At 43.6% G+C, this 54,842-nt stretch carries 64 protein-coding genes, 1 tRNA gene, 3 pseudogenes and 2 riboswitches (2 of these 70 cut by a window edge); of the genes and pseudogenes, 29 read left to right on the top strand and 39 right to left on the bottom strand.

All coding sequences use genetic code 11. The features are described from left to right. From BSI_RS09505 to fdhF, 4 genes and pseudogenes are all read right to left on the bottom strand, one after another. Nucleotides 1-591: pseudogene (locus BSI_RS09505) on the bottom strand (NUDIX hydrolase); it reaches 26 nt to the left of the window's first position. 93 nt (nt 592-684) lie between these two features. Next, nucleotides 685-1,272, bottom strand: coding sequence for a DUF4352 domain-containing protein (locus BSI_RS09500; protein ID WP_003239183.1), 588 nt, complete (start codon nt 1,270-1,272; stop codon nt 685-687). Between the two features lie 291 nt (nt 1,273-1,563). Then, nucleotides 1,564-2,124, bottom strand: coding sequence for a helical membrane plugin domain-containing protein (locus BSI_RS09495; protein ID WP_003239184.1), 561 nt, complete (start codon nt 2,122-2,124; stop codon nt 1,564-1,566). Continuing rightward, a complete protein-coding gene (gene fdhF / locus BSI_RS09490) occupies nt 2,117-5,074 on the bottom strand; it encodes a formate dehydrogenase subunit alpha (RefSeq protein WP_003239185.1) in 2,958 nt (985 codons plus the stop codon). The genes BSI_RS09495 and fdhF overlap by 8 nt, the downstream gene beginning before the upstream one ends. A 146-nt stretch (nt 5,075-5,220) precedes the next feature. On the opposite strand from fdhF, the gene BSI_RS09485 reads away from it, so the two are divergent. Both BSI_RS09485 and BSI_RS09480 read left to right on the top strand, forming a co-directional pair. Then, nucleotides 5,221-5,796 (top strand): YjgB family protein, encoded by a 576-nt coding sequence (locus tag BSI_RS09485; protein ID WP_003239186.1) that lies wholly within the window; start codon nt 5,221-5,223, stop codon nt 5,794-5,796. 101 nt (nt 5,797-5,897) lie between these two features. Continuing rightward, complete coding sequence (locus BSI_RS09480) at nt 5,898-6,296, top strand: ribosomal maturation YjgA family protein (protein WP_032732175.1); 399 nt, start codon at nt 5,898-5,900, stop codon at nt 6,294-6,296. Between the two features lie 8 nt (nt 6,297-6,304). On the opposite strand, the gene BSI_RS09475 is transcribed toward BSI_RS09480, so the two are convergent. Next, entirely contained in the window at nt 6,305-7,204 is a 900-nt protein-coding gene (locus tag BSI_RS09475) for a DUF2268 domain-containing putative Zn-dependent protease (protein WP_003239188.1), read from the bottom strand. A gap of 126 nt (nt 7,205-7,330) precedes the next feature. Between BSI_RS09475 and BSI_RS09465 the strand changes: the two genes are divergently transcribed. After that, the gene (locus BSI_RS09465; protein WP_003239190.1) at nt 7,331-7,498 is read left to right on the top strand and encodes a YjfB family protein; all 168 of its coding nucleotides are present in this window, start codon (nt 7,331-7,333) and stop codon (nt 7,496-7,498) included. 128 nt (nt 7,499-7,626) lie between these two features. Next, a complete protein-coding gene (locus BSI_RS09460) occupies nt 7,627-8,100 on the top strand; it encodes a YjfA family protein (protein ID WP_003239192.1) in 474 nt (157 codons plus the stop codon). 49 nt (nt 8,101-8,149) lie between these two features. Here BSI_RS09460 and pdaC read toward each other — a convergent pair whose 3' ends face one another. Beyond that, nucleotides 8,150-9,550: a peptidoglycan-N-acetylmuramic acid deacetylase PdaC gene (gene pdaC / locus BSI_RS09455; protein ID WP_003239194.1), complete on the bottom strand. Its 1,401-nt coding sequence runs from the start codon at nt 9,548-9,550 to the stop codon at nt 8,150-8,152. A 254-nt stretch (nt 9,551-9,804) separates the two neighbouring features. Between pdaC and cotT the strand changes: the two genes are divergently transcribed. Further along, a complete protein-coding gene (gene cotT, locus BSI_RS09450) occupies nt 9,805-10,041 on the top strand; it encodes a spore coat protein CotT (protein ID WP_003239195.1) in 237 nt (78 codons plus the stop codon). A gap of 122 nt (nt 10,042-10,163) precedes the next feature. Further along, on the top strand, nt 10,164-11,153 hold the full coding sequence (cyoE, locus tag BSI_RS09445; protein WP_080030852.1) for a heme o synthase: 990 nt from the start codon (nt 10,164-10,166) through the stop codon (nt 11,151-11,153). Nucleotides 11,154-11,176: 23 nt separating this feature from the next. On the opposite strand, the gene BSI_RS23100 is transcribed toward cyoE, so the two are convergent. Further along, on the bottom strand, nt 11,177-11,299 hold the full coding sequence (locus tag BSI_RS23100) for a hypothetical protein (protein ID WP_003239197.1): 123 nt from the start codon (nt 11,297-11,299) through the stop codon (nt 11,177-11,179). 438 nt (nt 11,300-11,737) lie between these two features. Between BSI_RS23100 and BSI_RS09440 the strand changes: the two genes are divergently transcribed. Next, nucleotides 11,738-12,067, top strand: a complete 330-nt coding sequence (locus tag BSI_RS09440) for a YjdJ family protein (protein WP_003239198.1) — start codon at nt 11,738-11,740, stop codon at nt 12,065-12,067. A gap of 307 nt (nt 12,068-12,374) precedes the next feature. Beyond that, entirely contained in the window at nt 12,375-12,569 is a 195-nt protein-coding gene (locus BSI_RS09435; protein ID WP_003239199.1) for a DUF4177 domain-containing protein, read from the top strand. Between the two features lie 30 nt (nt 12,570-12,599). On the opposite strand, the gene ybaK is transcribed toward BSI_RS09435, so the two are convergent. Continuing rightward, nucleotides 12,600-13,082, bottom strand: coding sequence for a Cys-tRNA(Pro) deacylase (gene ybaK / locus BSI_RS09430; RefSeq protein WP_003239200.1), 483 nt, complete (start codon nt 13,080-13,082; stop codon nt 12,600-12,602). A 266-nt stretch (nt 13,083-13,348) separates the two neighbouring features. Here ybaK and BSI_RS09425 point away from each other — a divergent pair, with 266 nt between their 5' ends. Next, nucleotides 13,349-13,744 (top strand): hypothetical protein, encoded by a 396-nt coding sequence (locus BSI_RS09425; protein WP_003239201.1) that lies wholly within the window; start codon nt 13,349-13,351, stop codon nt 13,742-13,744. A gap of 294 nt (nt 13,745-14,038) precedes the next feature. Then, nucleotides 14,039-14,545 (top strand): GNAT family N-acetyltransferase, encoded by a 507-nt coding sequence (locus tag BSI_RS09420; protein ID WP_003239202.1) that lies wholly within the window; start codon nt 14,039-14,041, stop codon nt 14,543-14,545. A 115-nt stretch (nt 14,546-14,660) separates the two neighbouring features. Here the strand turns inward: BSI_RS09420 and BSI_RS0121245 are convergent, their stop codons facing one another. Then, nucleotides 14,661-15,044, bottom strand: a complete 384-nt coding sequence (locus BSI_RS0121245) for a hypothetical protein (protein WP_003239205.1) — start codon at nt 15,042-15,044, stop codon at nt 14,661-14,663. Between the two features lie 78 nt (nt 15,045-15,122). Here BSI_RS0121245 and BSI_RS0121250 point away from each other — a divergent pair, with 78 nt between their 5' ends. Continuing rightward, nucleotides 15,123-15,341: a hypothetical protein gene (locus tag BSI_RS0121250; protein ID WP_050556890.1), complete on the top strand. Its 219-nt coding sequence runs from the start codon at nt 15,123-15,125 to the stop codon at nt 15,339-15,341. A gap of 235 nt (nt 15,342-15,576) precedes the next feature. Here BSI_RS0121250 and manA read toward each other — a convergent pair whose 3' ends face one another. From manA to BSI_RS09395, 5 genes are all read right to left on the bottom strand, one after another. After that, a complete protein-coding gene (manA, locus tag BSI_RS09415; protein WP_003239206.1) occupies nt 15,577-16,524 on the bottom strand; it encodes a mannose-6-phosphate isomerase, class I in 948 nt (315 codons plus the stop codon). A gap of 15 nt (nt 16,525-16,539) precedes the next feature. After that, entirely contained in the window at nt 16,540-18,480 is a 1,941-nt protein-coding gene (locus BSI_RS09410) for a fructose-specific PTS transporter subunit EIIC (protein WP_003239207.1), read from the bottom strand. A 148-nt stretch (nt 18,481-18,628) separates the two neighbouring features. After that, complete coding sequence (gene manR, locus BSI_RS09405; RefSeq protein WP_003239208.1) at nt 18,629-20,581, bottom strand: mannose transport/utilization transcriptional regulator ManR; 1,953 nt, start codon at nt 20,579-20,581, stop codon at nt 18,629-18,631. 292 nt (nt 20,582-20,873) lie between these two features. After that, nucleotides 20,874-21,194: a YjcN family protein gene (locus tag BSI_RS09400; protein WP_003239209.1), complete on the bottom strand. Its 321-nt coding sequence runs from the start codon at nt 21,192-21,194 to the stop codon at nt 20,874-20,876. 190 nt (nt 21,195-21,384) lie between these two features. Then, a complete protein-coding gene (locus tag BSI_RS09395; protein ID WP_003239210.1) occupies nt 21,385-21,666 on the bottom strand; it encodes a putative quinol monooxygenase in 282 nt (93 codons plus the stop codon). A 178-nt stretch (nt 21,667-21,844) separates the two neighbouring features. Between BSI_RS09395 and BSI_RS09390 the strand changes: the two genes are divergently transcribed. Beyond that, nucleotides 21,845-22,186 (top strand): hypothetical protein, encoded by a 342-nt coding sequence (locus BSI_RS09390; protein ID WP_003239211.1) that lies wholly within the window; start codon nt 21,845-21,847, stop codon nt 22,184-22,186. A 40-nt stretch (nt 22,187-22,226) separates the two neighbouring features. Here the strand turns inward: BSI_RS09390 and BSI_RS22530 are convergent. The 3 genes and pseudogenes from BSI_RS22530 to BSI_RS09380 all read right to left on the bottom strand — a co-directional run. Further along, a pseudogene (locus BSI_RS22530) lies at nt 22,227-22,304 on the bottom strand (N-acetylmuramoyl-L-alanine amidase); the annotation flags it as partial. A 616-nt stretch (nt 22,305-22,920) separates the two neighbouring features. Beyond that, a pseudogene (locus tag BSI_RS09385) lies at nt 22,921-23,079 on the bottom strand (peptidoglycan-binding domain-containing protein); the annotation flags it as partial. 174 nt (nt 23,080-23,253) lie between these two features. Beyond that, a tRNA-Val gene (locus BSI_RS09380) sits at nt 23,254-23,326 on the bottom strand. 173 nt (nt 23,327-23,499) lie between these two features. Between BSI_RS09380 and BSI_RS09375 the strand changes: the two genes are divergently transcribed. After that, nucleotides 23,500-24,690 (top strand): DUF819 family protein, encoded by a 1,191-nt coding sequence (locus tag BSI_RS09375; RefSeq protein ID WP_003239215.1) that lies wholly within the window; start codon nt 23,500-23,502, stop codon nt 24,688-24,690. Between the two features lie 69 nt (nt 24,691-24,759). Continuing rightward, nucleotides 24,760-25,302, top strand: a complete 543-nt coding sequence (locus tag BSI_RS09370) for a GNAT family N-acetyltransferase (protein WP_003239217.1) — start codon at nt 24,760-24,762, stop codon at nt 25,300-25,302. Between the two features lie 32 nt (nt 25,303-25,334). Here BSI_RS09370 and metC read toward each other — a convergent pair whose 3' ends face one another. Further along, nucleotides 25,335-26,507: a cystathionine beta-lyase gene (gene metC, locus BSI_RS09365; RefSeq protein ID WP_032732129.1), complete on the bottom strand. Its 1,173-nt coding sequence runs from the start codon at nt 26,505-26,507 to the stop codon at nt 25,335-25,337. Continuing rightward, a complete protein-coding gene (gene metI / locus BSI_RS09360; RefSeq protein WP_032732178.1) occupies nt 26,500-27,621 on the bottom strand; it encodes a cystathionine gamma-synthase/O-acetylhomoserine thiolyase in 1,122 nt (373 codons plus the stop codon). The genes metC and metI overlap by 8 nt, the downstream gene beginning before the upstream one ends. 68 nt (nt 27,622-27,689) lie before the next feature. Further along, nucleotides 27,690-27,810: riboswitch (SAM riboswitch) on the bottom strand. 167 nt (nt 27,811-27,977) lie between these two features. On the opposite strand from metI, the gene BSI_RS09355 reads away from it, so the two are divergent. From BSI_RS09355 to BSI_RS09345, 3 genes are read left to right on the top strand one after another with little or no spacing between them, the layout of a single operon-like run. Continuing rightward, nucleotides 27,978-28,700, top strand: coding sequence for an esterase family protein (locus BSI_RS09355; protein ID WP_003239224.1), 723 nt, complete (start codon nt 27,978-27,980; stop codon nt 28,698-28,700). A 36-nt stretch (nt 28,701-28,736) separates the two neighbouring features. Then, nucleotides 28,737-29,252: a YjcG family protein gene (locus tag BSI_RS09350; protein ID WP_003239227.1), complete on the top strand. Its 516-nt coding sequence runs from the start codon at nt 28,737-28,739 to the stop codon at nt 29,250-29,252. 5 nt (nt 29,253-29,257) lie between these two features. Then, nucleotides 29,258-29,680 (top strand): GNAT family N-acetyltransferase, encoded by a 423-nt coding sequence (locus BSI_RS09345; protein WP_003239229.1) that lies wholly within the window; start codon nt 29,258-29,260, stop codon nt 29,678-29,680. 73 nt (nt 29,681-29,753) lie between these two features. On the opposite strand, the gene BSI_RS09340 is transcribed toward BSI_RS09345, so the two are convergent. Further along, entirely contained in the window at nt 29,754-30,008 is a 255-nt protein-coding gene (locus BSI_RS09340; protein WP_003239230.1) for a hypothetical protein, read from the bottom strand. Nucleotides 30,009-30,126: 118 nt separating this feature from the next. Between BSI_RS09340 and BSI_RS09335 the strand changes: the two genes are divergently transcribed. After that, on the top strand, nt 30,127-32,403 hold the full coding sequence (locus BSI_RS09335; RefSeq protein WP_003239232.1) for an ATP-dependent helicase: 2,277 nt from the start codon (nt 30,127-30,129) through the stop codon (nt 32,401-32,403). Nucleotides 32,404-32,481: 78 nt separating this feature from the next. On the opposite strand, the gene spoVIF is transcribed toward BSI_RS09335, so the two are convergent. The 4 genes from spoVIF to yjcA all read right to left on the bottom strand — a co-directional run bounded on the left by spoVIF (nt 32,482) and on the right by yjcA (nt 33,952). After that, the gene (spoVIF, locus tag BSI_RS09330) at nt 32,482-32,736 is read right to left on the bottom strand and encodes a sporulation-specific transcription regulator SpoVIF (protein ID WP_003239233.1); all 255 of its coding nucleotides are present in this window, start codon (nt 32,734-32,736) and stop codon (nt 32,482-32,484) included. Between the two features lie 132 nt (nt 32,737-32,868). Then, nucleotides 32,869-33,024, bottom strand: coding sequence for a sporulation protein YjcZ (gene yjcZ / locus BSI_RS09325; RefSeq protein ID WP_003239234.1), 156 nt, complete (start codon nt 33,022-33,024; stop codon nt 32,869-32,871). 81 nt (nt 33,025-33,105) lie between these two features. Beyond that, nucleotides 33,106-33,312: a protein YjzK gene (gene yjzK, locus BSI_RS09320; RefSeq protein ID WP_003239236.1), complete on the bottom strand. Its 207-nt coding sequence runs from the start codon at nt 33,310-33,312 to the stop codon at nt 33,106-33,108. Between the two features lie 283 nt (nt 33,313-33,595). Continuing rightward, entirely contained in the window at nt 33,596-33,952 is a 357-nt protein-coding gene (yjcA, locus tag BSI_RS09310) for a sporulation protein YjcA (protein WP_003239239.1), read from the bottom strand. Between the two features lie 159 nt (nt 33,953-34,111). Between yjcA and cotV the strand changes: the two genes are divergently transcribed. The 5 genes from cotV to cotZ all read left to right on the top strand — a co-directional run bounded on the left by cotV (nt 34,112) and on the right by cotZ (nt 36,687). Further along, nucleotides 34,112-34,498 (top strand): spore coat protein CotV, encoded by a 387-nt coding sequence (gene cotV, locus BSI_RS09305; RefSeq protein ID WP_003239240.1) that lies wholly within the window; start codon nt 34,112-34,114, stop codon nt 34,496-34,498. A 40-nt stretch (nt 34,499-34,538) separates the two neighbouring features. Continuing rightward, nucleotides 34,539-34,862 carry a spore coat protein CotW gene (gene cotW, locus BSI_RS09300; protein WP_003239241.1) on the top strand — a complete coding sequence of 108 codons (324 nt, stop codon included), beginning with the start codon at nt 34,539-34,541 and terminating at the stop codon, nt 34,860-34,862. 93 nt (nt 34,863-34,955) lie between these two features. Further along, nucleotides 34,956-35,471: a spore coat protein CotX gene (cotX, locus tag BSI_RS09295; RefSeq protein ID WP_003239242.1), complete on the top strand. Its 516-nt coding sequence runs from the start codon at nt 34,956-34,958 to the stop codon at nt 35,469-35,471. 150 nt (nt 35,472-35,621) lie between these two features. Beyond that, nucleotides 35,622-36,110, top strand: coding sequence for a spore coat protein CotY (gene cotY / locus BSI_RS09290; protein WP_003239243.1), 489 nt, complete (start codon nt 35,622-35,624; stop codon nt 36,108-36,110). Between the two features lie 127 nt (nt 36,111-36,237). Then, nucleotides 36,238-36,687 carry a spore coat protein CotZ gene (gene cotZ, locus BSI_RS09285; protein WP_003239244.1) on the top strand — a complete coding sequence of 150 codons (450 nt, stop codon included), beginning with the start codon at nt 36,238-36,240 and terminating at the stop codon, nt 36,685-36,687. Nucleotides 36,688-36,778: 91 nt separating this feature from the next. On the opposite strand, the gene cotO is transcribed toward cotZ, so the two are convergent. The 10 genes from cotO to BSI_RS09235 all read right to left on the bottom strand — a co-directional run bounded on the left by cotO (nt 36,779) and on the right by BSI_RS09235 (nt 45,775). Beyond that, nucleotides 36,779-37,462: a spore coat protein CotO gene (gene cotO, locus BSI_RS09280; protein WP_080030837.1), complete on the bottom strand. Its 684-nt coding sequence runs from the start codon at nt 37,460-37,462 to the stop codon at nt 36,779-36,781. 101 nt (nt 37,463-37,563) lie between these two features. Beyond that, nucleotides 37,564-38,340 carry an enoyl-ACP reductase FabI gene (gene fabI / locus BSI_RS09275; protein WP_003224643.1) on the bottom strand — a complete coding sequence of 259 codons (777 nt, stop codon included), beginning with the start codon at nt 38,338-38,340 and terminating at the stop codon, nt 37,564-37,566. A gap of 135 nt (nt 38,341-38,475) precedes the next feature. Continuing rightward, on the bottom strand, nt 38,476-39,291 hold the full coding sequence (thiD, locus tag BSI_RS09270) for a bifunctional hydroxymethylpyrimidine kinase/phosphomethylpyrimidine kinase (RefSeq protein WP_003239246.1): 816 nt from the start codon (nt 39,289-39,291) through the stop codon (nt 38,476-38,478). Between the two features lie 18 nt (nt 39,292-39,309). Beyond that, nucleotides 39,310-40,320, bottom strand: coding sequence for a thiazole biosynthesis adenylyltransferase ThiF (gene thiF / locus BSI_RS09265; protein WP_003239248.1), 1,011 nt, complete (start codon nt 40,318-40,320; stop codon nt 39,310-39,312). After that, nucleotides 40,317-41,087, bottom strand: coding sequence for a thiazole synthase (thiG, locus tag BSI_RS09260; protein WP_080030838.1), 771 nt, complete (start codon nt 41,085-41,087; stop codon nt 40,317-40,319). Before thiG ends, thiF begins: the two co-directional genes overlap by 4 nt. Next, complete coding sequence (gene thiS / locus BSI_RS09255; protein WP_072182824.1) at nt 41,084-41,284, bottom strand: sulfur carrier protein ThiS; 201 nt, start codon at nt 41,282-41,284, stop codon at nt 41,084-41,086. The genes thiG and thiS overlap by 4 nt, the downstream gene beginning before the upstream one ends. Then, on the bottom strand, nt 41,284-42,393 hold the full coding sequence (gene thiO / locus BSI_RS09250; RefSeq protein ID WP_003239253.1) for a glycine oxidase ThiO: 1,110 nt from the start codon (nt 42,391-42,393) through the stop codon (nt 41,284-41,286). Before thiO ends, thiS begins: the two co-directional genes overlap by 1 nt. Further along, a complete protein-coding gene (gene tenI / locus BSI_RS09245) occupies nt 42,377-42,994 on the bottom strand; it encodes a thiazole tautomerase TenI (RefSeq protein ID WP_003239255.1) in 618 nt (205 codons plus the stop codon). The genes thiO and tenI overlap by 17 nt, the downstream gene beginning before the upstream one ends. Further along, nucleotides 42,972-43,679 (bottom strand): thiaminase II, encoded by a 708-nt coding sequence (tenA, locus tag BSI_RS09240; RefSeq protein ID WP_003239257.1) that lies wholly within the window; start codon nt 43,677-43,679, stop codon nt 42,972-42,974. The genes tenI and tenA overlap by 23 nt, the downstream gene beginning before the upstream one ends. An 81-nt stretch (nt 43,680-43,760) precedes the next feature. Then, nucleotides 43,761-43,869, bottom strand: a riboswitch (TPP riboswitch). Between the two features lie 61 nt (nt 43,870-43,930). Further along, nucleotides 43,931-45,775, bottom strand: a complete 1,845-nt coding sequence (locus tag BSI_RS09235) for a monovalent cation:proton antiporter family protein (protein WP_003239258.1) — start codon at nt 45,773-45,775, stop codon at nt 43,931-43,933. Nucleotides 45,776-46,006: 231 nt separating this feature from the next. On the opposite strand from BSI_RS09235, the gene prpE reads away from it, so the two are divergent. Next, entirely contained in the window at nt 46,007-46,741 is a 735-nt protein-coding gene (prpE, locus tag BSI_RS09230; protein WP_003239259.1) for a bis(5'-nucleosyl)-tetraphosphatase PrpE, read from the top strand. 237 nt (nt 46,742-46,978) lie between these two features. On the opposite strand, the gene BSI_RS09225 is transcribed toward prpE, so the two are convergent. The 4 genes from BSI_RS09225 to BSI_RS09210 are packed head-to-tail and all read right to left on the bottom strand — an operon-like array spanning nt 46,979 to nt 49,732. Further along, nucleotides 46,979-47,866: an RluA family pseudouridine synthase gene (locus BSI_RS09225; RefSeq protein WP_003239261.1), complete on the bottom strand. Its 888-nt coding sequence runs from the start codon at nt 47,864-47,866 to the stop codon at nt 46,979-46,981. Nucleotides 47,867-47,880: 14 nt separating this feature from the next. Continuing rightward, a complete protein-coding gene (locus BSI_RS09220) occupies nt 47,881-48,681 on the bottom strand; it encodes an NAD kinase (RefSeq protein WP_003224622.1) in 801 nt (266 codons plus the stop codon). 18 nt (nt 48,682-48,699) lie between these two features. Further along, nucleotides 48,700-49,335: a GTP diphosphokinase gene (yjbM, locus tag BSI_RS09215; protein ID WP_019258066.1), complete on the bottom strand. Its 636-nt coding sequence runs from the start codon at nt 49,333-49,335 to the stop codon at nt 48,700-48,702. A 28-nt stretch (nt 49,336-49,363) separates the two neighbouring features. Further along, the gene (locus BSI_RS09210; RefSeq protein ID WP_003239263.1) at nt 49,364-49,732 is read right to left on the bottom strand and encodes a UPF0738 family protein; all 369 of its coding nucleotides are present in this window, start codon (nt 49,730-49,732) and stop codon (nt 49,364-49,366) included. Nucleotides 49,733-49,855: 123 nt separating this feature from the next. On the opposite strand from BSI_RS09210, the gene BSI_RS09205 reads away from it, so the two are divergent. The 5 genes from BSI_RS09205 (at nt 49,856) to BSI_RS09185 (ending at nt 53,211) form a co-directional block, all read left to right on the top strand. Beyond that, a complete protein-coding gene (locus tag BSI_RS09205; RefSeq protein ID WP_003239265.1) occupies nt 49,856-50,428 on the top strand; it encodes a CYTH domain-containing protein in 573 nt (190 codons plus the stop codon). A gap of 14 nt (nt 50,429-50,442) precedes the next feature. Next, nucleotides 50,443-51,180, top strand: coding sequence for a bifunctional muramidase/murein lytic transglycosylase (gene cwlQ, locus BSI_RS09200; RefSeq protein ID WP_003239267.1), 738 nt, complete (start codon nt 50,443-50,445; stop codon nt 51,178-51,180). Nucleotides 51,181-51,435: 255 nt separating this feature from the next. Next, entirely contained in the window at nt 51,436-51,834 is a 399-nt protein-coding gene (locus tag BSI_RS09195) for a globin domain-containing protein (RefSeq protein WP_003239269.1), read from the top strand. After that, complete coding sequence (gene spxH, locus BSI_RS09190; protein WP_003239271.1) at nt 51,831-52,730, top strand: protease adaptor protein SpxH; 900 nt, start codon at nt 51,831-51,833, stop codon at nt 52,728-52,730. The genes BSI_RS09195 and spxH overlap by 4 nt, the downstream gene beginning before the upstream one ends. 313 nt (nt 52,731-53,043) lie before the next feature. Then, the gene (locus BSI_RS09185) at nt 53,044-53,211 is read left to right on the top strand and encodes a hypothetical protein (protein WP_032732134.1); all 168 of its coding nucleotides are present in this window, start codon (nt 53,044-53,046) and stop codon (nt 53,209-53,211) included. A gap of 39 nt (nt 53,212-53,250) precedes the next feature. Here BSI_RS09185 and pepF read toward each other — a convergent pair whose 3' ends face one another. Next, on the bottom strand, nt 53,251-54,842 hold the 3' portion of the coding sequence (gene pepF / locus BSI_RS09180) for an oligoendopeptidase F (RefSeq protein ID WP_166638382.1). The gene runs 238 nt beyond the window's last position; the window shows 1,592 of its 1,830 coding nt (coding positions 239-1,830); its start codon lies beyond the right edge, outside the window; its stop codon occupies nt 53,251-53,253.

The raw sequence follows: 54,842 nt of genomic DNA on the forward strand, positions 1-54,842 counted from the left end.
GATGGCGCAAAAGTCAAATAGCATGCTGAGCTGTGAAGGTGTGTTTCGTTTTGGAGAAAGCGGCGGGAGCCTGTCTTCCGGAAAAAAAGCGGCGTGATTCGTCTCAATTCCTATTTCCCCCTGATCGCCTGTTATGCTGCATTCAATGAATATCTTATAGTAATGATACGGCTGAGGCGGATGAGGATGCTTATGGCTGTCCAGCACGGCCAACAATCGAGACGGTTCTGTATCGTACCCCGACTCTTCTTTGATTTCCTTGATCACGTTTTCTGCCGGTGATAAACCAATCTCGCAAAACCCGCCCGGCAGCGACCACAGCTCATCGTGCTTCTCCCGGACAAGCAAAATCTGATTCTCTCGAAATACTGCTCCGCGAACATCCGCTTTCGGTGTCGGATAGCCTTTCTCGCCCTTCCATAAATCAGTGATGACTTCAATTTCCGTCTGCGAGTAATCCGCCATCATCTCTACGCTGAGCTTCATCAGCTCTTCGTATCTTTCCCTGTCATATACATCCTTGGAAAAAGCAAGCCCTGCCTTTGCGATCGCCTGAATCCGCTGTGCCCGTTTCAGCCATTTGGTTTGCATAATTGATCACCTCACCCCCATTTTATACTATCAATCTCTTTTAAAATAAAAAAAGCATGCTCCGATTTTCCGGTGACATGCTCAAAAGATACCTTAATTCAGTTTTACGAAATATGTAATATCCTCTGTTTCAAAATTTAAAAATGATGGATTATATGACAGATTAAGGTTTTTTTCTCCTTTTGGAATCACGAAACTAACTGTGCCTGTTACCTTTTTACCCGAGGCTAACTTCCCTGATTTAAGGCTTGTTTTCAGGTCAGCTGTAGATACTATGTTTGCTCTGATCGATTGATCTTTGCCGTCTTTCAATTCAAAACCGCCACTCGTATAATTGAAAGACTTGTCGCTTGTATTTTCGATCGTTACCTCAGCTATTAAAAATTCTTCATTATTATTTATTGTTTTTTCTTTCTCGCCAATTTTTGTCTTATACTCGCCTTGTTCTGCCGTCGTATATACTTTATTGACCGAGAAATTTGTGCTGGAAGCTTTAAAAGTTTCGCCTACTTTATGCACCTTTTCATCCGTTTTGGTTTCTTTTTCCTCTGTTTTCTTTTCCGTTGCTGTTGCTTCTTTCTTTTCTGTCTTTTGCTCAGCTGACGCATCACTGGACTGGCTGCACGCAGAAAGCGCAAATCCAATCGTTAGCACAAACAAAATGAATAATGCTTTTTTCATTGTTGTTCCTCCATCTAAAGTAATCGTTTTCTATTATAATCACGCTTTTCCTTATCTTAACAGGGAACAAAGTAACAAATTACTCTATCATATCCATTCATAGTATAGGTCAGCCAATGACATAGAGATTTATCCTTTACTGGAAAAAATACTGGACAGGCCGGTGATGGCATATCATTTTCCAAAACAAAAACTTCTTTGTCTTGTTTCTATTTTAGATATTTCCTCCTGGTTCCTAAGACTCATTTCACACAAAAACCCGAGCTGGCAGCAGCCGGCTCGGGCAGGTAATCAATCTCGCTTATTCATTTCCCTTTTCTCTCTGGGCTCCTGATGATGTTTTTGGTGCTCCGGAGGCTGCGTCGTGCGTTCCAGCTCCTTTGTATCTTGTCCCATTCCTTTCAAAAAGGAGAAGAGCAGCGTAACTGCTTTGTTGATTTCCGGGTCTTTGAGCGAACGGAGGATATCAAAATAACCTGTTTTCTCTTCGCTGTTCTTCTGTTTCACCGCGTTTGCCACACCCGCATTCACTTTCAAAATGAGAGGCTCCAGCTGTTTTACGTCCAGCATGCCGAGCGTTCCAAACAGAAGAAGCAGATTTTTCAGCGTATTGGCCGTTTCCTCTGTATCTGCCTTTTTCACTAGGATATCAAGGACTTTATCTCCTTGGCCAAAAAGGCCGCGGAGCAATGGAAGGACGCCGCGCTCGTTCATGTGGCCGAGCATTTGCATCGTTTCAAGAATGGCTTCCTTATTTTCGACTAATGCATCTTCAATTTCTTTCATATCACGCTTTCGCTGATCCTCTTCGGTTACCTCGATTTTTTGAATTCGTTTAATCGCTTTAGCCATTATGTCCGATCCCCCTTTTCACTGCGTCGCCAGGAAAAATATAATCCTTCCGCGCCCATTTCTTTTGTACCTGCACACCGATTTGCGGCTGCGGATTGCCGTTGCGGTGATTGATGTTAGGAAGCGGATTGGTTCCGTCGTGTTTCAAAATTTCCATTTTGGCTGATGTTTCTTTGTATGCAGGCGTATCGGTATCCTTATCGGCATGGCTGCCTGTTAACAGGTTGATCGCCGCTTCCCCTGAATCGTTCATTGGCAGGTATACTTCCTTCCCTTTGACACGATCCGTTATCAGGCACTTCACTTTGACATTTCCGAAAGGCGATGTGAGTCTGACAAGGGTTCCGTCCTGAATTCCCCGTTCCGCCGCAAGCTCAGGAGAAATTTCTAAGAACACTTCCGGTGTTTTCTTCGAAATGCCTTTTGATTTGTAGGTCAGGTTTCCTTCGTGAAAATGCTCCAAGAGCCGCCCATTGTTGACATGGATATCATATTCCTCACCGAATTCTTCAGGTTCTGTCCACTGAACAGGATAGAGAATGGCTTTGCCGTCCGGGAAAGGAAAGCGCTCTGTAAAGAGTAAAGGCGAATCTTTTCCATCAGCGTTTACAGGCCATTGAAGGGAATTGTAGCCTTCAAGGCGTTCATAGGTGACGCCGGCATAAATCGGCGACAGCATGGCTGCTTCCTCCATAATGTCTCCAGGGTGCCCATAGTGCCAGTCAGCGCCAAGCTTATTGGCAACCTCCATAATAATCTGCCAGTCAGGCTTTGATTCGCCCAGCGGTTCAAACACCTGATACAGCCGCTGAATACGGCGTTCTGTATTAGTAAAGGTGCCCTCTTTTTCAAGGCTCGGGCTCGCAGGAAGAACAACATCAGCAAACTCGGCTGTACGTGAAAGGAAAATGTCCTGCACCACAAAGAAATCAAGCTTTTCATATGCGGCGTGTACATGATTGATGTTGGAATCAACCAGGCTCATTTCTTCACCTTTTACATACATCGCTTTCAGCTGGCCGGAATGGATTTTTTCGATCATTTCGTGGTTGGTCATGCCCGGCTCCTTCGGCAGCGGCACACCCCACGCCCGCTCGTATTTTTGGCGGACTTGTTCGTCCGTTACTTTTTCATAGCCCGGCAGTCTGTCAGGCATGCTTCCGAAGTCACTTGCTCCCTGCACGTTGTTATGGCCGCGCAATGGGTAAGAACCTGCTCCCGGTTTCCCGTAGTTTCCTGTCACAAGCAGCAGATTAGAGATTGCGGTGCTCGTGTCACTTCCGCCAATATGCTGTGTCACACCCATTGCCCACAATGCGCACACACTGTCAGCCTGGCCAATCATCTCCGCCATTTGGATAAGCGTTTCTTGATCAATTCCGGTTTTCTCCTCGGCATATTCAAGGGTATATGGTGCCAGGCTTCTTACATATTCATCCCGTCCGTTCACTTTTTCCCGCAAAAAGCGTTCATCGTCCTTGCCGTTTTCAATTAAATATTTGGCGATGGCATTCAGCCAGACGATATCTGATCCGGCACGCGGCTGAATAAATAAATCAGAGCGCTCTGCCATTTCGTGTTTTCTGATATCCGCTACGATTACTTTCTGCCCTCTCAGCTTATGAGCCCGTTTAATGCGAGTGGACAAGACCGGATGTGACTCTGACGTGTTCGAACCGATAATCAACACAAGATCCGCTTGCGCGATATCTGTAATTGACCCTGAGTCACCGCCATAGCCGACCGTCCGGAACAGGCCGGCAGTTGCAGGAGATTGGCAATAGCGCGAGCAGTTGTCCACATTATTTGTGCCGATGATCCCTCTGGCCAGCTTTTGCATGAGATAGGATTCTTCATTTGTACATTTAGAAGATGTAATAAAAGCGAGTGAATCCGGGCCAAACTCTTCTTTTAAATCCGTGAACTTGCTGGCGATCAGCGATAACGCTTCCTCCCACTCCGCTTCACGGAAACGGTCGCCTTCGCGGATCAGCGGCTTTGTCAGGCGTTCCTCGCTGTTCACGAAATCCCAGCCGAACTTCCCTTTTACACAGGTAGAAATGCCGTTGGCTGGCGCTTCCTCCTGCGGCTCGACTTTCAGAATGTCTCTGCCCTTTGTCCAGACATCAAAGCTGCACCCTACACCGCAATAGGTGCAGACGGTTTTCGTTTTCTTGATTCGTTCATCACGCATGGCGGATTCCATATCAGAAATGGCGAGAATCGAGCCGTAACCTGTCTCTACGCCTTTTGTAATCTCGATCATCGGACGGAGCGTTTCGTTATCAATGCCTGTTAAATATCCGGCTTCCCTTTCCATTCCTTTTTCCATCATCGCGTTACACGGACAGACAGTTGAACAGTGGCCGCATGATACACACGACGACTCATTGATCGGCACATCATTATCCCAAATGACGCGCGGGCGCTTCCGTTCCCAATCAATGGTCAGTGTTTCAGTTACCTGAACGTCCTGGCACGCTTCGACACACCGTCCGCACAAAATACATTGATCCGGATCGTACCGGTAAAACGGATGAGATTCATCCTTATGGTAAGGCTTCTGATCAAACGGGATGCTTTGGTGATTGATTTTCATTTCCTTCACCGTATTATGTATTTCGCATCCCCCGTTGTTGTAATCGCAAACTGTACAATAAAGCTCATGATTATATAAAATCTTGTCCATCCCGATGACCTGCGCTTTTTTCACATCAGGCGAAAGCGTATCAATGACGTCCCCATCCTTTAATTCAGCTGAGCACGATCTTTTCAGCTCACCATTGATGCTGACGATGCACGTATCGCATGTTTCAATCGGCCCTAAGCTTGGATGATAGCAAACTTGCGGCACTTCAATTGAACTGTTATTCAAAAGCTGCAGCACCGTCTGTTCCTCGGACGCCTCCATTTCAACGCCGTTTATTGTGATGTTTTTCTTGTCAGCCATCTCCATTCCCCTTTCTTGCTTGTATATACCGAATTACCCATTTCAGTTCCCCTACAAGGACTCAGCAAAACATACAAAGCGCACCCACATGTTTTATTGCATAAACACCGGGAAACGAGATGGTAGATGATAAAGGAGGGATCGACATGAAAAAAACAATGTCTGTTCTAACCGCGGCAGCCGTACTGACAGGCACACTTTCCGGCTTGGGAGCGGCGTCCTTTTCAACACCGGCAAAGGGCGTAACTCAAACAAACACGCTCTCTGAAAACACAAACCAATCAGCCGCCGAGCTTGTCAAAAATCTCTACAGCACCGCCTACACAGGAGAAATGCCTCAGCAGGTGCAAGGCCTTACCGTTAACAAAAGCACGAAAGGCGATGTCCACGCTGCACTAGGGGAACCGGAACGACCATCTGGAGGAGACAATCGGTTTGATTTATATCACTGGAATATGGGCCAGCCGGGCTACGGATTTTCCTATCATAAAGACATGACGATTTCAGAAATCCGCTACTTTGGGACCGGGGTCGAACGGCAGCTGAATTTAGGCGGGGTTACGCCGGAAGTGCTGCAAAATGAAATAGGCCCCGCGAATCGAGTATTAACCGTCCCGTTTACTGATGAAATCGATTATGTATATGACACAGGCCGATATGAACTCCATTTTGTAATAGGCACGGACCAGACCGCTGACCATGTAAACCTAAAAGCAAAATAAAACCATCATGCGGCTGCTCGGCCGCTTTTTTATTGGACAAATAAAAGATATATTCCTTACAATACATGGGAGATCAATTGGAGACGGGGTATCAATTTTCAATGAAGCGAAATCGATGGATATATGCAGCTTTCACCTTACTGATCATCGGGCTGGGGCTGGGATCAAGAGCATTCTCCAGTGTTCTTCCTGATGCCGTCAATCCTTATCTCGGAGACTCGCTGTGGGCCGCCATGATCTTTACGGGATGCGGGTTTCTATTTCAAAAACTGAAGACAATGATGACGGGCATTATCAGTCTTATTTTCTGTTTTATCATTGAAATCAGCCAGCTGTATCACGCCGAATGGATCGATCGGATCAGAGACACTTCTCTTGGCGGTCTTGTTCTGGGATACGGATTTTTATGGAGCGATATCGGAGCGTATACAGTCGGAATTACCGCCTGTGCCGCCATAGAACTGCTGGTTCTGGAAATCAAAAAGCGCCGCAATATGTGACGCTTTTTTCATTTGGAAAACAGCCCGCACTGTGAAAGAATGATCTCCGCATCCAGGAGTGTGGCCTCGTTTATCGTGACTTGCTGTTGATCCATAAATGACTGAACGGCATGATAGCCAACCGCATAACCCGCAAAAGCCGATAAACCAGCAGGCTCAAAGCCCTGCTCTTTAGCAATTGGATCACCAAACATATAACGGCTCACTTCTGAAAAACCTTTCACATCCAGCACCTCATTGATCACTTCAATGGAATACTGCAAATCTTCTTGATCAAAACGTGTTACCCAAGGACCCAATTGCTCCACGCCAAACAGCTCTCTGGCAAATGACTCAGCCAATCCTTCAATCACGAGATAATCCCCGACACTCACAGAGCCGTGATGAAAATCAACATACGAAAACCGCAAATTATGATGAAACTCATGAGCAATGATAGAGGGGAGCCTCGGCAGGTTATAATTGTTCGGATCAATCCATACATGAATAAAGCCAGGTATCCCGCCAAACCCGCAGTAGCCTTTTTGCAGCTGAAGCTTATTAGGATCAGCGATATAAAGGCCGAATTTGATCTCGCCGGCATTCACCCGCAACTGCTTGCGCTCAGCAAAACGGATACATTGCCGAAGCGCAGTTTCAGCTGTCTCTGCAGCATGTGATTCTTTCAGTATTTGCAATGCTTTCTGCCCGGTTTCAGCATCACGGATATCCAAATAACCAAGCATTTTCACAGCCATCATTACATCATAGCCGTTTGGCTCCTTTGCTTTCAGCAGAACTTGGATGGCGCCCCACATCTTTTCAAACGGTCTCATCATCGTATACCGAAATTCATCCTCTCTTTTCGGTTCATCCATTGAAAACAGCTTTTCGTATTGCTCAATGGTCTTTTCCATTACAAGATTCATCCTGATTCCCTCCTTGTCAAAAACATACGATATGCCGCAGCGTAAGGGTCAACAGCGAAAATTAAGCCATTTTTCACTGTAAAATGATACAAAGCCGCCGATAGGTAAGGCATAGGAGGTGGAACGATGGATATTCCTGCTTTATCAGTTGCGATGCATCAAGCATCCCTTGCCCAAAATGTTGATGTCGCTTTAACGAAAAAAGTGATGGACACCGCCAAGCAAAATGCCGATCAAACCTTAAAGATGATTCAGCATCCGACGCTCGGACAAACCATTGATGTAAAAGCTTAATATCTCACCAAAGGCGGCCAAGAACTCCATCCTCCAGGCCGCCTTTATTGTTCACAAAAAAGCATGCATGTTTTAATTGTTCCTCCGTATGATTTATTGTTTGCCATATTAAGGAGGTAATAAAGAACATGAAAAAACTGTTTACGAAAGCTTCATTGGTGTTATTCGCAGTAGTATTTGTTTTTGCCGTCAAAGGAACACCCGCCAATGCAGAAACCCATGCCTACGATGGAAAAAGCCCTTATTACAATGATTGTGCGTCCAGCGGCTCCACAAAAAAATCCTCAAACTTAGTGAATGCCAGCAATCAAGTCATCGGGGTGGTCGAGCTCAAATTCAGCAGTACATGTAAAACGGCTTGGGCAAAAATCACGATGAATAACACATTGACGACAGGCTTTGAAGCAAACGCGGAGATTACCCGAAACACGGACGGAAAGAGATATAACTGTGATTCTGCAGGCGGAAACGGAAAAGCTGTAGCCGGCCAAAAATCTTGTTATACACCGATGGTATATGATTTAGACCCAAGAACTTCTTACGCATTCGGCAAGTATTCAGGACCGAACCTGAATGTTTGGGCCACGACAGGATCTTATTAAAAAGAAAAAAGGCTGCCAAACGGGCAATATCCGCGGCAGCCTTTTCGTATTAATTTGCTTCTCTTTGTTTTTTAACCTCTTCAAGCTGAGAGGCCGTCACCAATTGATAGCCTTGATCGGTGAGCTTTTTGATAATTTCATCGGCCGCATCAGCAGAGGTGCTGTAAATGTCGTGAATCAAGATGGTTCTTCCATCTCCCGCCTGACTCATGACACGGTCAACGATTGTTTTTTTGTTACGGTCTTTCCAATCTTCCGGATCAACATCCCATAACGCGACATCCATTTTCAATTGACTCCGCAGTTCATCATTAATGCCGCCGTATGGAGGTCTTACAAGCGTCGGGCGGTATCCGCTTATTTTTTCAATCATATCTTGCGTGTCATTGATCTGCTTTAACGCTTCTTTCACCGAAAGCCTTGTGAGAAGCGGATGGCTCCATGAATGGTTCCCCACCTCATTTCCTTCTTTCAGCATTCTTTTAAGTGTTTCCGGATAATATTGCACCCTGCTCCCCAGAACAAAAAACGTGGCATGTCCCTTATATTTCTTCAAGGAGTCCAAAATCTGATTTGTTGTCGCAGGATTCGGGCCGTCATCGAAAGTAAGCGCAATGACTTTTTGATTTGGATCAATTGTTTCCTCTTTGGGCAATGAAATCACTTCATGCTTCGGCTTCTGTTCTTTGATTTTATTTTTGTTTTTTGCTTTATCCATATATTGTTCTTTCAAGCTGTCTTTCAAAAGGCTTTTTTTAATGGCAATCGATTGCTCTCCAAGATAGCCTGCTGCGACCTGATATGTATCAAAATAAAATTCGATATAATCTTCCTTGATGGCAAAGCGGCTGAAATTTTCTTTTTTCGGTGCCGTTCCTTCTCTTAACAGCGCATCGTCGGCAGCAATGTCCTTATCTTTTTTCAGCTCATGATAAGCGATTAACGAAAGCTTATGTAAATAGTCAGCGTCCTCCTTGAATATATCATCAATCGAAAGAAAAGCTTGCTTACTAAAATCATAGTTAAACGTTTTTTTCACGGTTTGCCCGTGTGCACCGCCGATATATTTATATTCATTAAATACAATCGCTACTGTCTGCTTGGCATAATGGACAATTTTATAATCAACATTTAATTCGTTGCGTTTTTTCGTATGCTCCTGATCGACGCCTTTTGTTTCCTTCTGAAATTGGCGAACCTCTTTCTCTGCGAAACTCTTTAATACCCCATCTATTTTTTTATTTTTGAAAACAGGATAGTTGACCGCGTAATTGAAAGTTTTCCCGTCATTCACAAGCGTTGCGATTTCCACATTCCCATACTGAGAATCAGTTTTTACTTTATTCATAACCGTTTCTTTTTGTAATGAATTATGGAAAAAGCCGATAAGGCCCGCCACACATACAACTGCAATTAATACATGAAACCACTTGATTCTTTTTGCCAACAACCCAATTCCTTCTTTCGTAACCGTTTCGATTTATCTTGCATCAATGTTAGAATCGTATCTTTTTAGAAATATTTCTGTAACATTAAAGTAACATTTATTTTACATTTGTAATACTATGAGATTTAAAAGTTCTTGTCAATCCTTTTTAAGGGATTTCATCATAAAAAAATAAACGATTTCACAAATGTACATACACCCAACTCAAACATCTAGAATATGGTAAACAGAATAAAAAAGTTAGGGAGGTTTTCCTCTTGGATTATCCTTTGAATGAACAGTCGATTGAACAAATTACACCTTATGATGAAAGACAGCCTTATTATTATCCGCGCCCGAGACCGCCATTTTATCCGCCTTATTATTATCCAAGACCGTTTTATCCGTTCTACCCGTTTTATCCGCGTCCGCCTTACTACTACCCGCGCCCGCGTCCACCTTACTACCCTTGGTACGGCGGCGGATATGGCGGAGGATACGGCGGAGGATACTAGGCTTTGTTTACCGAAATGGGGGCAGTCCAGCTCCCCATTTTTTTGTTTTAAAAATGACAATATCATGACAAATATAGGAAATAATTGTGATTTCACAGCCCTCTTGTTACGATAACAAAAGCATGCAGTTTTGGGGGAGGCGTCTATTTTTGGAGAATACAAGAGATTCTGCAGCTATATCTGAAACGACATACATAAAACCTTCTAACCGGGTAACAGCTTACGATTTTATCAAACTTGCAAAACCCGGCATTATCATATCAAACTCGATAGCTGCCTTCGGCGGATTTTGGATTGCGTTTGCCAGCGCAGACAAACCATTAACAGGAATGGCTTTTTTGTTGACAATGGTGACAGCAATGTTTGGAACCGCGTTTGTTATGGCTTCCGGGACTGTCTATAACAATTATTTTGACCGCCATATGGACGCAAAAATGGCGCGCACCCGCAGCAGGGCCTCAGTCACAGGGAAAATGCCGCCAGCCATGATCTTAACGTATGGCTCCGTATTAGGAATCACCGGTCTTGTGATGCTGTATTCCCTCAATCCATTAACTGCCCTTCTCGGACTAGCCGCCTTTATCTTTTATGCGATCATCTATACGGTATGGGTGAAACGAACCTCTGTGTGGAGTACATTTGTCGGGAGCTTTCCGGGAGCTGCGCCGCCATTGATGGGGTATTGTGCCGTAACCGGAGACATCAGTATGACGGCAGTGCTATTGTACGCGATTATGTTTCTGTGGCAGCCCCCGCATTTTTGGGCGATTGGGATAAGACGGAAAGAGGAATATCGGGCAGCGGGCGTTCCGCTCTTGCCTGTTGTAAAAGGAAATCATGTAACGAAAGTAAAAATGATTCAATATATTGCAGTCCTGGTGCCGGTGACGCTGTTATTTCCTTTTACTCTCGCCGCTGGTCATATCAGCCCATTTTATTTCTTAGCTGCCTTGGTTCTCGGAGGCATATGGATCAAAAAAAGCATCCAAGGATTCAAAACGGATGATGACGTGAAGTGGGCAAAGGATATGTTTGTCTACTCGCTCATTTATTTTTGCTTGCTGTTTTTAATCATGATGATTGATTCATTTGTGATGTTTTTGATCAGATGATGTTATGCAAAAAGAGCCACACATTAATGTGACTCTTTTTTGTTTGGAAAAACAGCATCTAATAGAAATGTCAGGATTAAAAACACAGCCGTGCAAATCAAAAATCGTACGATTTCAGTCAAAATCCAGCTATGAGCAATACTCATATCATCGGTTTCCTGAAGGGTTGCACATATTGAGAAAATAGTGAGTATGTATTTTAGGGTTTCTTTGTTCATGAATATCATCGCTTTCTTGAAATGATTACTTAAAGGCAAAATAAATAATGAGATAAAGCCCAGCCGGATATTAAACATGTCCGCATCTTTGCATGTTTTGATTGAAAGAAAAGAAAGTACGTCCCCCAGCTTACTACCGGGTGTTCGCCAAAGTACAAAAGTAAAATGGCAAATAGTAGTTCTCCACTCTATAAACTCGAACTCTTTTTCCATCATCAGGTATTATAAGCCAAAAACAAACAAAAAAATAGACTTTCGCTTTTATCTTACATGCAAGAAAAGAAAGAGAAATTGTCCAAATACCCTATATTATGGTAATATATTATTTAGTTTTTTCCATGTTCATAGATGTGGAGGTCGACAACATTGAAAGGGATGCTTTTAGTTGTACAGCTTGGATTTTCTTTCATGGTTTTTCTGTTTTTAACCGCTGTCAATTGGTATCAAGGAAGCGAGCTTGTTTCAGATCGATTTGATTGGAACTATACCGCTACATTTTCAAAACTCCTAAATGGAATTGATACCATCACCAGCCCCAAGCAAATTTCGCAGCTCGATTTTTTTATCTACTCTGCTAAACATTATCCAGTTATGAGTGCGTTAATGATCTTCTCATTTTTATATGTTTTGGCCGCGCTTTTTTTACTCATATATTCAGTCAAATTCAATAAGCAAGAGATTCACCTAGATTGCTGACCCGGATCTTCTTATAAACAAGTGCCATTTTCAATCACCTTGATTAATTACTCGTTGTAAATCATTAGTTCTTTTTTAGACGATGTTCCTGAAGTTCAATGGATACGCACAGGCAATTATTCAAGCGCCAGATGGAAACGTATTTGTTGTTGTATGAAAATAAACAAAATATTACGGAATCTTTTTCTCAGAAATAAAAAAAGCCTCTCCCTTTAAGAAAGGCATTTTTTATTACGGTTCAATTTTTACCTGATTTTTGTAACTCCCTTCTTATTCTTACGTATACCTTAAGAGGAGGTATCAAACGATGAAAGAATATGAATTCGTAAGAGTTGAACTGAGCACTATGAGAAGAAGGCCTAAAGAAGACTACCAGCAAATCATCCATGACTATGCGAAAAGTGGCTGGACATTCGTTCAGATTTTCGCTCCTAGTATCGATGGGTATGGAGCAGCTGCTTATTTTGAAATCATATTTGAAAGAGATGCGGAAAAAGCTTAGTCTAGGTGTCTAAGCTTTTTTGTTTACTCTCTATACAATTTCTGCAAATGTTGCATCGCATGCTTTGGCTAAATCTTGTGGCGCTACCTTTAGCTGCATACCGATTTTCCCTGCACTGACAATGATAAAATCAAGTGTTTCAGCTGCTTCATCAATATAAGTCGGGAACAATTTTTTCATGCCGATTGGTGAGCAGCCGCCACGAAGATAGCCAGTTACCTCTAATAGTTCCTTCATTGCAATCATTTCTATTTTCTTTTCTCCTACTACTTTTGCTGCCTTTTTTACATCTAATTCCTCTGCAACGGGTACAACAAACACGTAATAATGATTTGTTCCTGCTGTTGCCACCAATGTTTTATATACATACTGCAAAGGGTAACCAATTTTTTCCGAAACAGAGATGCCATCTAGCGGCTGGCCGCCTTCTGTTTTGTAGCCTAATAACTCATAGGAGATGTTCTGCTGTTCTATCAAACGAACCGCATTTGTTTTTGTCATTTTTTTCGCCATCCTTTTCCCCCACGATCGAATGTATGTATGTCTTCTTAATTGCAGTTAATAAGTAAATTCTATCATCAGAGTCAGCCATATTCTACTGACCTGCATTGTCAAAACACCGCCTCCGCAGCAAATAAAAACGTGCAAAAAAAGACATTAAGCCAATTAAAGGATCCCACTCCTTAAGTTCCATTCTTAGTCAACTTGAAACAAAACAGGAATTAACGACATACACACACATACAATTTGTATGAATGTAAAACTAAGGAGTGGTTGCTTTGTATCATTACTTTTATGGTCCTGCGTTAATTCCTTACTTTACACATACTCCTAACACTCAAAGAAATCCAGACTTTTCAGAAAGACAGCGAAGAAGAGAAATCACATTGAATGTTGATGGCTTTATTCCGCCATCTTCCTCTGAGGATCTCGGAGACGGTTTTTATTCTTACGCATGGACTGGCCAACAGGTAATAGATCCCGGTGAATACCTTGTTTGTTATCTTGAAGGAAGGGATATAAAAGTCGTGAATGGCGGGTTTGCTCCACGCGATTATGCTCCATTGTATGCAATAGCAAGCTATCCGCGGAGAAGAAACCAATGGGTCATTACGCTTCATAATCCTGTTCAAACCCAAAGAGCCATATCGCTTTATCTGATTGCAAAAAGGTAACACAAAATGTTTCAGCAGAAACAGAAAAACGGGTAGGAACGCTTTATTACCAAGCGTTTTCCTACCCGTTTTGAATCTATGATACCGGGCGGTCTCTATACTGTCAAGGCAGTGATTATCTTCTAATACGAGAGGACATTGGTCCCCAAATGGCATTATCGCACTTTGTCTACGGTTCATTTCAAATACACCACATGCTCTTCACCATTCTCTGGTCCCCAAGAATTTTTGTTTCCGATCAAAATTTTTATATATTATCATTATTACCAGTAAAAAGAAAAGAGGATTAGACATATGGTTCTTCTTGAAACGAATCGGTTACGATTAAAAACGATTGATATCCCCCTTCTTGACGCTGCATCTAAACGAGATCATCAGGCCATTAAAGACCTAGGTTATGAAACAAATGGTGAATGGCCAAATACTGATTTTTTTGAAGCCATCCCTTATTTCCGTAAGAAATTAGTTGAAAACAATGGAACAAAAGGATTTGATTCATGGATTATTTTAAAGAAGGACAATAATGAAATTGTTGGAGGAACCGGATTTTTAGGTGACCCGGATTCGAATGGTATGGTCGAAATCGGTTTTGCAACAAATAAAAGCCATCGCCGCAAAGGTTACTGTGTTGAGGCTGCCCAAAAAATCATAAACTGGGCCTTAAGCCAAGATACAGTGAACCATATCACAGCAAGATGCGAACATAACAATTTTGGTTCACAACTTATTTTAGAGAAGTTAGGGTTTAAATTGGAGCATAAATCAGAAGACTTTATGCATTGGAGATACGTTACAATGTAAAACAATAAAAAAAGCAGGCTCTATGCCTGCTTTTTTTGAAGCACGTGCAAAGAGATAAAACCCTCCCTCTAAACTGAGAGCGGGTTTTTCTTCAAACAATATTTGTGCAGTTTCCTTACTCGTCTTTTCTATCTTTATCGGTATCTTCAGGATCCTCAACTGGATCTTCAGGGTCAGGATCATTATCTTTTTCATCATCTTTATTGATGGTATCATCCTCATCGACACCTGGAACGTTGTTATCGTTAGTATCTTGGTTGTTGCCGTTATTATCTTGATTGTTCTCCTCAACATCTGGAGCATTGTTATCATTATCATTATTATCTTGACCAGTATTACAGCCCATTAATACAAAACTGGATAGAAACAACGCACTTATAATTTGCAGCCATTTTTTCATTTCCATCCTCCTTTCTTCTTTTTTAATCCCTATAAGTTTGTCCAGCATGTGTAGTTTAATTCGTTGCATTCTTATATATTCTTTTTTGACTTCCATCATTATAATTCCAGCATATCAATTCCTCTTTTGCGAAAACTAAGTATCGAAACAAAAATTTTGATGGGAAGTGGCTTTAAGATGAATAATGTCCGGTGGATAACCGCCCTTTTAAACGCAAGAAAACAACCCCTTTTATCTGGTAAAAGAAACAGAGGGATGATGTGGATGTCTCTCTTAGGTTTAGGAGCTAGTATAGCTGCAATTGTTATAAGAAAAAATAACAGCAAAAATGTGTTACAGCCTATTCAAGGTTTAGTTAGTAATGTTAAACAGAATAATGTAAAACCCCGCACTTAAAGAACGTCAGGCTTTGAATCGTGAATGTGGGTAAGGGACCAATAGTTCCTTCCACAGCATGCGTATAGTCTTCTTTTTATCAAAGGGACTAAAGTGAAGGAATCAGATAACTCCTTTTTTAATCAAAAAAACCCTCTAATCTAAGAAGGTTTTTTCCATATTCAGCAACACTTTGATCCGCTACATAAAACAGTCTGGCCCAGCATGAATTGGCGTACTTGCTTCCTTTATCGTTTCATAGATGAGAGACGATACACTCTGCCTGCCCCTCCAGTTTAAATTGTCCAAAACCGAAAGGCAGCAACATATGATCTCCTTTTTTGAAGGTATTGACATACTCACCGGATATCATACGGCCTTCCCCTTCAATAACACTGACAAGAAGGAATGGTTTTTGCTGCTTTAATCTTGCTGATCCTGATAAACTCCACTTCTTCACTGAAAAGTAAGCGCATTCAATCAATGTGGCTATATGCAAATCATCTGTTTGTTCATATTGAACAGTTTGACGATCTGGAATGGATGGAACCGCTATGACTTCTATGCTCTTTTCCAGGTGAAGCTCGCGCATATTGCCTTCTGGATCTTTTCGCTCATAATCATATAATCTATAGGTTGTATCTGAATTCTGCTGCGTCTCTAAAACGAGAATGCCTTTTCCAATTGCATGGACGGTACCGCTTGGCACATAGAAAAAATCCCCCGGCTTTACCTTTACGCGGCGTAAGAGCTCATCCCATTCTCCAAGCTCTATCATCGAGATCAGTTCTTCCTTTGTTTTTGCGTAGTGGCCGTAAATGATCTCTGCATCTTTTTCGCAATCAATGATGTACCAGCATTCGGTTTTTCCGAGCTCCCCGTTTTCACGGGTTTTGGCAAAATCATCATTCGGATGCACCTGAACGGATAAGTCTTGGTCTGCATCTAAAATTTTTGTCAGAAGAGGGAACCGGTCCCCTTCAAGATATCCGAATAAATGTCTGTGCTGTTCCCATAATTCGCAGAGCGTTAACCCTTTATACATTCCGTTTTGAACAACGCTTTGTCCATTTTTATGTGCGGCAAAAGCCCAGCACTCCCCTGTTCGTTCTGACGGAATGTTATAGCCGAAAGCAGCTAAAGCGGTGCCGCCCCAAATCCTCTCTTTGAAAACAGGCTTGAAAAATAACGGTTCAGTCATCATAAAAATTCCCCCGCATTATACGATTTCATCCAGCAGCTTGTATGCTTCTTCTGTTGTTTGTACGGAGAGCAGTTGCTTTCTATAGCTGTCATCCATTAGTTTTCGAGATAACATCTGCAATATTTTCAGATGCTGGTTCCCTCCGCTCTCTTTCGGTACAGCAATCATAAAGATTAATTTTGCATCTGATCCATCCAGGCTGTTCCAGTCAACGCCTGACCGTTTGATCCCAAAGGCAACACTCGGCTTCCTGACGGCCTCAGACTTCCCGTGCGGAATCGCGATATTCATGCCAATCGCCGTTGTTCCCTGTTGTTCACGATTCAAAATGGCTTGTTTAAACCCGCTCTCTGAATGCAGCACACCTCTGTCGGACAATGTTTGAATCATTTCATCAATAATGTCATCCCTGGTTTCCCCGGATAAATGTGGTTCAATCAGCTCTGGGCTGATAATGTCTGTCAGTTTTTTGATTTCCGTCATTTCGGCTTCTTGAGTTGGCTGCGGTATTTCTTTTGCTGCAGCAGCTTCACTTGGCGGTGCAGTTTCACTGAGCACAGGGGACGCCTCCGTTATATCCTTTTTTAGTAGATTGACGAACAGAGCAGTGACAAGAGATCCCGCCAATACAGCAATAAAAAACATCAATACATGATCAACTGCACCGAGCACTGCAACGATAGGTCCGCCGTGCGCCACTCTGTCTCCCACATTTCCAATCATCGCTATCACAGAACCCGTCATAGAACCTGCCATAATACTGGGAATGACTCGAAGAGGATCCTGCGCCGCGAATGGAATAGCTCCTTCAGTGATACCGAAGAGTCCCATAGTAAATGCCGCTTTCCCCATTTCTCTTTGCGACGCCTCAAATTTTCTTTTTCCAAAAAACGTTGCAATTCCGAGACCAATCGGCGGTATACAAATGGAAACGGCAATTGGCCCCATAATTTCATAATTTCCTTCTCCAATCATTGCCGATCCAAACAGAAATGCCACCTTGTTTACGGGACCGCCCATATCAAATGAGATCATCGCGCCTAAAATCAATGCCAGAAGGATTGAGCTCGACCCTTTCATCCCAGCCAGCCAAACCGTTAAAGATGTGAAAATTTGAGCTACAGGTGCGCCGATCAAAAATACAAACGCTAAACCTACAATCAATGATGCAAACACCGGAATAATAATAATCGGCATAATCGGCTGGATTGCTTTTGGAACTTTTAATTTTTTGATCCCAAGTGCCGCGTATCCAGCCAAAAATCCGGCAATGATTCCGCCGAGGAAACCGGCGCCGCTTGCACTGTCGTAAAAACTTCCAGTCGCTGCAATAAATCCGCCTATCATCCCTGGCACAAGCCCCGGCTTATCAGCGATGCTATATGCGATATATCCGGCTAATATCGGGATCATGAATGAAAATGAAGCACTTCCGATCTGTTCAATCGTTTTCCAAAAAGAATCATCCGGAATGACTAAGCCTTTAGGTGTTTTCTCGCCCCCAAGCGTTAATGCAACCGCTATCAATAATCCGCCGACGACAATGAAAGGAACCATAAACGAAACGCCGTTCATTAAATGACGGTAAATCGGATTTTGTTTCTTCTCCTGTTGATGGCTTGATTCCGATTTAGAAGCGGAATGATAGACCGCTATGTCCCCGCTAAGTGCCTTTTGAATCAATTCTTCCGGTTTACGAATACCGTCCTGAACCCCGACAGACATCAGTTTTTTGCCGATAAAACGGTCTTTGTTTACCGAGCGGTCTGCCGCAATAATGATCACGTCCGCTTCCCGAATCTCCTCTTCGGTTAGCTCATTTTCTACCCCGATTCCGCCCTGGGTCTCAACCTTGATGCTAACGCCTAATCTGTCAGCAGCTTTTTGCAGATTTTCTGCTGCCATATACGTATGGGCAATTCCGTTCGGACAAGATGTAATCGCTAACAGTTTCATACGAAACCTCCTTTAAGGTGTGAATAACAAGATCTTGTCTCAACTGTATACCGAAATTATGCCGTTAAAATCGCTTTTTTTACCATAAGTTCCGGAAATAACGGCATTTTTCCCTTAAACAAAAAAAGCAAGGAATGAATCCCTGCTTTTAATAATCCAAATAAGATAAAAATGTCATGACGTTTGTTTCTTTCGTCAGCTTCTGCACAAAGGCCGGCTGCTCACTCAGGTATGAAAGCTCACTAAACAGCTGCTTTGTCATATTTTGATCCTCATGTTTGACAGCCAGCATAAAAACAAGCGATACTTTCTCATTTCCCCAATCAAGCGGCTCTTTTAATGTGGCAATTGCAATTGCTGATTGTTTAATGTATTTAGCGTTTGCATGAGGAATGGCTATGCCTGCCCCAATGTTTGTCGCCGCCATTTTTTCCCGCATAACCGCATGAACCGCATATTCCTTTTCAACATAGCCTTTTTCATACAAAGCTGTCGACAGCTGTTCAATTAACTTGTAGCGGTGCTCTGCCTCTTGCTGTAAAAAAACCAAAAAAGGAGTTGTATTGTTCAGCATCTGAAAAGTTTTTTGTTTTTGGCGGTGCGATTCGTCAAGCTGACGTATAAATGCACTCAATTTCTTCTCATCACCAGGCTCCAAAAGCGGTGATACAACAATATGGGGAATCGTTACACGTTCCAGCGCAATGGTGGAAATGACAAGATCTATATCCTCATGCTTTTTTGTATAGTCCGCCAAATCAGCTTTAGCGATACAGGCCATTACAGCGATTTGATGACATTTCCGTTCAATTTTTGTTCGCAGCAATTGTGACATTCCGATGCCCATGTGGCAGACGATGATCGCCTTTTTATGTGTCTCGCTGCTGTGACGCAGCCGTTCAATCGCTGCCTGAAAATGCAGAGTCAAATATGCTGCCTCTTCCTCAGGGATATAAAGATCGAACGTTTGATTGATGTCTTCCAGAACGTCAATGACAAGATGAAACAAATAAGGATACATCTTTTTAATGTCATTAAGCATAGGGTTTGATACAGAAAGATCATAGCTCAGCCGCTGTAACACTGTATTGAGATGAATGTTCAATCCGTTGATCAAATCCTGATCGTTATGAAAATCCAGCATTTTCAGCTCTGAAACACGATTGATTAAGTGCCTTACAACCTTGGAAAGTACAACATGTTCAAGGTCATTTGTCAGTTCTTTCTGTAATGGATAACGAACTTTCCCGCCTAATATATGTAATGTTAAATACACAGCTTCTTCTTCAGGAAAGCGGATGGCAAAAACCGGCTCAAGCCGTTGTAAGCAAGCAAATGTCCATTGATATTCTTTCTTCTTTTTTACTGCCGCCAATTCTCTTGGAGAAATCGAGATCGGCTGCTTCATTTTGATTCGGCGGATCATTAACAACGTATGCAGCAGCAAATTCTCAAACGTTTCATCTGTGAAATAGATAGAATGCTTTTTTTGTAATGATTTGATTTCTTTCGTCACAAAATCTACTTCATGACTTAAGAACTTACTTTTAATAAATTGGCTAGTAAACTCCGTGTTATCTATCAAATCAGATATTCTTGCCAATGCTTTTCTTTTACTTTTTTCGTTCCCTTCAACCTTTAAACCAAGCCGCTGCTTCGAAACCAGCGTGAGGTCATATCGCTTCAGCCACTCCTCTACCGCACACAAATCCTTTTTAATGGCGGATCGATTCACAAAATGCTGAGCGGCTATTTCTTTTGCGGAAAAAGGCTTTACATTCATTAATAAGTCATAAGCAATTTGGAGCATTCTTTCTTCATCGGTCCGCTGCCTTGAATGAAAATGTTCAGTATGTAATTGTTGGCTTAGCCAGGCCCTTTCCTGATCTTCTATATGTAAATAGACGCCTAATCCCGGTTTCCGAATGAGCTGAGCATGAGAATGTTCATTAAGATAATCCTCGATCGCTTTCAAATCATTCCTGATCGTTTTTTCAGAACACTGTACCCGGTCTGCGAAATCTTGCACAACTAAATAGTCATCAGGCTCAGATAACAACAGATACAAAATCTCTTTTTGTCTTGTATTTATGTATTCCATCTGTTTTTCTATCCTTCCTGTCAGTATCCATTTGAGCAAATTGATAGTATAAGTATACTATATAAGAAACCGTTTACATTATACAGCAGAATCATAGAGCCAAAAGTTTCGTTTTTTACCGAAGCTTCCGGAAAAAAGGGTTTTTTATGTTTTTGAGTTAACTGTCTTAGTAATCGTGAAAGACACTCTGAAATTTAAAAGATAAAAAAACGGACACCAATCCAAAGCACAGAGTTCTGTGTCCAATGATCAGTGTCCGCAGGCTTTCGGTCTTGGACCTATTCAAATTTTTTTAGGGCCCTGTTCCACAGCTAACTTTGTATTCACCATCTGATGCTTGTTTTGAATAGCATAAGTGAGGAGTTTGTCCTGTTTCATCTTTCCAATCCATCCAATTTACATAATAAAGATTCCCAGATTCATTGTCTCCTTCTCTTTTTTGGAGAACGGCAAAGTAGCTTTGGTAGGGATATCCCCTTTTATACATTTCGTGTCTGATTGCTCCTTTTTCAGAAGCAGCTGTAAAGACAACAGGAGATAAAACCGGTAGTGCTATCAAAATAACTAGAAGTGCCGCTAAAAGAGAAAGTATAATTTTAGTTTTCTTTTTCATTTTTTTCTACACTGCCTTTTAACATCTATTACATGTATTTTATTCTCCAACAAAGTTTATTATATTCTCATATAGCTTACATTAGTATTTTTACCAGTTGGCAGAGTTGGACAACAATCCGCCAACATTTTTCCACTGAATTACAGTGGTTGATTCTTAGTCTTTGAATGTCTCTTTTGAAGATGTCTTTTTACTCATTCACATTGCTTTTCATTAGCCATTCTACTTCCGTTAATTCTTGTTTTTGAACGTCTTTTGTGTGTTTTTTCGTGAAATGGTCTTTAACAGCTTCTTCGTTTTCCCAAATCTCCCAAAGCATTATTTTGCGTTCTGATGGTTCAAGCGGATAAGCATGGAATGTAATACATCCTTCTTCTTTGTTAGTTTCTTCCTCAAGTTTTTTGAATTCCTTCATTATCTCATTAAGGTCTTTATCACTGATGATTTTTAAGCATGCGGTTATGTAATGCATCAAAATTCCCCCTCTTCACAACATTTTATGACTTTTCATTATAACATTTTTCTAAAAATAAAAACGCAAATCCCCGAATTACGCCAGTTCAAATTATATTAAAAGTAATTTATTAAATATGGCTCAATAGCAACTGCATATCCTTTATATAAAAAACCAAAGGAATGATTGATTTATCATGGAATATTCATTTGAATTTAAAAGAGACCCTTTAGGGTACTTAAGAGTAGTTCTTCCTACAGAACTAGAATACTTTTCTGATTTCATTGAAGACATTGTTTCGGTGGATGAAGCTGATGAATACTTAAAAATTATTCAAGAAGTATTGGATGGCTCTTCTGAAGAATATAAGATTCAATTAAACACCACCATTGCATATATAAAAAAAGATCTAACAGTCGTAGAACACCTTTATACAGAAAGTGAAAACGACAAAAGTTCCATGGAAACAGAAAAATTTAAAAACCTTATGCTTGTTTGGAGAGACAAGATCCCAGAAAGGTATAAGAGCATTGATTGAAACTTTTAGGTCCCTTGAAATTCAAGAGACAATTTTTTTTCTTCAATAGGGCTTCAATTTTCGCTTTAGTCTTAGGTCCGTAAATATTGTCCTGCCTAAGTCCCAGTATAGAATAGAAAACTGCACTCATTTTGTTTTAAAATAAAGTATGGAACGCATATAGTTGTTATTGCTGGCTGTATGTGCAACTTAATGTCTTTTTACTTTGGAGAAGCATTACGTTTAATACTCTTACAAAAATTCTTTTCTGACATAATTAGGTTTTATGAGTGATGCTTCATTGTATCTTGAATAGTTCGCTCAAAGTTCAAATAAAAATTCTTAAATTAAGTCCTTTGTTGTATATATTAATTTTAAGAAAAGGAGGGATTTGTGATTTTTTATTATGAAGTAATTTGTATAAGTTGCAGTAAAAAATTTAGAGTATATGAAGGCACATTGAAATATAAGCAATTTAAAGAAAATATGAAAGGAAAATATACTTGTGAAGAATGTGGTCATAACATACGTTTAGAGGCTATAAAAAACTTTTTTAAATAACATTTTTTAAAGAATTTCTGATAATTCACAGTATGTTAACTATAAAACTGCAAAAGCCTGGTTTAATAGGCTTTCTTTTTTGCATAAAAAAACCCTCGGTTTATTTATCGAGGGTAGATTTTTATGCTTAAACGTCCTTTTTATTCTAATTGGTACAAAAACACGAGATTTTTCAACCTCGAAAATTCACAAACTTATTTTAAAAGCTTTTCAAATTTCGCCTTTGTTTTTGGCCCATAAATGCCATCAGCATTTAGACCATTCACTGACTGAAACCGCTTGACTGCATTTTCTGTTTTGGGTCCATACACGCCATCAATGCCGTTATTCTTCGCCCCTTTATCTGGATAGTAAAACACTTTAACCAGTTCGATCCTAGAAACCTAGCACAAAAACAGAGTTGATTTTGAATTCTCCTTCAAAATCAGCTCAAAAAAATAAATTCATCCCCAATTCGATGAATGATGACAAAATCAATCAATAAATAAGTAAAGTAAAAAACCCTTGCTACGCAAGGGTTTAAGCTATGATTCCGACTGGGCTCGAACCAGCGACCTCTACCCTGTCAAGGTAGCGCTCTCCCAGCTGAGCTACGGAATCATGATATGTATGTGTTGCTGGGTATGTTGTTGTCTTTCTGACAAGTTCTATTATATTACCTTCCCTTCTATTCGTCAACTGCTTTTTTAGAAAAACTTTTTTTCGGACTTGCTGTTCTGTTCCTCGGCCATTATAATATGTCTTAATTTTCTAATAATAGGGGTGATGGGGTTTTGCATTCTTTGATTTCTTCTGATGATGTTTGGGTATTATGGGGGTTTATTGCGGTGTGGGCGGCAGTGAGCATTGGGCTGGAGCAGCGCTTTAAGTGGGCGTCCGCTGTGTCTGGCGCTATTATCGCGCTGGCAGGTGCAATGGTGTTTACAAATATAGGGGTGCTTCCTGTTGAATCGCCTGTATACGATACCGTATGGTCTTATGTGGTACCGCTGGCGATACCCCTTTTGCTGTTTCAGATCAATGTGCGGCAGATTTTTAAGGAAAGCAGGCGTTTGCTGTTTATATTTCTGATTAGCTCCGCTGGAACTGTGCTCGGCAGCATCCTTGCTTTTTTTCTACTCAAACAGCATATTCCTTATTTAGATAAAATCGGCGGGATGATCAGCGCCTCTTATATCGGCGGCGGGATCAATTTTGCGGCGATGGCGGCAAAATTTGAGACACCGGGGGAATATGTGTCGGCTACCGTTGTGGCTGATAATTTTATGATGGCGCTTTTGTTTTTTATATTAATCAGCATTCCTGCACTTAAATGGTTTCAGCGGCACTATGCCATGCCGTTTGAGGAGAAAGTGAAAGCCGATGGAAACAGCAGAAACAGTGCAGAAAGCTATTGGAAACGGAAGGACATTTCCTTAAAGGATATCGCTTTCAATGCCGGTGCTGCTTTTGCGCTTGTTGCGGTTAGTGTGAAGATTTCCGGCTATTTTAAAAACATTTTTTCTCATCCTCTTTTGACCGGAACGCTTGGCGATCAATACCTGATGCTTACGTCTTTAACGGTTCTTATCATTTTTCTTTTCCCGCGTTTTTTTGAAAGGCTCAATGGATCTCAGGAGCTTGGAACCTTTTTGATTTATTTATTTTTTGTGGTGATCGGCATTCCTGCAGATCTGCGCTTAATCGTCACCAATGCGCCTCTTATTCTCTTATTTGTCTTTATCATTGCGATCAGCAATTTAGCGGTTTCCTTAGCCGTCGGAAAATTGTTCCGCGTGCGGCTTGAAGAAATTCTGCTCGCCGTCAACGCTACTGTCGGAGGGCCCACGACCGCGGCTGCGATGGCAATTGCCAAGGGATGGCGGGAGCTTGTCGCCCCGATCATGCTTGTCGGTACGCTTGGCTACTTAATTGGTAACTATGTCGGCACCTTTATGGGAAATTGGTTTTCTTCCTTTTTATAAAAAGGATATTTGCAGTTTCCTGAGAATAATGTAAGAGGAATGCCGACATGAGAACGGAGAGATCAATGTATGTTAAAAGGAAATACCATTTATGTAAGACCTTTAGAAGTAAAGGATGCGGAAGAAAATCTGCGGCTGCAAAGCGAAAACCAAGATTTTTTCGAACAGTTTTCCATGATTCGCGCAGACGATTATTATACGATTGAGGGGCAAAGAAAACGAATAACCGAGTACCAGCAAAGACTGGAGAAAGATGAAGAATATTATTTTGGCATTTTTACAGTCTCGGACGATACATTAATCGGGACGGTTTCGCTCTTTCAAATCATCCGCGGGGCGCTGCAAACTGCGTTCATCGGGTATTTTTTAGACAAATCCCACAATGGAAAGGGACTCATGACAGAGGCGGTCAGATTGATTGTTGATTATGCGTTCCACGAATTGAAACTGCATCGCATTGAAGCCGGTGTGATGCCCCGTAACCTCGGGTCCATGCGCGTATTGGAAAAAGCCGGATTTCATAAAGAGGGCATTGCCCGAAAAAATGTAAAAATCAATGGCGTTTGGGAGGATCATCAAGTTCTCGCGATTCTGAATCCTGATGATGAATAACAAAAGAAGCCGGGCTATCGCCGGCTTCTTTTTTAACGGACCGCCACTGGGGCAATTTCTTTCAGCGCTTGTTTGAAATCACGTTCTAAATCATCTGCATGTTCGACACCCACACTAAGACGGAGAAGGCCGTCTGTGATGCCTCGTTTTTCACGTTCTTCCTTAGGCATTGCCGCGTGAGACATCGTAGCAGGATAGGACAAAATCGATTCCACTGCACCAAGGCTGACAGCGAAGACCGGAAGTGATACATTCTCTACTAATTTCTTAACGGCCTCTTTGCTTTCAAGCTCAAAAGATAGCACGGCGCCCGCTCCCGTTGACTGGCTCTTATGGGTTTCAGCACCCGGATGATCAGACAGCCCCGGATAATACACGCGTTTCACCGCCGGATGCTTCTGGAAAAATTCTGCAAGCCGCTGCGCTGTTTGGCTCGCTTTTTCTAAACGGACCTGCAATGTTTTTAATCCGCGCAGCACGAGCCAGCAATCTTGCACGCCAAGGACGGCGCCGAACGAGTTTTGCAGCTTATACAGCTGCTTCCCAAGCTCTTCATCCTTGACAGCAGCCAGGCCTGACAGCACATCGCTGTGTCCGCTCAGAAATTTTGTTGCACTGTGAAGTACAATATCCACCCCGAGATCAAGCGGACGCTGCAGTGCCGGTGTCATAAATGTATTGTCCAGAAAGGTCAGACAGCCGTTTTCTTTGGCAAGCTGAACAACCGCTTTAATATCAGTGATCCCAAGTGTCGGATTTGACGGTGTCTCCATATTAATAACTTTTGTGTTCGGCTTGATATTCCGCGCTACTTCGTTTGTATCCGTCATGTCGACAAATGTATGCTCAATGCCAAACCGAGTCAGCACCTCTGTCACCATGCGGAAGGTTCCGCCGTATACATCTTCTGTCACAAGAACGTGATCGCCCTGTGACAGAAGTAAAAATGCTGTTGAGATCGCAGCCATGCCTGAACTGAAAGCAAATCCTCTCGTTCCGCCTTCCAGTGCGGCAATTGTTTCTTCAAGAGCCGTTCTGGTCGGCGTGCCTGAGCGGCTGTAATCATATGCGCCAAACTCTTCAAATGAAGATTGGTGAAAGGTCGATGCGTGCTGAATCGGTACACTGACCGCCCCTGTTGCGCCGTCTGTTTTAAATGGATTGTGCACGAGCTGGGTTTCCAGCGTCCAATTGTGATTACTCAAATGAAACAGCTCCCTCTTTGACCTGACATAACGCCTGTTTTAGGTCCTCTTTTAAATCTTCCGCATGTTCAATTCCGACCGAAAAACGCAGCAAACGATTGCAGACCCCGTTTGCGATGCGGATCTCTTCAGGAATATCCATGTGCGTCTGTGTGGCAGGGTATGTAATAAAGCTCTCCCCCCCGCCGAGACTTTCAGCAAAACAAATGGTCTTCAGCGCTTTTAAAAATGGGTTGACCCACTCTTCTTTTTGAAGACGGAAGGACAGCATGCCGCCTTTTCCGGGATACAGTACATCGGCAATTTCATCCTGCTCTTCTAAAAACGCCGCAAGCTCCTGCGCGTTTGCCTGATGCTGGCGCATTCTGAGGCTCAGCGTCTTCATTCCTCTCATCAGAAGCCACGAATCGAACGGAGGCAGGACGGCGCCGATCGCATTTTGGTGTTGAAACATTTCCTCACCAAGCTGCTCATCCTTTACAACGACAAGTCCCGCAAGCAAGTCGTTATGCCCGCCTAAATACTTGGTTGCGCTGTGAATCACAATGTCAGCTCCCAGCTCAAGCGGACGCTGCAAGACCGGTGTATAAAATGTATTATCAACGATCAGCAGAAGACCGTGCTCTTTTGTAATCCGGGCGATCCTTTCAATATCCGCCTCCTGCATGAGCGGATTTGTCGGTGTTTCCACAAACATCGCTTTTGTATTCGGCGTAATCTTAGAGCGTAAACAATCCTCATCGCTGAAATCATCATAATGAAAGGTCAATCCGTATTTTTTCCATTCATTTTCAAACAGACGGTATGTGCCGCCATATAGGTCCGATGAAACGATCAGTTCATCTCCGCTTTTAAACAGCGCCATAATCGTTTGGATGGCTGCCATTCCCGAACTGAAGGCAAGCCCTCTCGCTCCGTTTTCTAAGTTGGCGATCGCGTCCTCAACAAGCTGGCGTGTCGGATTTTTCGTGCGGACATAATCAAATCCGGTTGATTCTCCGATCCCTCTGTGGCGGTATGCTGTTGATAAATAAATAGGAGGACTCACTGTCCCCGTTACTTCGTCGCTTCGGTTCCCGATTTGGGCTAATTTCGTTTCAACGTGCTGTGACATATAGCTGACACCTTCCCTTTTCATAATAAAAAACCCCTTCTTCATAAGAAGAAGGGGTTTAACGCTTCTTCTTATCTTCCAAGCATAAAAAACGCTTGCTGGATTTAGCACCTTGGCGTTTTGCATATGCAAAACAAGCCGGTTGCTGAGGTTTCTAAGGGCCAGTCCCTCCACCTCTCACGATAAGAAATATCGATTTCAATTTTCTGATTGTTTTATATTAGCGCAATTTGCAGTTTATTTCAACACTTTTTTCTTCGAGTTCCGAACGGTTTAAAGAGAGAAATTTCTAATAATTCATGGTACAATAATGGAAAACAGCAAGAAAGTCTAGTGATGTCCTGGAGGAATGTATTATGGCACCGAAAAACGGCACAGTGCAAGAAAAGAAATTCTTTTCAAAAGAGCTTAACGAAGAAATGACATTGCTCGTTTATCTGCCGTCCAACTACTCCCCTCTTTATAAATACCATGTCATTATCGCGCAGGACGGCCACGATTATTTCAGGCTGGGGAGAATCGGCAGACAGGTTGAGGAATTGCTGTCCAAACGGGAAATAGACCGGAGCATTATTATCGGTGTTCCTTATAAGGATGTAAAAGAGCGCAGAAAAACCTATCATCCGGAAGGTTCCAAATTTTCGGGGTATAAACGGTTTATCGCCCATGAGCTCGTTCCGTTTGCGGATGACGAGTATCCAACCTATCAGGTCGGCTACGGACGCACGCTGATAGGCGATTCGCTCGGGGCTACCATATCTCTTATGACAGCGCTTGATTATCCGAATATGTTCGGAAACATCATCATGCAGTCTCCTTATGTTGACAAACATGTATTGGAAGCTGTAAAACAGTCAGACGATATCAAACACCTTTCTATTTATCACCAAATCGGCACAAAAGAAACTGACGTCCACACAACAGACGGAAACATTCTGGACTTTACAGAACCGAATCAGGAGCTGAAACAGCTGCTGGAGAAGAAGCTTTCCGATTATTATTTTGAGCCATTTGACGGAGATCACAAATGGACATACTGGCAGCCGCTCATCACGCCGGCGCTGAAAAAAATGCTTTGATACTCTATCATACTTTATTTCCAGGAGGGACATAATATGAAATACGGAATCGTTTTATTTCCATCAAAAAAACTCCAAGACCTTGCGAACTCTTACAGAAAGCGCTATGACCCGAGCTATTCCCTGATCCCGCCCCATTTGACATTGAGAGCATCGTTTGAATGTGCGGAGGAGAAAGCGGATCAGCTTGTGTCACATCTGAGAAACATCGCGAAGGAGTCCCATCCGGTCGTTCTCAAAATGACAAAATACAGCTCATTTGCGCCTGTTAATAATGTCATTTACATCAAAGCAGAGCCGACGGAAGAATTAAAAACACTCAATGAAAAGTTATACACCGGTGTGTTGGCTGGTGAACAGGAATACAATTTCGTTCCGCATGTGACGGTCGGGCAAAATCTTTCCGACGACGAGCATTCGGATGTGCTGGGACAATTAAAAATGCAGGAAGTGTCACATGAAGAAATCGTTGACCGCTTCCACTTGCTTTATCAGCTGGAAAACGGATCATGGACAGTGTATGAAACCTTCTTGCTAGGCGGAGGAGAATAATCGACTTGGAAGCAGTTATTGCAAAAAATGAAGAACAAATGAAAGATGCATTTTATGTAAGAGAAGAAGTCTTTGTCAAAGAACAAAACGTGCCTGCTGAAGAAGAAATTGACGAACTAGAAAATGAGTCGGAGCATATCGTCGTGTATGACGGTGAAAAGCCTGTCGGCGCCGGAAGATGGCGTATGAAGGACGGCTACGGCAAGTTAGAGCGGATTTGTGTATTAAAAAGCCACCGCTCAGCCGGTGTCGGCGGCATCATTATGAAAGCGCTAGAAAAAGCGGCCGCAGACGGCGGCGCTTCCGGTTTCATTTTAAACGCACAAACACAGGCTGTGCCGTTTTACAAGAAACACGGGTATCGCGTGCTTTCTGAAAAAGAATTCCTCGATGCCGGCATTCCCCACTTACAAATGATTAAGGATTAAACAGCATCCGGGTCTATTGAGATCCGGATTTTTTCCGCATATAAAAAACCGTTCTCTGGATGTGAACGGTTTTTTATACATATCGGTTAATGTACGTGCCCATTCCTTTTTCTCGCAATCTCTTATAAAGAGAGCGCTTACGTTTTGTCTCGTTTACCTTTCTTTCAGCAGCCGTTTGATTCTCCTGCTGCTTTTCCAGTTCTTTGTATACCCGCTGAAACGGGACATAGCTGATTTTTTCGGTTCCGGCATAATCCTGCTTATGTCCAATCGTTCTATTTGCATATTGAGCGTATTGCTGGTTCTGAATTTGACCTGCATATATCATGCGATACCCACCCTTCTGCTGTCTCTATTCCCTTAAACTTACTTTTTGAAACACGTTTCTTTTGATATGATATTCTTTGTCTGTAATGAACACCTTTTTTGATTGGGAGGACCCCTTTTTGAAATGCGCCCGACTGAATGATCGAACCATACATTTACATACATATTCTAGAGAACATTATCAATTCCTTTTTGAAGAAGGAATAAAAGGACATTTATTTTGTTCTCATTGCGGAAAGCCCGTTTTGTTAAGGCTTAACATCACCGATCCGCCGGAGTTTATTCACCGCCAGCCAGGCCATTTTCCGGCATGTGAGGAGGCCTGCGAAACGAAACCCGCTAAAGAGGAGAAAAAAGAAGACTATCAGGAATCCGGTGTCTTTCGTTTGCCCAAGGGAAAAGCGATCGTTGCTGACTCGTCTCCGGCTGTCACGGAATGGAAGCGGCCGAGAAGCATTAAACCCGGAACACCATTTATACAAAAAACAATAGAACCTGATACAAGCCTTTTTCCGTCTGTCGGCTTGAACACAGATCAGCTGAAAGCTGTCACGGAAACCGAAGGCCCGCTGCTTGTGCTTGCAGGTGCGGGAAGCGGAAAAACACGCGTGCTGACAGCGCGCGCCGCCCACATGATCGAACACTTAGGCATACCGCCGGAACACATGCTGCTTGTCACCTTCACGACAAAAGCTGTCTCCGAAATGAAAGATCGTATGGCGAAGCAGTACGGATTACAGCCTGCAAAAGTCAGAAGACTTGTCACCGGAACATTCCACAGCTTGTTTTATAAGATTTTGTATCACTATGATTCTGCTAAATGGAACGGCGACCATCTGCTGAAAATGGAGTGGCAGCGGGAACAATATGTCAAAAAAGCACTCTATGAAGAAGGCATAGATGAGAAAGAGTTCCCCGTTGATCAGGCCCTGCAGCAGATCGGTTTCTGGAAAAACACTTATGTTCCGAATGAACGCATTCCTTTACAGGATGAGTGGGAAAAACAAGTCTACCGATTATATGAACATTATGAGCGCCAGAAAAAAGAACACAATCAATTTGATTTTGATGATATGGCTTCCGCCTGCTATGAATTGTTTATCGATCGGCCGGACCTTCTGGAACAATATCAATCTCGGTTTACGTATATCTTAATTGACGAGTTTCAGGACATTAACCCGGTGCAATATAAAATCATGCAAATGCTGGCCAGCCCGGAGCAAAACCTGTGCTGTGTCGGGGACGATGACCAGTCCATCTACGCGTTTCGCGGAAGCAATCCGTCTTTTATTCTTGATTTTCAAAAGGATTATCCCGGAGCGAAGACGATCTATTTAACCGCGAACTACAGATCCACGCACCCGATCGTCTCAAGTGCTGATATCGTCGTGAAAAAGAATAAAAACAGGTATGCCAAAACGCTTGAAGCGGCCCGTGATGACATCCAGGCTCCTGTGCTGTTTTATCCTTATGACGAAGAGGAAGAAGCCACAATGGTCGTTTCCGATATCAAAGAAAAAATTCAAAACGGGGCAAACCCTGAAGACTTTGCAGTTCTCTACCGCACAAACAGCGGAGGCCGCGCCATTTACGAAAGGCTTCATCATTCGTCAATTCCTTATACAGCTGACCGCGGCGTCCAATCGTTTTACAGCAGACGGATTGTCCGCCAGATTCTCGCTTACTTGTACGCCAGCCAAAACGAGGATGATACTGAGGCGATTAAGCACTTGCTGCCCGCCTTATTCTTAAAACAGTCCGCATTGAACACGCTGAAGGCACTCTCGATTACCGAGGACTGCTCCATGATTAAAGCGCTAGCCAAACTTCCTGATCTGAAGCCTTTCCAGCTGAATAAAATCAAGAAGATCGTGCCGTTTTTCGCAAGCCTCCGCACGATGAAGCCGGTGGAAGCGATCACCTTTGCAGAAGGAAAAATGGGCTTCTCCGAGTATTTAAAAAAACGGGGCAATGAGGGCAACAAGCTGGAAAAAGGCTCCGATGACCTGCGCGACATCAAGGTCGTCGCCAAGAAGTTCAAAACGATACCTGACTTTCTCGCCCACGTGGACCATATGAGGGCCGCTGAGAAAAACAAAATGGATGAAAACGGCATTCAACTGATGACCATTCACCGGTCAAAAGGCCTTGAGTTCAAAACCGTCTACGTGTTAGGCACGGTAGACGGCTCGATTCCACACGATTTCTCATTAGAAACAGCGAGAAAAGGTGATGAAGCTCCTTTGGAGGAAGAAAGACGCCTGTTATATGTAGCGATGACACGTGCCAAACAGCATTTATATTTGTCTTGTCCCGCAAACAGGCGCGGCAAAACGGCCCACCGTTCAAGATTTTTGTATCCTCTCTTACAGCAAAGACAGCCCTTGCATAATTAACAGCCCGGCAGTGATCTGCCGGGTCTTTTCTATAAAGTAAAAAAAGGCCCGCTGCATTGAGTCAGCTAGGCCCTCTGCTTATTTATTGTCCATCATTTTCGAAATCGTACCAAAATCAAGCTTTTCTTTTCCGCTTGTAATGGAATGAACAATCTTATCTTCTAATTCTTTCGGCACGCGTCTGTTTGCCAGCTGCGCTACGCGCTTAATGACGCTGCGCACTGTGTTTTCGTCTTTAAAATTGGCGTTTTGAAGGGAGCCGGCAAGATTCATGACATCCTGCATATTGACACCTGTTTTCTTTTCGACGTTCTTAAAAAATTGATTATCCATAATACGCCTCCTTTTGGCGGAGTGATACGGTATTGTATGAACACCCATTGTTCAATGTGCTTTTTCCAAAAATAAAAAATGAACACAAGGCAAGGAAGTACGGGACATCACCCGTACTTCCCTCAATAAACCTTAGAAGTTATAAAAAGATGCACCCACGATGATAAGGAGAATGAACAATACGACTAAAAGAACAAATGTTGAACCATAGCCGCCGCCGTAACCGCCAGCATAACCGCCATAACAGCCGCCGCCGTAGCCTCCTCCGAATCCGTATCCAAAGCCCATAGATAAGCACCTCCTTTACTCTCTATACACTATGTGAGCCGTTTTATTCGGCTTGGATAAACGCATAGGGCGATTGCGGATTTATGATTGTTCGTACTGAGCCTGGCGCTTTTTGAGTAAGGCTTCGGTTTTTTCAGCCAGCTCTTCAATCTCCTCTTCAAACGCCCTACCGGCTTCATCAAATGCATCCAAGTCTTTTCTGATACTGCTCAAGATGTCTTCATGCTCTTTTTGCTTTTGTTCATGAGGTTCATATCTTCCTTCTATCCATTTTTCAAACTCATTCACTGGTATCCATCCCTCCACTCATAATATATGCTGAGCAAGGCGCTCCGTTAAAAAAACAAAAAACCGGAGGTCTCCGGTTTCTTTGCCAGGCTATTGAGGCTTTTTCTTTTTATTTCCGCACCCGCAGCCTTTCTTTTTGATCTTTTTAGTTTGATATGATGAATCTGTATATGGAGTTTTTTGGGAAGGTTTATTGAATTGATTCACTTTGATCCCTTCCTTTCCTTATGTCATATATGCTACTTTATGCTGATGCTAGTGAAAAGTTGCTGGTGGGAATGCCTCATTCTTGCAGCCATTTTGATACGAGCGTTTCTATAATGCCGGCAAGACCGGCGATCGCCAGCAGTAAAATCAGCCACTGCGCTGCCTCTGGAATGAAAGCCTGGCACAATATCAAAAAGCCGGCGCACCACACACCTGTGCACCAATAGCAGCTCAGCAATTCACCAATAAACGCCCTGACACCTGTTCCCTTAATGACGATATACGTTTCAATGTTCCCGTCCGCATCCTTTTCCTCCTTCTCTTCATGAAACAGGCTGCGAAGCGGTGCCATAATCGTGTCAAACACCAGCAGGCGGGCGAGCCGAAAGACCGCAAGCGAAAGAAGAGCAATTGTCATCCCATTAATAACCACTTGTTCACTCCTTTGCCAATCATGATCCCTTCACATATATGCCAAAACCCTATTCTTCATGAATTGTATCTTGTCCGTTGCAAAATTGGTTATTTTTATTATTCCGCTCTGCACCCCATTTGCATTATATAGAGTATGGATAAGAAAGGAGTGAAGGTTATGTCATTTGAAGAAAAAGTTGAATCCCTGCATCCTGCAATATTTGAGCAATTATCAAGCGAATTCGAACAGCAGATCGAAGTGATTGATTGCGAAAATATCACAATAGATACATCACATATAACATCTGCCCTTTCTATACAAGCCTTGGTCACAACATTGATTATCCTGGTGACACAGCTCGTCATCGCCGACGAGGACTTGGCTGACACAGTAGCAAGCGAAATACTCATTCTCGATAACTCCCAAATCAAAAAAAGAACAATCATTAAAATTATCAACAGCCGAAATATCAAGATCACTTTGTCTGCCGACGAAATAATAACCTTTGTACAAATTTTGCTTCAGGTGCTAAACAGCATTCTCAATGAACTTGACGTCCTTTAACCCTTTCTTTTCACAAACTTAAAAGCCGAGGTGAAAACAAATGTCAGATAACGATAAAATCAAAGAAGAGCTTGCAAAGCTTCCGGAAGCTGATCCGATGACGAAAATGCTGGTACAAAATATATTTTCTAAACATGGCGTCACAAAAGACAAAATGAAAAAAGTATCAGACGAAGAAAAAGAAATGCTCTTGAATCTGGTAAAAGACTTGCAAGCTAAATCACAAGCGTTAATAGAAAACCAAAAGAAGAAAAAAGAAGAAACAGCCGCGCAAGAGCAAAAGAACGCAAAACCGCTAAGCCGCAGAGAGCAATTAATCGAACAGCTCAGACAAAGACGGCAAAACAATAACAATTCAAATTAATCATAAAAATAGGGCGCTTCATCAAGATATATGACTCAGTCAAAGTAAGAGGCTCGCTCATTTAATAACAGTAAAAGAAAAGGAGGAATAGATATGGAAAGCAGACCATATTCTTGGGTTGCACTTGATCCTGACTGCGACCATCCGTTAGACGAAAAAGAAAAAGAAAAAAAAGAAGATAGAAAATGTCATTGCGATGTTTGCTGTAATGGCAATGGGTTTTTTGGCAACGACAATGCCTTCATTGACCAAAATCTAGCTCAGGCAAACCTCAATAAACAAGTCTCCGATGAGACGATTATTATTAGAGACTCTTGTGATATCAACGTTTCATCTACAGACGTTCAAGCCGTAACATCAGTTGTAACGGCGGTTAATGCAGCTGTCCTAACAGTAGCTCTCACATCCATTGCAGATGGAGTAATTGCCGAATTAGTCGCACAAGATTTATTGCAGCTGTCAGCTAACAAACAAGTAAACCGTCAAAAACTTCTCATCGAATGCTCCCGCGGCGTAAATATCACAACAGTAGATGCTGATATAGCAACATTGGTTTCCACAGCTACTAACACACTTGTGGCACTCTTAGCAATCACACTCGTCCTCTAAATCTAAAAGCAGAGCTAAAAACGCTCTGCTTTTTCTTATTTTCCAAGCATATGATGAATATATAGACGTTCACCCACACCAAGTGGGGCACGGGTACATATGTTGTTAAGGACTAAAGTCAAATACCCTATAAAGAAGGAGCTGAAATCAATGAGCTGCGGAAAAACCCATGGCCGGCATGAGAACTGTGTATGCGATGCAGTGGAAAAGATTTTAGCAGAGCAGGAGGCAGTTGAAGAACAGTGTCCGACTGGCTGCTATACCAACCTTTTAAACCCTACGATTGCTGGAAAAGACACAATTCCGTTTCTCGTTTTTGATAAAAAAGGCGGATTGTTCTCCACATTCGGAAACGTGGGGGGATTTGTGGATGATATGCAATGCTTTGAATCCATTTTCTTCCGCGTCGAAAAATTATGCGATTGCTGTGCAACACTTTCTATTTTACGCCCGGTCGATGTCAAAGGCGATACCTTAAGTGTTTGCCACCCTTGCGACCCGGATTTCTTCGGGCTAGAAAAAACAGATTTCTGCATTGAAGTCGATCTCGGATGCTTCTGTGCGATTCAATGCCTGTCACCAGAGTTAGTTGACAGAACATCGCCTCATAAAGATAAAAAGCATCATCACAATGGATAAACACTTGTAAAGAGGAATCCCCTTCCAAACTCTATTACAGGTGCAAATCATTCAGCTGCTTCCAGCGTGAGGCAGCTGACTCTCCATCATTTCGCCAGTCTCAAATTTATAAGGCAGGAGGGATAATATGAGCCAGAAAACATCAAGCTGCGTGCGTGAAGCTGTAGAAAATATTGAAGAACTGCAAAACGCTGTTGAAGAGGACTGCCCGACCGGCTGCCACTCTAAGCTTTTATCTGTAAGCCATTCGTTAGGCGACACAGTGCCTTTTGCAATATTTACATCGAAATCAACGCCATTAGTCGCCTTCGGAAATGTCGGCGAACTCGATAACGGCCCTTGCTTTAATACTGTATTTTTCAGGGTCGAAAGAGTGCATGGAAGCTGCGCAACACTGTCATTATTAATCGCATTTGACGAACACAAACACATTTTGGACTTCACCGATAAAGATACGGTGTGTGAAGTCTTCCGACTTGAAAAAACGAACTACTGTATTGAAGTGGACTTAGACTGCTTCTGCGCAATCAACTGCTTAAATCCTCGATTAATCAATCGCACGCACCATCATCATTAATGATAATGCTGAAAAGCTTGCAGGCCTGCAGGCTTTTCTCTATGTAAAAAAGCTGTCCGGGAACATCTGCCGGGCAGCTTTTTCATTTTCATTAAAAACCGAGCGGGTGCAGAGAGGTAATGTCGTCGATTGCCAGCTCAGTCGGGGCTCCGTTGCCGGTTGTTCGAAGCAGAACGGAATCATTTCTTCTTCCGACAATCACGCCCCTGTACGTTCTTCCATTGGCTTCAATCAAACAAAGCGCTCTCGGCATGTTATGCGGCAGCTTTGTTAAAAAATCAATTTTTTCATGAATAGACATCTTGCTCATCGGTTTTTTCACTTTTCTTGCCGGCGGAGTTTTTTCCTCCGCTTTAGCGGCACTATGGACAGCTTCCGGTTCTTTTTCAGGCTTCCGAGCCTCAAGTGCAGGCTCTTCCTTTTTTTCTGCTTTCGGAGGCTCGTGTTCGACGGTTTCTTCAACGGCCTGCGGCTCTGCTTTCTGTTCCTGCTGATTCTTTATGTGCTCTGGCTCTCTTACCTCTTGTGTTTGCTGACTCACTGGTTCAGCTGCAGGCTTTTGTTCTGCTTGCTGGACATCCTTTGCCGCAGCTTCCTCCTGCTGTTTCTCATCGTAAACCGGCTTTTCCTCTGCTTTTGGCGGAGCGGGTTTGTTGGCCTTTTTTTTGATGACAATCTCCTGCATGGATGACCTTGTTGTTTCTGCATAATCCGGCTGAACAATATACATGAGCGGTTTTTTATCCGCGTTTCTTTTCTTATTAGACATCTTCATCCCTCCGATTGTGTCATATTCTATCTATATGACAGAAAGCTGAAAATCAGAAGAAATAAAAAAGCAATCCCTGTTTCGGGATTGCTTGGCATAGATCCTGCTTAGCGGGCAGTGATATGGAAACCTGAATCAACGTGAAGATTTTCACCTGTAATGCCTCGGGACATATCGCTGAATAAGAACGCAGCTGTATCGCCCACTTCTTCAGGTGTTGTCGTGCGGCGAAGCGGCGCACGCTCTTCAATGTCTTTTAAGATGGAGTTGAAATCGCTGATGCCTTTAGCAGATAACGTTCTGATCGGGCCGGCAGAAATGCTGTTGACGCGGATATTTTCTTTTCCTAAGTCAGCAGCTAAGTATTTCACACTTGCATCAAGAGAAGCTTTCGCTACACCCATGACGTTGTAGTTCGGCATAACAAGCTCTCCGCCAAGGTAAGTCAAAGTGACAATGCTTCCGCCTTCAGTCATCATCGGACGGGCAGCTTTCACAACAGCTGTCAGAGAGTATGAGCTGATGTTATGAGCCAAAAGGAAGCCGTCACGATTTGTGTTTAAGTATTCGCCGACAAGCTCTTCTTTATTGGCAAACGCGATACAATGCGCGATACCGTGGATCACACCGACCTGCTCCTTAATGCTTGCGAAGCAAGTTTCGATTTCCGCGTCGTTTGTTACGTCGCAAGGAAGGATGATGGAATCGTTGCGTTCTAACGTTCCGGCAAGCTCGTGAACAGATTTCTCCAGGCGTTCTCCTGCGTATGTAAAAATCAAACGTGCTCCCGCTTCATGTAAAGAGCGCGCAATTCCCCATGCGATACTGCGTTTGTTGGCTACCCCCATCACAACAATGTTGCGGCCTTCAAGTGAAAAATTCATATGTATAAAGCCTCCTATATTTAATAAAGACATAGTATTAGTACCTGATCTTAATTCCTATCATATCATAACCTTGACCAGATGAAAAGCGCATACCGTAGCAAACGCGAAAGAGATCACCATCAGCTGGTGATCTCATCGCCTTGTATTTAAGCTGTTTCGTTTAAAGGCAAAATGGTTTGTCGGCCCGTGTCCTGATCCGATCCCAAGCGTATTTTCCACCGCTTCGCGGACAAAGTTGGCCGCGACCTCGAATGCCTGATGGATGCTGTCTCCTTTAGCGGTTTGGGCTGTTAAAGCCGCAGCAAAGGTGCAGCCTGTGCCATGCGTATGCTTCGTATCAATATAGGGATGGCTGATTTGCATAAACATGTTCCCATCAAAAAGAAGATCAGTAATGTTATTGTCCTCAGGCTGGTGCCCGCCTTTGATAATCACATTCTGCGCACCCATCTTTACGAGCTGCTCCGCTGCTTTTTTTCGGTCATCCAGCGAGCGGATAGTCATTCCTGTCAGCGTTTCTGCTTCCGGAACATTCGGCGTAATCGCGTAGCTTCTTGGAATGAGCAGCTCCTCTAAGGTTGCAACTGATTCATCGCGCAGCAGGGATGCACCTCCCTTTGCGATCATAACTGGATCAACAATCACACGGTTAAACTCATACTCGTCAATTTTTCTTGCCACTTCTTCAATCATTTCGGCATTCCAGAGCATTCCCGTTTTTACGGCGTCAGGTCTCAAATCCTCGGCAACAGCATCAATTTGCTGTCTCAGCGCCTCTACAGTCAGCGGATACACCCCATGCACACCAAGCGTATTTTGAGCGGTTACCGCCGTAATCGCAGACATACCGAAAACATCAAGCTCCTGAAAGGTTTTAATATCTGCCTGTATCCCTGCGCCGCCGCCTGAATCAGAGCCGGCGATTGTCAATGCTTTATATATACTCATTACACTACACTCCTTTTATTACCCGATCCATTTATGATAAATGGATTTTGCCCGGGCAATATCATTCGTTCCATGGATCAACGCTCTGCCGTCCTGGAACAGCACCATTTTCATATCATCCGAGCGACAGGAAATTAAATACGGATTCGCGGCTACTTCAAGCCCAGCCTGTCTCAGCTGACCGGCAAGCACTTCAAGATCAGCTTCTTTTGTAAAGGATGATCTGATTTGCACCGTGTTCCTGCCGCACAATACAGCCGCTTTTGTTTGGTTTTCATATGACAAAAACGGAAAATCCTTTGTGCCGCAGCTTGGGCATGTGTCATGTTTGAGACCCGCTGCTCTCACCTCTGACCGCTCATTTTTCCATAAGTCAAAAGAGCGCAGCACCGGCTCGCATTCTTCTCCCGTCAGCAGCTTCAGCGCGTCTGTCACCTGAAAGACTGCTACCTGCAAAACAGCCGGACTGATGATGCCGGCTGTGTCACATGTCGCGCCGCCAATCGGAAGTGTATCGAGCAAGCAATGCAGGCAGGGGGTCGATCCCGGCACTACGGTAAAGGTCAGACCGTAGCTTCCTACACAGGCACCGTAAAGAAAAGGAATCCCTTCTTTTACCGCAGCATCATTTACGATCAGGCGGGTTTCAAAATTATCGGCCGCATCCACAATGATCGAAGCGCCCCTAATCAGGTCGAAGATATTTTCCGCTGTCACATCCATGACAAGGCCCGTCACATCAACATCGCTGTTAATCGAACGGAGACGCTGCTCAGCAGCGGCCGCTTTCGGCATTTCTTTTTTGACATCATCTTCTGTATATAGCTGCTGGCGCTGCAGGTTGCTCCATTCAACGTAATCTCTGTCGGCAATCTTCACAGAACCGACTCCCGCTCTGACCAGCATTTCTGCACTGGCTGTTCCAAGCGCGCCGGCGCCGATAATTACGGCGCGCGCTTCTTTCAATTTCTTCTGGCCGGCTGGGCCGATCGGAGCAAACAGCTCCTGCCTGGAGTACCTGTCCGTCATACAGGAAGACCTTCTCCCGGACTGCTTGCCGTTCCGTATCGCTTCAACGGAATGCGGCCCGCTTCATAAGACAGGCGTCCTGCTTCCACCGCGAGCTTCATGGCACGAGCCATTTTCACAGGATCATTCGCGCCTGATACAGCCGTATTGAGGAGTACGCCGTCCGCACCAAGTTCCATTGCGTATGCCGCATCTTTCGGCGATCCGATTCCGGCATCCACGATGACCGGCACTTTTGCCTGTTCAATAATAAATGACAAATTCAAAGGATTTAAGATTCCTTGGCCCGATCCGATCGGTGATGCACCCGGCATGATAGCATGAACACCGAGCTCTTCGAGTTTTCTTGCCAGCACAACATCATCTGATGTGTACGGGAGCACAATAAAGCCTTCTTCTAGAAGCTGTTCAGACGCTTTTAATGTCTCTACAGGATCAGGCAGCAAGGAACGGCTGCATCCGATGACTTCGACTTTAATCATGTCACAAAGACCTGACGCTTTTGCCAGCCTTGCAATCCGGACCGCTTCTTCAGCGGTACTGGCGCCTGCTGTATTCGGCAGAAGCGTATATTTGGATAAATCAAGCTGTTCCAGAAAATTAGGCTGAGACGCTTCAAAGATGTTCATTCTCCGCACAGCAAATGTTAAAATATCAGACTCGGAAACAGCCACCGCTTCCTTTTGGATTTCAAACGATGGGTATTTCCCCGTGCCCAGCAGCAACCTTGATTGAAATGATTTCCCGCCAATTGTTAACATGCTCATCCCCCTCCTACAAAATGGACAATTTCGATGACATCGCGATCACAAAGCTCTACCTCGTGATAATGTTCTTTGCCGATAATTTCTTTATTTCTTTCAACGATAACGATTTTATTTTCAAGCTGATAAGACGCCAGCAGGTCTTGAATTGTACCTGTGTCTTTTTCCCACTTCACGTCTTTACCGTTCAGCTGTAGCATCATATCTGAACCGCCTCCTTGCGATCAATTCGGAATGCGTGCAGCCAGTCTTGATTGACCTCTTTATTCATGATGAGATCACCAATCAAAGCGCCCGTTGCTGGAGCAAGCAGAATCCCATTTCTGAAATGGCCCGCCGCAAATAAAATACGGCTGTCCTCAGGGTGTCTGCCGATGTACGGTTTCCCATCCTTTGTTCCCGGCCGCAGTCCCGCCCAAAAACGATCCACCTTCATATTCTGAATAGCCGGCATCATCGTTTTTGCTTTTTTCATAACAGATTCCAGGCCGCCAAGATCCGGTGTTTCACTCCAGTCACCCGGCTTCATCGTCGCGCCGACAACCAGTCTGCCGCTTTTTCTCGGTACGATATAGCAATGGTCATGGTAAAGTGTTTTTGTCAGCGGTATATCATCATTCCAAACAGACAGGCATTCCCCTTTTACAGGGAAAAATGAATGATTCAGCCCGAGCTGTTTAAAAAACATTCCGCTCCACACCCCGCTGGCAACCGCGACATGATCCGCCCATACGTTACCACCCGGCGTCTCGATGGACAGAGCTTCACCGTCACGTTCAACATGCAGAACAGGAGTATGTTCAAAAATCTCTGCACCAAGCGCTTTCGCTGCTTTCGCATATGCCTTGCAAACAAAATAAGGCTCAACATGCACATCATCCTGAATCAAGGATGCCCCGAAAATGTCACCAGACGTATACGGCTCTTTTTCTAACACCTCTTCTTTTGTATGCCAGCTGACTGAATCCAAGTCATCCATCTTCCTCAGCCGCAGCACGTCTTCTTCAGAAAACGCAAGCTTAAACATACCACCGTTATGCTGCCTGATATCAATACCGGATAATGTATAAAGCTCCTCACCAAGGCCTTTATACAGACGCTGGCTGTGCATGGCGAAGTCAAAAAACGCGTCACGTTCCTCGCACTCAGCATGGGCGCCCAGCATCCCGGCAGCGGCACTTGTCGTTCTGCTGCCCATTGTTCCGCTTTCAAACAATGCGGTGCTTTTGTTTTCCTTTGCCAAATGATAAGCAATCGCGGAACCGATAATTCCGCCTCCAATGACAACTGCATCATAATGCCTTTTCATAGCGCATCTCCTTTAGCTTGCGGGAATATCGTCTGGCAGCTTCCAAAGGGTTAGCATCAGAAAAAATTCCCGACATGACAGCGATGCCGTCTGCTCCTGCTAGTTTTACGTCTCTTAATCTGTCTGGCGTCATACCGCCGATGGCAATAACCGGGATGGAAATCCGCTGTTTAATATCTGACAGCAAAGACACACCTCTGCCTTCAAGACCCTTTTTGCAATCTGTTTCAAACACATGGCCGAACAACACGTAGTCTGCGTCTTCCTTTTCTGCTTGAACCGCTTCCTCCAGTGAATGCACGGACCGTCCGATATGAAGGTGAGGAAATCTGGCTCTGACCTGCTTTGGTGAAAAGCTGCTGCTTGGCAGCTGCACGCGATGAATCGTAGAAAAAAGCGCAATATCCACCCGCCCGTTCATGACCAGTTTTCTCTTCTCAACACCGCCTTCGGACATAAGCCCGAGCAGTTTCAAAATGTCGGCGGCCGATTTTGACCGTTCCCGAATGTGAATATAATCAACTTCATTCTGAATAGCTATAATTGCTCTTGCTAACTCTTCAACCGGCTTGCAGTCATCAGTTATGGCGTGAAGCTCCAAATTCCTCCACCTCTTTTATGCCGCGGTCGGACCAGCCTTCTTTTCGGTAGGCCATTCCCCAAAATTGATATTCATAGAAACTGGAAATAACAAAATTCTCTTTCATTTTGGCACGCACTTCCTCCGTGCTGTTTTCCGCCAGCTCATCAAAGCGATTGATTTGCTCTTCAACCTGCTGTTTGAACCAGTCACCGCCGTATGTGCTGATCCACTTCTGATAAATCGGATGCCCCGGATCACATGTCAGCAATTTCTCGCCAACCTCGTAATACAGCCAGTAGCATGGCAGCAGGGCCGCTAATATCTCAGCAAAATTCCCGCTCAAAACCGAACGGTACATATGGGATGTATAAGAGTACGCCGTAGGAGACGGCTTAAACGCCTTACGCTCTTCTTCACTGATTTCCAACAGCTCCGCAAATTCGCGATGAAGCGCCATTTCCGCCTCATATGTACCTTGGGCGTGGCTTGCCATCCGTCCCGTTGTATAAAGGTCCTTCGCATAAGCGGCGCCGAACGATTGCACCTTCGCAAAATGCGTTAAATAATATGAATCCTGAAGCACGTAGTATTTAAAACGGTCAATCGGAAGCGTTCCGTCACCGATTCCCTGAACGAACGGATGGACAAAGCTCCCCTCCCACCATTCTGCGGCTGCACTGCGGCATTCTTCTGAAAACTTCACACGTCATTCCCCCTGTCTGAAAAATAAAAAAACCACTTTCCCGCAAGGAAAAGTGGTTTGGAATTGGCATAGTAAAATAACACAAATACCGCTCCACTTCCCTACGCAGGTCTGAACCTGTTCAAGTTATGAGGGTCTAAAAGTCACACTTTTATCTCAGCCCTTATGAAGGACACCCCTAGTGGTTATACGAATACATATTGAATTGTTCTGCACCTCTATATTAACACGAATCCCTATTTGGTCAAGGTTTAACCTTCCAATGTTTTCTTAAGATCCGTTACGTACGCCCGAGATCCGGTGACAATTAAGCGGTCTCCCAGTTTCAGCCTTGTATCCCCATGAGGAACGATGCTGTCCACACCTCTGAAAATCCTGACAAAGATGACGTCGCCTGTTAAAGGGAATTCCCGCAAAATGACACCGTCGTATTTGCTGTTTTCCATATTAATTTGATACAGCGAAGACTCCTGGTTCGTGAGCAGCTTCATGACGCCAGGCGCTTCTATCAGCGCGCGAAGCAGCGTTTTTGTCGACAACAGAATAGAAAAGATGCTGATCCCCTGCTCCTTCAAAGCTGCTTCATTCTCGGGTGATCCGACGCTGGCAATGACTCTTTCTGTGCCTTTTTCTTTTGCAAGTAATGCAATGTCGGCATTCATGTCTTCATTCCCTGTCGCGACAACAAGAATATCCGCATCAAAAATACCGAGTGAGTCTAGGGTTTCAGGCTCATAATCAGAAATCGTTTCAACCGTAAACACTGATTCTGACAGCTTTTCCTCTGCATTCTCTTGGTAGACGTGCACAACACGCACGTCATACTCGTTCTCAGGCAATTCAAGTGTAACAGGCAGAGTCATTTGGTTGGCGCCGATAAACGCAATCGTCTTTTTCTCCTCCGGCTGCTCCTCCCGTTTGTATAATTTTTTAAAACAGATCGGCGTAAAAATACTGGCAATAACTGCTACTAAAATCAGCGCTCCTGACATATTTGCGCTGATCACGTGAAGCTGCTGGCCGATTGTCGCAGCGGCAATCACGAGCGAAAGGGTTGATGTCAGCAGGAAACCAGACGCCAAAACTGTTCGATTATCATACCACTTCTTCAAGTACATGACAGGAATGATTTTGCTTATTAACAGCGCCAACAGCAGGAGCGGAATCATGATTAAAATGGTTCGATCTTGGAAAAGAGTCCAAATATCCAGCTTCACGCCGACCATCACAAAGAAAATCGGTATTAAGAACCCGTAACCGAATGAATCCAGCTGCTGAACAAGTTCTTTGTTTGGTGAAAGAAGGGAAACAAGAACCCCCGCTAAGAAAGCGCCGAGAATATTTTCTGCCCCTAGTGATTCAGACAGGGCAACGAGTACGATAATTAACGTAAAAATGGCACGCGTTCCGATCTGGATCGTCCCTTTTGACATGGTCTGAACAAAAGAGCGATGTTTAAAGACCCGGCCGAAAAAGTAAAGCACCACTCCGGCTGCGAATAGGATCATCAGGAGCCACATGTTTCCGCTGTCCTCTCCGTATAAAGAAGAAAAAACAGCAAGAAGAATCATCGTGGCCAAATCCGCAATAACAGCAACGAGCAAAATAATTTGCCCGATATTTGAATTCATGATCCGTTCTTCTTTCAACGTTGGAACGACAACGCCCAACGAAATCGTTGAAATAATAAGCGTCATTAAAAAAGCATTTTGGATAAATCCTGCCAAGACGAACCCATAGGACAGCAGCAATGATAAAATAAAAATACCGGCAAAAATTATAGATGCCGCAGCAAACGTATTAGGCGCTTCCTTTCCGTTCGGCAGGAGCTGCTTTTTCTTTCCTTTCTCAAACGATGAAAAATCAATTTCAAGCCCGCTTAAAAACATTAAAAAGATAAATCCGAGCATAGAGAGCGTCTGGAGCCATGTATCACCCTCCACAACTAAATTAAGACCGCTTTTTCCAATAATCAGCCCCATAATGATTTCAGCAACAACAACCGGGATGCTAAGTTTAAATCGATGCAAAAGGATGGGTGTCAAAAATGCAACGATAAGTACAACAACTAAAGATGCGACAGATGTATGCGCCATAATCAGAACCTCCTTTTTAGATCAGGGTTATGCCAGTTCTCTATCAAAGAACAGAACCTCATTTTTAAAAAACATAACGCGATTTTAACAAGGGTCAAGACAAAAAATAAAGTAATAAGGTCTTAATCCTGTTTAGAAAATGATTCTTCTATAATTTGCACATAAAAGCTTGTGATGACTCACAGCACTTTGCTTCATAATAAATAAAACAATCGGCAAGGAGGATACCGCATGGCTTACGATATAATCAGCGATATTCATGGCTGCTATGACGAAATGACTGAATTAATCCAGAAGCTTGGCTATACAATTAAAAATGGAGTACCTGTCCACGAGGAAGGCAGGGTGCTTGTTTTTGCCGGAGATTTGACTGACAGAGGGCCCAAATCGATAGAGGTGATCCGCTTTGTAGCCGGCGCTTACGAAAAAGGCGCTGTGCGTTATGTCCCGGGAAATCATTGCAATAAACTGTACCGCTACTTAAAAGGAAATCCGGTGAAAGTAATGCATGGTCTCGAAACAACAGCGGCGGAGCTTGAAGAACTTTCTAAAGAAGAAAGAAAAGCAGTCAGCGAACAGTTTATGAAGCTGTACGAAACAGCGCCGCTTTACGACATCTTACATAACGGAGAATTAGTTGTCGCCCATGCTGGAATAAAGGCTGACGATATCGGCAAAAATACCCGCAGAGTGAAAGACTTTGTGCTTTACGGCGATGTGACGGGTGAAACGTATCCAGACGGCAGACCCGTCAGACGTGATTGGGCGGCATCCTATAACGGAAAGGCTTGGGTGGTATACGGCCATACACCTGTGAAGGAGCCTCGGAAAATCAATCGCACCATCAACATCGATACAGGCTGCGTGTTCGGAAATAAACTGACAGGCTTTCGCTTTCCAGAAATAGAGACCGTCTCTGTTCCAAGCTCCCTGCCTTATGATGAATCAAGATTTCGCCCTATATAAAAGGAGAGAATCAATGATTCTCTCCTTTTAGCGTGTCGACAAATCCTCGCATTCGTTGTCAGTCCTGCGCGTTGGCGCTCAATACGGAGTGGAACGGCGGCTAAATTCTCAGGCGTCCTGCCTAAACACCGCCGTCATCACATCCTGTGAAAGTCTGCTCCAATGCTCGTCCTTCCTAGACTTCAAGGGTTTTCAATCATGCTGAAAAGATGACAAAATCCTAAAACGTAAACCGTTTTAGGATTTTGTCAGTTCTTTCATATCTTGAGGCAGTGCAGCATGGAACGTCATGTTCTCCTGCGTCAGGGGATGGATAAACGAAAGATGCTCGCTGTGCAGGGCCTGCCGGCCAATTTTCTGTCTCGTTCCGCCATACAGTGTATCGCCGCACAGCGGGTGTCCGAGGTAGCTCATATGAACACGAATTTGGTGGGTCCGTCCAGTCTCAAGCTGCAATGTCACCGAGGTGATATCGTCAGTTGCGCGTGTGACATAAAAATGAGTAACAGCCTTCTGGCCGTCCGGTGTGACCCTCCGTTCAATAATACTGTCAGGATGTCTGCCAATCGGGGCATCGACTGTTCCCTCCCCTGTCATCCGCCCGTGGACCACTGCCGCATACCGGCGTTTCACAAGTCCGTTTTTTTGCGCTGACGATAAAATGGAGTGGGCAAAGCGATGCTTAGCAACAAGCATCACACCTGATGTATCCCGGTCCAGCCGGGTGACAAGATGAACTGTCGCCCGCACTCCGTTTTTTTGATAATGATGGATAATTCCATTGGCAATGCTGCCGGATGGGTGCTCTCTCGAAGGAATTGAAGACACATACGGCTGCTTGTTTATCACAAGCACATGTTCATCCTCATACAGGATATCGAGCGGAACAGGCTCTGCCAATAACGTCTCGCTCACCTGTTCCTCAGGAAACTTCACGACAAGAAGGTCCCCTTCTCTCAAAACGTATTTGACCGTCACATGCTCACCGTTGATAAGCAGGTCTCCCCCGCCAAACTTGATATCAGTCAGCAGCCGTTTCGAAATTCCCAGTACTCCGGCATATTCTTTTACAGTCATCCCGTCTTCAGCGGAAGTGATGTTCTTTCTGATAAAAAAATGCTCCACGATACGTCCTCTTTCTATTCACCTTTCCCGATAAACGAATCCTGGACTCTTTTCCAAAATGGAAACGGACGGAATCTCGCAAACCTCACATTTTCGGATGCAACCTGGCAGCGGATCGACTTTACATCCTTATGAAGAAGGGTTAAATGGTCAATCGTCACTTGAAAGTCAACTTCGTTTCTCGGTTTAATCATGCAATCATGATGGGAAGGGAGAAGCAGCGGCGATCCGACCGTCCGGAATACGCGGTTATTAATAGAAGCCATTTCCGCAAGCTGGATCGCTCTGATAGATGGATGAATAATCGCTCCGCCCAGCGCCTTATTGTAGGCTGTGCTGCCGGATGGCGTTGACAGGCAGAGGCCGTCGCCTCGGAAGGTTTCAAAGAGCTGTCCCTTGATTTCCACATCAGCCACAAGACTTCCTTCTATGCTTTTAATCGTACATTCATTCAAGGCTAAATATCTTTCTTCCCGCTCGTTTTCGTGATAAGTCACAATCACTTCGAGAAGCGGATATTCGACTGTATGGTACGGCGTTTTCGCAATCGCGAGAACAAGCTTTTCAATTTCATGAGGAACCCAGTCGGCATAAAACCCCAGATGACCCGTATGAACGCCGACAAATGCTGTTTTGTCCAAGCGGTCGCTGTATCTGTGAAAAGCATACAAAAGCGTTCCGTCGCCTCCGACTGAAATGACGATTTCCGGTTCATTTTCATCCAGTTCCATATCAAAATCCAATAAATACGCCTGTATTTTGCTTTTCAGCGTATCAGAAACTTGATCTCCTTTTGATGATACGGCAAATTTCATGCTTTTCTTCCCCTTTACCTATTGTTGCTCGCTTCCTTTTTTCTTTCTTGAAAAGGCAGCTTGAGCCTCCTGTATTTCACCCCTGATCTCCGACATCTCTTCATCAAGCCGGGAAGCCGCTTCAGAAGCACGCTGAAGCCTTAGTTTTACTTTTTCAGGAATGTTTCCGCTGTATTTATAATTTAATGAATGCTCAATGGTCGCCCAAAAATTCATCGCCAGCGTACGGATCTGTATTTCTACGAGAACATGCTTTTCTCCGGACACCGTCTGTAAAGGATACAGCACGACAAGATGATATGATCGGTATCCGCTCTCTTTATGTTCCGCAATATAATCCCTCTGATCCACAACGGTGAAATCTTTTCTGGCAAACAGCATCTCTTTTACGATTTGGATGTCATCGACAAATTGGCACATGATTCTAAGGCCTGCGATATCCTGCATGGTTTCAATTTCATGCATCGGTATGCCTTTCCGCCTGGCTTTTTCGAGTATGCTCGCCACAGGCTTGACGCGTCCTGTCACAAACTCAACCGGTGAATGGTCATCCTCGTATTCATAAAGCGTGCGGACTCCCTTGAGCTTCACTTTCAATTCTTCGACAGCCTGGCGGTACGGCACTAAAAAACGCTCCCATTGTTTGTCATCCATCATACATCCCCCAATTCCGAACCAGTTTCTATAAAAACACGCGTTTCACTTTTTCTTCCATTTCTTCTCCGTAGTTCGCATTATCTTTAATATTTTCTAAGAGATACTCCAGCTCCTCATGCAGGCCTGCCAGTTCAATGGTTTCGTCGCCTGCCTCTAAAACGACCGGAATTCTTTGTGCATGGGCCTGCTTCAGTTCCGGCCATACATGTTCCTTTATAATGACATATTCAAAAGAATCAGCTAATTCAAGTATGTATACAAAAGCAAAGTGGTCAGAATCAACAAGCATTTGACCTGACGGCTTGCGTTCCGCTTCGTTTCCTTCTGTCTCACAGGCAAGGCGAAGCTGATCATCCGATAATGTTGCGTTCAAAATTTCGATTCTGTTTTGCATAATGCTCTCCTTTTTAAACAAAGTACAGATTCATTTTACCATATCAAGCTCGATATTGATAAACCTAACATCTCAAGAGATAATAGTAAAAATAAGATTTTCAGGGCGGAAAGGAAGAGCAACATGAGCCAAGAAATTGAAATAGAATTTAAAAACATGCTGACCAAACATGAATTTGAAAAATTAACAATGGCACTTCAGCTGACAGAAAAAGATTTTACAGATCAAAAGAATCACTACTTTGACACAGACAGCTTTGCGCTGAAACAAAAACACGCTGCGCTTCGAATTCGAAGAAAGAACGGTGAGTATATCCTGACGTTAAAAGAACCGGCAGAAGTGGGGCTGCTGGAAACGCACCAGCGGCTTTCAGAGGTATCAAATCTTGCCGGCTTTACAGTTCCCGAAGGCCCTGTGAAGGACCAGCTGCACAAGCTTCAGATCGATTCAGACGCCATTCAATATTTTGGATCTTTAGCTACAAACCGCGCTGAAAAAGAAACAGAAAAAGGCTTAATAGTTTTAGACCACAGCCGATATTTAAATAAAGAGGACTATGAAATCGAATTTGAAGCGGCAGACTGGCATGAGGGCAAACAAGCCTTCGAGAAGCTGCTTCATCAATTCAGCATTCCTCAGCGCGAAACCAAAAATAAAATTCTGCGTTTTTATGAAGAAAAACGAAAGTCTATATAAGGTGGAATGACATCGTGAATGTAACGAATTGGGCAGCTTTACTTCAGCTTCAGGCTTTACAGTCCATATCGAATGCAAGCAACACGGGCACTCAGAATGCGGAAAGCCCGCTCTCAAGCTTCAGCTCTATGCTCAGCCAATATACAAACGGCCTGACATCTCAGCAGCAACCAACAGCATCTGATGCATCGTCAAGCCCGCTCAGCCTGCTGAACAGCGCTTATTCTACAGCGCCGTCACTGCTTTCAGCTTATGGGCTTAACTCATATACAAACAGCAATTCAGGTTATATCACAAAAGCGGCAGACAGCACCGAAACAGCTGCTATAGATTCAGCTTCTAACAAACAAGAAGCAAAACAGATCAGTTCAGGAGACTTCTCCATTGACAACGCGATAAAAAAAGCCGCTGATAAATATGGCGTCGATGAAAAACTAATCCGTGCCGTCATCAAGCAGGAATCAGGCTTTAATGCAAAAGCCGTTAGCGGAGCAGGTGCGATGGGCTTAATGCAGCTGATGCCGTCAACGGCAAGCTCACTTGGCGTTTCTAATCCGCTGGATCCGCAGCAAAATGTGGAGGGCGGAACGAAATATTTAAAACAAATGCTGGATAAATACGACGGCAATGTGTCTATGGCATTAGCGGCTTACAACGCCGGACCGGGAAATGTTGACCGATATGGAGGCATTCCTCCTTTCCAAGAAACACAAAACTATGTAAAAAAAATAACCTCAGCTTATTACGCGTAACCAGAGCGGCTCTTGCCCTCTGGTTTTTTTGCGAAGTGAAATCTTACGCATTCCTGATTTTTATGTGATATGATATGAAATACAAACCCCGGCTGTCAGCCGAAACTTGTGATCAAACGCATAAAAGGCAGTTTGTTTGTAGAAATGATGCCTTGTTGCTAAAATAAATCATAGATGAAATGATGAAATACAGAAAATTACTTTTTGCAATAGGATTTATGATTCCTATTAGCCATATTTAAAGGAGTAGTCAACATGGGACAATCGTTTAACGCACCTTATGAAGCGATTGGAGAGGAACTTCTATCGCAACTTGTTGATACTTTTTATGAGCGTGTCGCGTCTCATCCTTTGCTGAAGCCGATTTTTCCGAGCGATTTAACAGAAACCGCCAGGAAACAGAAGCAATTTCTGACTCAGTATTTAGGCGGTCCTCCGCTTTATACGGAGGAACACGGCCACCCCATGCTCAGAGCAAGGCATCTTCCCTTTCCAATTACAAACGAGAGAGCTGATGCGTGGCTCAGCTGTATGAACGACGCAATGGACCATGTAGGGCTGGAGGGCGATATTCGTGAGTTTTTGTTTGGCCGGCTGGAATTGACAGCAAGGCATATGGTGAATCAAACGGAAGCGGAGGATCGATCATCTTGACAAACTATCAGCATGAGCTATACTTCGCCCATTGCCACGGCCATCCAAAAAAACCGCTTGAAATTTACATGTTTGTAGACCCTTTATGCCCTGAATGCTGGTCCTTAGAGCCCGTCATCAAAAAGCTGAAAATCAGATACGGACGCTTTTTCACCTTACGCCTCATAGCTTCCGCAAGCCTTACCGCGTTAAATAAGAAACGGAAAAAGCATCTTCTTGCAGAGGCATGGGAAAAGATCGCGAGCCGCTCCGGCATGTCGTGTGACGGCAATGTCTGGCTCGAGCAAGATCAGCCGCTTTCATCGCCTTATATGGCTGCTCTCGCTTTTAAAGCAGCCGAACTGCAAGGAAGAAAAGCAGGCATGCAATTTCTCAGGAATATGCAGGAGAGCCTGTTTGTTTCAAAGAAAAATATTACGGATGAAAACGTGCTTTTGGAAATTGCGGAAAAAACGAGTCTTGATCTTGAAGAATTCAAAAAAGATCTGCATTCTCAAAGCGCAGTCAAGGCGCTTCAATGCGACATGAAAATTGCCGCTGAAATGGATGTTTCCGTCAATCCGACGCTGACGTTTTTCAATACACAGCATGAGGACGAAGGACTTAAAGTACCCGGCAGCTATTCATATGATGTATATGAAGAAATCTTATTTGAGATGCTGGGCGACGAGCCGAAGCCGTCGGAAACACCGCCTCTGGAATGTTTTATTGAATATTTCCGCTTCGTTGCCTCGAAGGAAATTGCTCTTGTATACGACCTGAGCCTAGAAGAGGTAGAAAAAGAAATGAAAAAATTGGCGTTTGCTAAAAAGGTTGCCAAAGTGGAAGCCAAACATGGAATGTTTTGGAAGTCTCTCAGCACTTATTCTGATGAATATCAATCATGTGAAAAATAGCCGCAGGCGTGTATATGCTTGAGGCTGTTTTTTTGCGCCGATATCAAACATATGTTCTGTTCGTAACACTAAAGAAACCGCGCCGGGATAAGCGCGGTTTCATATGTCTTAACGACAACAAAGGGGATGGGAGAAATTTTTCACGGTCAAACAAAGGGGTAATGTTTGTTTGTGATCAATTTCACATCCTTATGATAACAAAAGGTGTCGACTTTTGACAACCTATATGCTTAATGTTCATATTTTTGTCACAAAACATAACGAAGTACATTCATTCATATCCTAATAAGGAAAAAGGACGAGGGGGACCGCCATGATGTATACTGTGATTTCAATTGTGTGCATTGCCGTTTTTTTCTTTTTGAATGTATTAGGCATGATGCATATGCTGCCGCTTTATATTACCTCTCCTCTGCTGTTTCTGTCTATTTTGTTTACCCTCTACCGCCTGAACCACCGGAAAACCTTTAAAGGGTTTTAAAAAAAGCCTGTGCATCATTTCTGCACAGGCTTTCTTTTTTTAAGACTGCTTGACTTTTATCAGCAGCTCTTCCATTTCATCCAGTTTTTCTTCAAACATTTTGCACGCAGCTTCGATCGGCTCTGGAGACGTCATATCAACGCCCGCTTTTTTCAAGACATCAATCGGGTATTGTGAGCTTCCCGCTTTCAGGAAGTCAATATAACGGTCAACCGCCGGCTTTCCTTCTTTCAAAATCTGGCTGCTTAATGCTTGGGCAGCACTGTACCCTGTCGCATACTGATACACATAGTAATTGTAATAGAAGTGAGGAATCCGCGACCATTCAAGGCCGATTTCCTTATCAATGACCATGCCGTCTCCGAAATACTTTTTATTCAGATCGTAATAGACATTTGTCAGAAGCTCAGGTGTAAGCGGCTCCCCTTCTTGCGCCTTTGTATGGATCAGATGTTCAAATTCAGCAAACATCGTTTGTCTGAAAACTGTTCCTCTGAAGCCTTCAAGCATATGGTTGAGAATATATAAACGCTGTTTTTCATCCTCTAAATTGTTCAGCAGGTATTCGCCAAGGAGCGCTTCGTTAGTCGTTGACGCAACTTCCGCGACAAAGATGCTGTAATTTCCGTATGGATATGGCTGGTGCTTTCTCGTATAGTAGCTGTGTACGGAATGTCCAAACTCATGCACGAGCGTAAAGAGATTATTGACGTTATCATGCCAGTTCATCAAAATATACGGATTCGTGCCGTAAGATCCTGATGAATAAGCGCCATTGCGTTTGCCTTTATTTTCGTAAACGTCGACCCATCGGTTTTCCAGCCCTTCTTTTAAGATGGAGGCGTACTCTTCCCCTAAAGGTGCAAGACCTTTCAGCATGTAATCTTTGGCTTCATCGTACGTGACCTTCATCCCCGCATCCTTTACAAGCGGTGTATACAGATCATAGATATGCACTTCATCAAGTTCAAGCACTTTCTTTCTCAGCGCGATGTAGCGGTGCAGGAGCGGCAAATGCTTATTAATCGTTTTGACGAGGTTGTCGTATACTTCCTCAGGAATACTGTTGTTAGAAAGCGCAGCTTCACGCGCTGACTTGTATTTTTTCACTCTCGCATAGAAGTTGTCCTTTTTCACTGTGCCGCTTAGAGTAGTGGCCATTGTGTTTTTATATTGACCGTATGTTTTATATACTGCATCAAAGGCATTTTTGCGGACTTCACGGTTTTCACTTTCTAAGAAATTAATAAAGTTCCCGTGAGTGATCTGTTTTTCATTTCCCTCTTCATCTTTTATGGAAGGGAATGTAATTTCGGCATTATTTAACACGCTGAACGTATTGGAAGATGAACCCAGCACTTCAGAAGCTTCAGCAAGCAGTGCCTCTTCCTTCTCACTCAGCACGTGCGGGCGTTCTTTTGTAATCTCCTCAATCGCATGGGAGTACAGTTTCAGTTCTTCTTTTTCAAGAATAAACTGCTGCAGTTTGTCTTCTTCTATGGATAAAATTTCAGGAACCAAATAAGCTGTCGCGCTTGCGGCCTGTGTATACAGGTTTCCCGCCTTGTCATTCAGCCCCTGATAAAAGGAGTTCCCGGTATCTTGGTCAGAGCGCATATGCGCATATGTGT

This window comes from Bacillus inaquosorum KCTC 13429 (assembly GCF_000332645.1).
Classification (GTDB): domain Bacteria; phylum Bacillota; class Bacilli; order Bacillales; family Bacillaceae; genus Bacillus; species Bacillus inaquosorum.

What these genes read in the sequence shown, in the direction of transcription:
- BSI_RS09500 (WP_003239183.1), bottom strand. Translation starts at nt 1,272, where the DNA reads ATGAAAAAAGCATTATTCATTTTGTTTGTGCTAACGATTGGATTTGCG.
- BSI_RS09495 (WP_003239184.1), bottom strand. Translation starts at nt 2,124, where the DNA reads ATGGCTAAAGCGATTAAACGAATTCAAAAAATCGAGGTAACCGAAGAG.
- fdhF (WP_003239185.1), bottom strand. Translation starts at nt 5,074, where the DNA reads ATGGCTGACAAGAAAAACATCACAATAAACGGCGTTGAAATGGAGGCG.
- BSI_RS09485 (WP_003239186.1), top strand. Translation starts at nt 5,221, where the DNA reads ATGAAAAAAACAATGTCTGTTCTAACCGCGGCAGCCGTACTGACAGGC.
- BSI_RS09480 (WP_032732175.1), top strand. Translation starts at nt 5,898, where the DNA reads ATGAAGCGAAATCGATGGATATATGCAGCTTTCACCTTACTGATCATC.
- BSI_RS09475 (WP_003239188.1), bottom strand. Translation starts at nt 7,204, where the DNA reads ATGAATCTTGTAATGGAAAAGACCATTGAGCAATACGAAAAGCTGTTT.
- BSI_RS09465 (WP_003239190.1), top strand. Translation starts at nt 7,331, where the DNA reads ATGGATATTCCTGCTTTATCAGTTGCGATGCATCAAGCATCCCTTGCC.
- BSI_RS09460 (WP_003239192.1), top strand. Translation starts at nt 7,627, where the DNA reads ATGAAAAAACTGTTTACGAAAGCTTCATTGGTGTTATTCGCAGTAGTA.
- cyoE (WP_080030852.1), top strand. Translation starts at nt 10,164, where the DNA reads ATGCAGTTTTGGGGGAGGCGTCTATTTTTGGAGAATACAAGAGATTCT.
- BSI_RS23100 (WP_003239197.1), bottom strand. Translation starts at nt 11,299, where the DNA reads ATGAGTATTGCTCATAGCTGGATTTTGACTGAAATCGTACGATTTTTG.
- BSI_RS09435 (WP_003239199.1), top strand. Translation starts at nt 12,375, where the DNA reads ATGAAAGAATATGAATTCGTAAGAGTTGAACTGAGCACTATGAGAAGA.
- ybaK (WP_003239200.1), bottom strand. Translation starts at nt 13,082, where the DNA reads ATGGCGAAAAAAATGACAAAAACAAATGCGGTTCGTTTGATAGAACAG.
- BSI_RS09420 (WP_003239202.1), top strand. Translation starts at nt 14,039, where the DNA reads ATGGTTCTTCTTGAAACGAATCGGTTACGATTAAAAACGATTGATATC.
- BSI_RS0121245 (WP_003239205.1), bottom strand. Translation starts at nt 15,044, where the DNA reads ATGATGGAAGTCAAAAAAGAATATATAAGAATGCAACGAATTAAACTA.
- BSI_RS0121250 (WP_050556890.1), top strand. Translation starts at nt 15,123, where the DNA reads ATGAATAATGTCCGGTGGATAACCGCCCTTTTAAACGCAAGAAAACAA.
- manA (WP_003239206.1), bottom strand. Translation starts at nt 16,524, where the DNA reads ATGATGACTGAACCGTTATTTTTCAAGCCTGTTTTCAAAGAGAGGATT.
- BSI_RS09410 (WP_003239207.1), bottom strand. Translation starts at nt 18,480, where the DNA reads ATGAAACTGTTAGCGATTACATCTTGTCCGAACGGAATTGCCCATACG.
- manR (WP_003239208.1), bottom strand. Translation starts at nt 20,581, where the DNA reads ATGGAATACATAAATACAAGACAAAAAGAGATTTTGTATCTGTTGTTA.
- BSI_RS09400 (WP_003239209.1), bottom strand. Translation starts at nt 21,194, where the DNA reads ATGAAAAAGAAAACTAAAATTATACTTTCTCTTTTAGCGGCACTTCTA.
- BSI_RS09395 (WP_003239210.1), bottom strand. Translation starts at nt 21,666, where the DNA reads ATGCATTACATAACCGCATGCTTAAAAATCATCAGTGATAAAGACCTT.
- BSI_RS09390 (WP_003239211.1), top strand. Translation starts at nt 21,845, where the DNA reads ATGGAATATTCATTTGAATTTAAAAGAGACCCTTTAGGGTACTTAAGA.
- BSI_RS09370 (WP_003239217.1), top strand. Translation starts at nt 24,760, where the DNA reads ATGTTAAAAGGAAATACCATTTATGTAAGACCTTTAGAAGTAAAGGAT.
- metI (WP_032732178.1), bottom strand. Translation starts at nt 27,621, where the DNA reads ATGTCACAGCACGTTGAAACGAAATTAGCCCAAATCGGGAACCGAAGC.
- BSI_RS09355 (WP_003239224.1), top strand. Translation starts at nt 27,978, where the DNA reads ATGGCACCGAAAAACGGCACAGTGCAAGAAAAGAAATTCTTTTCAAAA.
- BSI_RS09350 (WP_003239227.1), top strand. Translation starts at nt 28,737, where the DNA reads ATGAAATACGGAATCGTTTTATTTCCATCAAAAAAACTCCAAGACCTT.
- BSI_RS09340 (WP_003239230.1), bottom strand. Translation starts at nt 30,008, where the DNA reads ATGATATATGCAGGTCAAATTCAGAACCAGCAATACGCTCAATATGCA.
- spoVIF (WP_003239233.1), bottom strand. Translation starts at nt 32,736, where the DNA reads ATGGATAATCAATTTTTTAAGAACGTCGAAAAGAAAACAGGTGTCAAT.
- yjcZ (WP_003239234.1), bottom strand. Translation starts at nt 33,024, where the DNA reads ATGGGCTTTGGATACGGATTCGGAGGAGGCTACGGCGGCGGCTGTTAT.
- cotV (WP_003239240.1), top strand. Translation starts at nt 34,112, where the DNA reads ATGTCATTTGAAGAAAAAGTTGAATCCCTGCATCCTGCAATATTTGAG.
- cotW (WP_003239241.1), top strand. Translation starts at nt 34,539, where the DNA reads ATGTCAGATAACGATAAAATCAAAGAAGAGCTTGCAAAGCTTCCGGAA.
- cotX (WP_003239242.1), top strand. Translation starts at nt 34,956, where the DNA reads ATGGAAAGCAGACCATATTCTTGGGTTGCACTTGATCCTGACTGCGAC.
- cotY (WP_003239243.1), top strand. Translation starts at nt 35,622, where the DNA reads ATGAGCTGCGGAAAAACCCATGGCCGGCATGAGAACTGTGTATGCGAT.
- cotZ (WP_003239244.1), top strand. Translation starts at nt 36,238, where the DNA reads ATGAGCCAGAAAACATCAAGCTGCGTGCGTGAAGCTGTAGAAAATATT.
- cotO (WP_080030837.1), bottom strand. Translation starts at nt 37,462, where the DNA reads ATGAAGATGTCTAATAAGAAAAGAAACGCGGATAAAAAACCGCTCATG.
- fabI (WP_003224643.1), bottom strand. Translation starts at nt 38,340, where the DNA reads ATGAATTTTTCACTTGAAGGCCGCAACATTGTTGTGATGGGGGTAGCC.
- thiD (WP_003239246.1), bottom strand. Translation starts at nt 39,291, where the DNA reads ATGAGTATATATAAAGCATTGACAATCGCCGGCTCTGATTCAGGCGGC.
- thiF (WP_003239248.1), bottom strand. Translation starts at nt 40,320, where the DNA reads ATGACGGACAGGTACTCCAGGCAGGAGCTGTTTGCTCCGATCGGCCCA.
- thiG (WP_080030838.1), bottom strand. Translation starts at nt 41,087, where the DNA reads ATGAGCATGTTAACAATTGGCGGGAAATCATTTCAATCAAGGTTGCTG.
- thiS (WP_072182824.1), bottom strand. Translation starts at nt 41,284, where the DNA reads ATGCTACAGCTGAACGGTAAAGACGTGAAGTGGGAAAAAGACACAGGT.
- thiO (WP_003239253.1), bottom strand. Translation starts at nt 42,393, where the DNA reads ATGAAAAGGCATTATGATGCAGTTGTCATTGGAGGCGGAATTATCGGT.
- BSI_RS09235 (WP_003239258.1), bottom strand. Translation starts at nt 45,775, where the DNA reads ATGGCGCATACATCTGTCGCATCTTTAGTTGTTGTACTTATCGTTGCA.
- prpE (WP_003239259.1), top strand. Translation starts at nt 46,007, where the DNA reads ATGGCTTACGATATAATCAGCGATATTCATGGCTGCTATGACGAAATG.
- BSI_RS09220 (WP_003224622.1), bottom strand. Translation starts at nt 48,681, where the DNA reads ATGAAATTTGCCGTATCATCAAAAGGAGATCAAGTTTCTGATACGCTG.
- yjbM (WP_019258066.1), bottom strand. Translation starts at nt 49,335, where the DNA reads ATGGATGACAAACAATGGGAGCGTTTTTTAGTGCCGTACCGCCAGGCT.
- BSI_RS09210 (WP_003239263.1), bottom strand. Translation starts at nt 49,732, where the DNA reads ATGCAAAACAGAATCGAAATTTTGAACGCAACATTATCGGATGATCAG.
- BSI_RS09205 (WP_003239265.1), top strand. Translation starts at nt 49,856, where the DNA reads ATGAGCCAAGAAATTGAAATAGAATTTAAAAACATGCTGACCAAACAT.
- BSI_RS09195 (WP_003239269.1), top strand. Translation starts at nt 51,436, where the DNA reads ATGGGACAATCGTTTAACGCACCTTATGAAGCGATTGGAGAGGAACTT.
- BSI_RS09185 (WP_032732134.1), top strand. Translation starts at nt 53,044, where the DNA reads ATGATGTATACTGTGATTTCAATTGTGTGCATTGCCGTTTTTTTCTTT.